60 protein-coding genes and 1 tRNA gene (2 of these 61 cut by a window edge) are annotated in these 54,680 nt (G+C 67.0%); 41 read left to right on the forward strand and 20 right to left on the reverse strand.

Annotated elements, in window-relative coordinates:
- The 6 genes from ACQI5H_RS09675 to ACQI5H_RS09700 all read right to left on the reverse strand — a co-directional run.
- Window positions 1–347, reverse strand: partial view of a sensor histidine kinase gene (locus tag ACQI5H_RS09675; RefSeq protein WP_427079172.1) — the beginning only. 1,165 nt of this gene lie to the left of the window's left edge; only the first 347 of its 1,512 coding nucleotides appear in the window; it begins with the start codon at window positions 345–347; its stop codon lies beyond the left edge, outside the window.
- The gene (locus ACQI5H_RS09680; protein WP_427079173.1) at window positions 344–1,117 is read right to left on the reverse strand and encodes a response regulator transcription factor; all 774 of its coding nucleotides are present in this window, start codon (window positions 1,115–1,117) and stop codon (window positions 344–346) included. Before ACQI5H_RS09680 ends, ACQI5H_RS09675 begins: the two co-directional genes overlap by 4 nt.
- 175 nt (window positions 1,118–1,292) lie before the next feature.
- Entirely contained in the window at window positions 1,293–1,577 is a 285-nt protein-coding gene (locus ACQI5H_RS09685) for a WXG100 family type VII secretion target (RefSeq protein WP_076123891.1), read from the reverse strand.
- A 28-nt stretch (window positions 1,578–1,605) separates the two neighbouring features.
- Window positions 1,606–1,902 carry a WXG100 family type VII secretion target gene (locus ACQI5H_RS09690; RefSeq protein ID WP_076123893.1) on the reverse strand — a complete coding sequence of 99 codons (297 nt, stop codon included), beginning with the start codon at window positions 1,900–1,902 and terminating at the stop codon, window positions 1,606–1,608.
- Window positions 1,903–2,052: 150 nt separating this feature from the next.
- On the reverse strand, window positions 2,053–3,189 hold the full coding sequence (locus ACQI5H_RS09695) for a PPE family protein (RefSeq protein WP_427079174.1): 1,137 nt from the start codon (window positions 3,187–3,189) through the stop codon (window positions 2,053–2,055).
- Between the two features lie 39 nt (window positions 3,190–3,228).
- Window positions 3,229–4,101 (reverse strand): PPE family protein, SVP subgroup, encoded by an 873-nt coding sequence (locus ACQI5H_RS09700; protein WP_427079175.1) that lies wholly within the window; start codon window positions 4,099–4,101, stop codon window positions 3,229–3,231.
- A 355-nt stretch (window positions 4,102–4,456) separates the two neighbouring features.
- Here ACQI5H_RS09700 and ACQI5H_RS09705 point away from each other — a divergent pair.
- The 5 genes from ACQI5H_RS09705 to ACQI5H_RS09725 all read left to right on the forward strand — a co-directional run bounded on the left by ACQI5H_RS09705 (window position 4,457) and on the right by ACQI5H_RS09725 (window position 6,855).
- Window positions 4,457–4,530, forward strand: a tRNA-Leu gene (locus ACQI5H_RS09705).
- Window positions 4,531–4,669: 139 nt separating this feature from the next.
- Window positions 4,670–5,053, forward strand: a complete 384-nt coding sequence (locus tag ACQI5H_RS09710; protein WP_427079176.1) for a BlaI/MecI/CopY family transcriptional regulator — start codon at window positions 4,670–4,672, stop codon at window positions 5,051–5,053.
- Window positions 5,050–5,994, forward strand: a complete 945-nt coding sequence (locus tag ACQI5H_RS09715) for a M56 family metallopeptidase (protein ID WP_427079177.1) — start codon at window positions 5,050–5,052, stop codon at window positions 5,992–5,994. Before ACQI5H_RS09710 ends, ACQI5H_RS09715 begins: the two co-directional genes overlap by 4 nt.
- A 69-nt stretch (window positions 5,995–6,063) precedes the next feature.
- On the forward strand, window positions 6,064–6,321 hold the full coding sequence (locus ACQI5H_RS09720) for an SHOCT domain-containing protein (protein ID WP_427079178.1): 258 nt from the start codon (window positions 6,064–6,066) through the stop codon (window positions 6,319–6,321).
- A 180-nt stretch (window positions 6,322–6,501) separates the two neighbouring features.
- Window positions 6,502–6,855: a hypothetical protein gene (locus ACQI5H_RS09725; protein WP_427079179.1), complete on the forward strand. Its 354-nt coding sequence runs from the start codon at window positions 6,502–6,504 to the stop codon at window positions 6,853–6,855.
- A 132-nt stretch (window positions 6,856–6,987) separates the two neighbouring features.
- Here ACQI5H_RS09725 and ACQI5H_RS09730 read toward each other — a convergent pair whose 3' ends face one another.
- Entirely contained in the window at window positions 6,988–7,635 is a 648-nt protein-coding gene (locus ACQI5H_RS09730; RefSeq protein WP_427079180.1) for a class I SAM-dependent methyltransferase, read from the reverse strand.
- A gap of 538 nt (window positions 7,636–8,173) precedes the next feature.
- Between ACQI5H_RS09730 and ACQI5H_RS09735 the strand changes: the two genes are divergently transcribed.
- From ACQI5H_RS09735 to ACQI5H_RS09815, 17 genes are all read left to right on the forward strand, one after another.
- Entirely contained in the window at window positions 8,174–8,770 is a 597-nt protein-coding gene (locus ACQI5H_RS09735; RefSeq protein ID WP_427079181.1) for a hypothetical protein, read from the forward strand.
- 61 nt (window positions 8,771–8,831) lie between these two features.
- Window positions 8,832–9,515, forward strand: coding sequence for a cation transporter (locus ACQI5H_RS09740; RefSeq protein ID WP_427079182.1), 684 nt, complete (start codon window positions 8,832–8,834; stop codon window positions 9,513–9,515).
- 108 nt (window positions 9,516–9,623) lie between these two features.
- Window positions 9,624–9,851 (forward strand): hypothetical protein, encoded by a 228-nt coding sequence (locus tag ACQI5H_RS09745; protein ID WP_427079183.1) that lies wholly within the window; start codon window positions 9,624–9,626, stop codon window positions 9,849–9,851.
- Between the two features lie 42 nt (window positions 9,852–9,893).
- Window positions 9,894–10,082 carry a hypothetical protein gene (locus ACQI5H_RS09750; protein WP_427079184.1) on the forward strand — a complete coding sequence of 63 codons (189 nt, stop codon included), beginning with the start codon at window positions 9,894–9,896 and terminating at the stop codon, window positions 10,080–10,082.
- 51 nt (window positions 10,083–10,133) lie between these two features.
- Window positions 10,134–10,928, forward strand: a complete 795-nt coding sequence (locus ACQI5H_RS09755) for a hypothetical protein (protein ID WP_427079185.1) — start codon at window positions 10,134–10,136, stop codon at window positions 10,926–10,928.
- Between the two features lie 194 nt (window positions 10,929–11,122).
- Window positions 11,123–11,878 carry a dienelactone hydrolase family protein gene (locus ACQI5H_RS09760; RefSeq protein ID WP_427079186.1) on the forward strand — a complete coding sequence of 252 codons (756 nt, stop codon included), beginning with the start codon at window positions 11,123–11,125 and terminating at the stop codon, window positions 11,876–11,878.
- Between the two features lie 12 nt (window positions 11,879–11,890).
- Complete coding sequence (locus ACQI5H_RS09765; protein WP_427079187.1) at window positions 11,891–12,163, forward strand: DUF6295 family protein; 273 nt, start codon at window positions 11,891–11,893, stop codon at window positions 12,161–12,163.
- A gap of 7 nt (window positions 12,164–12,170) precedes the next feature.
- A complete protein-coding gene (locus ACQI5H_RS09770; RefSeq protein ID WP_427079188.1) occupies window positions 12,171–12,950 on the forward strand; it encodes a DUF427 domain-containing protein in 780 nt (259 codons plus the stop codon).
- Window positions 12,951–13,096: 146 nt separating this feature from the next.
- On the forward strand, window positions 13,097–14,518 hold the full coding sequence (locus ACQI5H_RS09775; protein WP_427079189.1) for an ammonium transporter: 1,422 nt from the start codon (window positions 13,097–13,099) through the stop codon (window positions 14,516–14,518).
- Window positions 14,519–14,520: 2 nt separating this feature from the next.
- Window positions 14,521–14,859, forward strand: a complete 339-nt coding sequence (locus tag ACQI5H_RS09780) for a P-II family nitrogen regulator (protein WP_076127567.1) — start codon at window positions 14,521–14,523, stop codon at window positions 14,857–14,859.
- A gap of 485 nt (window positions 14,860–15,344) precedes the next feature.
- Window positions 15,345–16,475, forward strand: a complete 1,131-nt coding sequence (locus ACQI5H_RS09785) for a YncE family protein (protein WP_427079190.1) — start codon at window positions 15,345–15,347, stop codon at window positions 16,473–16,475.
- A 134-nt stretch (window positions 16,476–16,609) separates the two neighbouring features.
- Window positions 16,610–18,241 (forward strand): long-chain fatty acid--CoA ligase, encoded by a 1,632-nt coding sequence (locus ACQI5H_RS09790; protein WP_427079191.1) that lies wholly within the window; start codon window positions 16,610–16,612, stop codon window positions 18,239–18,241.
- Between the two features lie 33 nt (window positions 18,242–18,274).
- Window positions 18,275–19,339 carry a dihydrodipicolinate reductase gene (locus ACQI5H_RS09795; RefSeq protein WP_427079192.1) on the forward strand — a complete coding sequence of 355 codons (1,065 nt, stop codon included), beginning with the start codon at window positions 18,275–18,277 and terminating at the stop codon, window positions 19,337–19,339.
- Between the two features lie 14 nt (window positions 19,340–19,353).
- Window positions 19,354–19,827, forward strand: a complete 474-nt coding sequence (locus ACQI5H_RS09800; protein WP_427079193.1) for an SRPBCC family protein — start codon at window positions 19,354–19,356, stop codon at window positions 19,825–19,827.
- Between the two features lie 4 nt (window positions 19,828–19,831).
- A complete protein-coding gene (locus ACQI5H_RS09805; protein WP_427079194.1) occupies window positions 19,832–20,725 on the forward strand; it encodes a class II glutamine amidotransferase in 894 nt (297 codons plus the stop codon).
- Window positions 20,726–20,781: 56 nt separating this feature from the next.
- Complete coding sequence (locus ACQI5H_RS09810) at window positions 20,782–21,474, forward strand: cutinase family protein (protein ID WP_427079195.1); 693 nt, start codon at window positions 20,782–20,784, stop codon at window positions 21,472–21,474.
- A gap of 51 nt (window positions 21,475–21,525) precedes the next feature.
- Window positions 21,526–22,395 (forward strand): patatin-like phospholipase family protein, encoded by an 870-nt coding sequence (locus ACQI5H_RS09815; RefSeq protein ID WP_427079196.1) that lies wholly within the window; start codon window positions 21,526–21,528, stop codon window positions 22,393–22,395.
- A 14-nt stretch (window positions 22,396–22,409) separates the two neighbouring features.
- Here ACQI5H_RS09815 and ACQI5H_RS09820 read toward each other — a convergent pair whose 3' ends face one another.
- Both ACQI5H_RS09820 and ACQI5H_RS09825 read right to left on the reverse strand, forming a co-directional pair.
- Entirely contained in the window at window positions 22,410–23,480 is a 1,071-nt protein-coding gene (locus ACQI5H_RS09820; RefSeq protein WP_427079197.1) for a patatin-like phospholipase family protein, read from the reverse strand.
- Window positions 23,481–23,570: 90 nt separating this feature from the next.
- Window positions 23,571–24,014 carry a lipoprotein LpqV gene (locus ACQI5H_RS09825; protein ID WP_427079198.1) on the reverse strand — a complete coding sequence of 148 codons (444 nt, stop codon included), beginning with the start codon at window positions 24,012–24,014 and terminating at the stop codon, window positions 23,571–23,573.
- Window positions 24,015–24,129: 115 nt separating this feature from the next.
- On the opposite strand from ACQI5H_RS09825, the gene ACQI5H_RS09830 reads away from it, so the two are divergent.
- Both ACQI5H_RS09830 and ACQI5H_RS09835 read left to right on the forward strand, forming a co-directional pair.
- Window positions 24,130–24,714 carry a cysteine dioxygenase gene (locus ACQI5H_RS09830; RefSeq protein WP_427079199.1) on the forward strand — a complete coding sequence of 195 codons (585 nt, stop codon included), beginning with the start codon at window positions 24,130–24,132 and terminating at the stop codon, window positions 24,712–24,714.
- Window positions 24,711–25,157, forward strand: a complete 447-nt coding sequence (locus ACQI5H_RS09835) for a rhodanese-like domain-containing protein (RefSeq protein WP_427079200.1) — start codon at window positions 24,711–24,713, stop codon at window positions 25,155–25,157. Before ACQI5H_RS09830 ends, ACQI5H_RS09835 begins: the two co-directional genes overlap by 4 nt.
- On the opposite strand, the gene ACQI5H_RS09840 is transcribed toward ACQI5H_RS09835, so the two are convergent.
- Genes ACQI5H_RS09840 through ACQI5H_RS09850 form a run of 3 tightly spaced genes read right to left on the reverse strand, consistent with a single transcriptional unit; the run spans window position 25,158 to window position 28,758 of the window.
- Window positions 25,158–26,906: an alpha/beta hydrolase gene (locus tag ACQI5H_RS09840; protein ID WP_427079201.1), complete on the reverse strand. Its 1,749-nt coding sequence runs from the start codon at window positions 26,904–26,906 to the stop codon at window positions 25,158–25,160.
- 9 nt (window positions 26,907–26,915) lie between these two features.
- Window positions 26,916–27,707 (reverse strand): enoyl-CoA hydratase, encoded by a 792-nt coding sequence (locus tag ACQI5H_RS09845; protein ID WP_427079202.1) that lies wholly within the window; start codon window positions 27,705–27,707, stop codon window positions 26,916–26,918.
- 13 nt (window positions 27,708–27,720) lie between these two features.
- Window positions 27,721–28,758 (reverse strand): enoyl-CoA hydratase/isomerase family protein, encoded by a 1,038-nt coding sequence (locus ACQI5H_RS09850; RefSeq protein ID WP_427079203.1) that lies wholly within the window; start codon window positions 28,756–28,758, stop codon window positions 27,721–27,723.
- Window positions 28,759–29,013: 255 nt separating this feature from the next.
- Here ACQI5H_RS09850 and ACQI5H_RS09855 point away from each other — a divergent pair, with 255 nt between their 5' ends.
- Entirely contained in the window at window positions 29,014–29,862 is an 849-nt protein-coding gene (locus ACQI5H_RS09855; RefSeq protein ID WP_076061815.1) for a Bax inhibitor-1/YccA family protein, read from the forward strand.
- Between the two features lie 133 nt (window positions 29,863–29,995).
- On the opposite strand, the gene ACQI5H_RS09860 is transcribed toward ACQI5H_RS09855, so the two are convergent.
- Together ACQI5H_RS09860 and ACQI5H_RS09865 are read right to left on the reverse strand one after the other, a co-directional pair.
- Window positions 29,996–31,213: an acetyl-CoA C-acetyltransferase gene (locus tag ACQI5H_RS09860; protein ID WP_427079204.1), complete on the reverse strand. Its 1,218-nt coding sequence runs from the start codon at window positions 31,211–31,213 to the stop codon at window positions 29,996–29,998.
- Between the two features lie 93 nt (window positions 31,214–31,306).
- Window positions 31,307–32,260 (reverse strand): SGNH/GDSL hydrolase family protein, encoded by a 954-nt coding sequence (locus tag ACQI5H_RS09865; RefSeq protein WP_427079353.1) that lies wholly within the window; start codon window positions 32,258–32,260, stop codon window positions 31,307–31,309.
- Window positions 32,261–32,505: 245 nt separating this feature from the next.
- Here ACQI5H_RS09865 and ACQI5H_RS09870 point away from each other — a divergent pair, with 245 nt between their 5' ends.
- The 4 genes from ACQI5H_RS09870 to ACQI5H_RS09885 all read left to right on the forward strand — a co-directional run bounded on the left by ACQI5H_RS09870 (window position 32,506) and on the right by ACQI5H_RS09885 (window position 37,005).
- Window positions 32,506–33,573, forward strand: coding sequence for an alpha/beta hydrolase (locus tag ACQI5H_RS09870; RefSeq protein WP_427079205.1), 1,068 nt, complete (start codon window positions 32,506–32,508; stop codon window positions 33,571–33,573).
- A gap of 66 nt (window positions 33,574–33,639) precedes the next feature.
- Window positions 33,640–35,031, forward strand: coding sequence for a cystathionine beta-synthase (locus ACQI5H_RS09875; protein ID WP_427079206.1), 1,392 nt, complete (start codon window positions 33,640–33,642; stop codon window positions 35,029–35,031).
- 90 nt (window positions 35,032–35,121) lie between these two features.
- Window positions 35,122–35,808, forward strand: coding sequence for an RDD family protein (locus tag ACQI5H_RS09880; RefSeq protein ID WP_427079207.1), 687 nt, complete (start codon window positions 35,122–35,124; stop codon window positions 35,806–35,808).
- Window positions 35,809–35,838: 30 nt separating this feature from the next.
- Window positions 35,839–37,005, forward strand: a complete 1,167-nt coding sequence (locus tag ACQI5H_RS09885) for a cystathionine gamma-synthase (protein WP_427079208.1) — start codon at window positions 35,839–35,841, stop codon at window positions 37,003–37,005.
- Here the strand turns inward: ACQI5H_RS09885 and greA are convergent.
- Both greA and ACQI5H_RS09895 read right to left on the reverse strand, forming a co-directional pair.
- Window positions 37,002–37,496 carry a transcription elongation factor GreA gene (gene greA / locus ACQI5H_RS09890; RefSeq protein ID WP_066915156.1) on the reverse strand — a complete coding sequence of 165 codons (495 nt, stop codon included), beginning with the start codon at window positions 37,494–37,496 and terminating at the stop codon, window positions 37,002–37,004. The two genes, ACQI5H_RS09885 and greA, sit on opposite strands and share 4 nt — an antisense overlap.
- Before the next feature lie 195 nt (window positions 37,497–37,691).
- The gene (locus tag ACQI5H_RS09895) at window positions 37,692–38,135 is read right to left on the reverse strand and encodes a DUF4307 domain-containing protein (RefSeq protein ID WP_427079209.1); all 444 of its coding nucleotides are present in this window, start codon (window positions 38,133–38,135) and stop codon (window positions 37,692–37,694) included.
- Between the two features lie 114 nt (window positions 38,136–38,249).
- Here ACQI5H_RS09895 and mca point away from each other — a divergent pair, with 114 nt between their 5' ends.
- The 4 genes from mca to ACQI5H_RS09915 are packed head-to-tail and all read left to right on the forward strand — an operon-like array spanning window position 38,250 to window position 41,797.
- Window positions 38,250–39,122, forward strand: a complete 873-nt coding sequence (mca, locus tag ACQI5H_RS09900; protein ID WP_427079210.1) for a mycothiol conjugate amidase Mca — start codon at window positions 38,250–38,252, stop codon at window positions 39,120–39,122.
- Complete coding sequence (locus tag ACQI5H_RS09905) at window positions 39,119–39,415, forward strand: hypothetical protein (protein WP_427079211.1); 297 nt, start codon at window positions 39,119–39,121, stop codon at window positions 39,413–39,415. Before mca ends, ACQI5H_RS09905 begins: the two co-directional genes overlap by 4 nt.
- Complete coding sequence (locus ACQI5H_RS09910) at window positions 39,402–41,414, forward strand: thioredoxin domain-containing protein (protein ID WP_427079212.1); 2,013 nt, start codon at window positions 39,402–39,404, stop codon at window positions 41,412–41,414. The genes ACQI5H_RS09905 and ACQI5H_RS09910 overlap by 14 nt, the downstream gene beginning before the upstream one ends.
- Window positions 41,415–41,425: 11 nt before the next feature.
- Window positions 41,426–41,797: a nuclear transport factor 2 family protein gene (locus tag ACQI5H_RS09915; protein WP_427079213.1), complete on the forward strand. Its 372-nt coding sequence runs from the start codon at window positions 41,426–41,428 to the stop codon at window positions 41,795–41,797.
- Here the strand turns inward: ACQI5H_RS09915 and trhA are convergent.
- Window positions 41,794–42,531: a PAQR family membrane homeostasis protein TrhA gene (gene trhA / locus ACQI5H_RS09920; RefSeq protein WP_427079214.1), complete on the reverse strand. Its 738-nt coding sequence runs from the start codon at window positions 42,529–42,531 to the stop codon at window positions 41,794–41,796. The genes ACQI5H_RS09915 and trhA overlap by 4 nt on opposite strands.
- Before the next feature lie 107 nt (window positions 42,532–42,638).
- Here trhA and ACQI5H_RS09925 point away from each other — a divergent pair, with 107 nt between their 5' ends.
- The 3 genes from ACQI5H_RS09925 (at window position 42,639) to ACQI5H_RS09935 (ending at window position 45,520) form a co-directional block, all read left to right on the forward strand.
- Window positions 42,639–43,427 carry a (2Z,6E)-farnesyl diphosphate synthase gene (locus tag ACQI5H_RS09925; protein ID WP_076127628.1) on the forward strand — a complete coding sequence of 263 codons (789 nt, stop codon included), beginning with the start codon at window positions 42,639–42,641 and terminating at the stop codon, window positions 43,425–43,427.
- A gap of 19 nt (window positions 43,428–43,446) precedes the next feature.
- Complete coding sequence (locus ACQI5H_RS09930; protein ID WP_427079215.1) at window positions 43,447–44,826, forward strand: hypothetical protein; 1,380 nt, start codon at window positions 43,447–43,449, stop codon at window positions 44,824–44,826.
- A gap of 280 nt (window positions 44,827–45,106) precedes the next feature.
- A complete protein-coding gene (locus ACQI5H_RS09935) occupies window positions 45,107–45,520 on the forward strand; it encodes a hypothetical protein (protein ID WP_427079216.1) in 414 nt (137 codons plus the stop codon).
- A 68-nt stretch (window positions 45,521–45,588) separates the two neighbouring features.
- Here ACQI5H_RS09935 and coaA read toward each other — a convergent pair whose 3' ends face one another.
- Window positions 45,589–46,527, reverse strand: a complete 939-nt coding sequence (gene coaA / locus ACQI5H_RS09940) for a type I pantothenate kinase (protein WP_076127635.1) — start codon at window positions 46,525–46,527, stop codon at window positions 45,589–45,591.
- 115 nt (window positions 46,528–46,642) lie between these two features.
- On the opposite strand from coaA, the gene glyA reads away from it, so the two are divergent.
- The 5 genes from glyA (at window position 46,643) to ACQI5H_RS09965 (ending at window position 52,904) form a co-directional block, all read left to right on the forward strand.
- Complete coding sequence (gene glyA / locus ACQI5H_RS09945; RefSeq protein WP_427079354.1) at window positions 46,643–47,923, forward strand: serine hydroxymethyltransferase; 1,281 nt, start codon at window positions 46,643–46,645, stop codon at window positions 47,921–47,923.
- Between the two features lie 76 nt (window positions 47,924–47,999).
- Window positions 48,000–48,827, forward strand: a complete 828-nt coding sequence (locus ACQI5H_RS09950; RefSeq protein ID WP_427079217.1) for an acyl-ACP desaturase — start codon at window positions 48,000–48,002, stop codon at window positions 48,825–48,827.
- 252 nt (window positions 48,828–49,079) lie between these two features.
- Entirely contained in the window at window positions 49,080–50,381 is a 1,302-nt protein-coding gene (locus tag ACQI5H_RS09955) for a PhoH family protein (RefSeq protein ID WP_427079218.1), read from the forward strand.
- 92 nt (window positions 50,382–50,473) lie between these two features.
- A complete protein-coding gene (locus ACQI5H_RS09960; protein ID WP_427079219.1) occupies window positions 50,474–51,349 on the forward strand; it encodes a polysaccharide deacetylase family protein in 876 nt (291 codons plus the stop codon).
- A gap of 82 nt (window positions 51,350–51,431) precedes the next feature.
- Window positions 51,432–52,904, forward strand: coding sequence for an adenylate/guanylate cyclase domain-containing protein (locus ACQI5H_RS09965; protein WP_427079355.1), 1,473 nt, complete (start codon window positions 51,432–51,434; stop codon window positions 52,902–52,904).
- On the opposite strand, the gene ACQI5H_RS09970 is transcribed toward ACQI5H_RS09965, so the two are convergent.
- Together ACQI5H_RS09970 and ACQI5H_RS09975 are read right to left on the reverse strand one after the other, a co-directional pair.
- Window positions 52,888–53,877 carry a hypothetical protein gene (locus tag ACQI5H_RS09970; RefSeq protein ID WP_427079220.1) on the reverse strand — a complete coding sequence of 330 codons (990 nt, stop codon included), beginning with the start codon at window positions 53,875–53,877 and terminating at the stop codon, window positions 52,888–52,890. The genes ACQI5H_RS09965 and ACQI5H_RS09970 overlap by 17 nt on opposite strands.
- Before the next feature lie 29 nt (window positions 53,878–53,906).
- On the reverse strand, window positions 53,907–54,680 hold the 3' portion of the coding sequence (locus ACQI5H_RS09975; protein WP_427079221.1) for a class II fumarate hydratase. It continues 627 nt past the right edge of the window; the window shows 774 of its 1,401 coding nt (coding positions 628–1,401); its start codon lies off the right edge, out of view — the gene reads right to left on this strand; the stop codon is at window positions 53,907–53,909.

Raw genomic sequence — 54,680 nt, forward strand, 5'->3', positions numbered from 1 at the left:
TCTTCGGAGAAGACCGCCGAGCCGATCACCACACCGTCGCGCACCACGGCGATGAGGTTTCCCGGGGTTTGCCCGGTGAACTCCAGCAGCGCTTCCGATACCGGGGCGTTGGCTCGGTGTCCCGAAGCATGGTCGCCGCTGCGGTATCTGCTGTAGGAGTGATTGAACGCGTGCAGCGATTTGGCGACTTCGGCGTCGTTCATGGTGGTGACGTAGCCGCGCAGGCTCAGGACCGAGACCACCCCGACCGCCACCAAAACCACTGTGACGACAGCCAATACGCCGACCAGCAATTGGCGTCGCAAGGAGCGGGGAAACCACCGCGGGGTGTCGCGCTCGGCCGTCATTCCGGTGGCCGCAGCATGTATCCGACACCTCGGACGGTGTGGATCATCGGCTCCCTGCCGGAGTCGATCTTCTTTCTCAGATAGGAGATGTACAGATCGACGATGCTGGTGCGTCCGGCGAAATCGTAATTCCAGACCCGGTCCAGGATCTCGGTGCGGCTCAGCGCGCGGCGTGGGTTACGCATGAGGAAGCGAAGCAATTCGAACTCGGTCGACGAAAGTGAGATCGCCGTCCCGTCGCGGCTGACTTCGCGGCTGGCGCTGTCGATTCGAAGATCGCCGACTTTGAGTGCCTCGGGCGTCGGCGGGGTCAGCTGGCCGGAGCGGCGCAGCAAGCCACGGAGCCGCGCGACGAGCTCCTCGAGGCTGAACGGTTTGGTCATGTAGTCGTCCGCGCCCGCGGTGAGCCCGGTGACCCGGTCCATGACCGAATCGCGCGCGGTGAGGAAGAGCGTGGGCGTGTAGGCGTCGGATTCGCGGATCCGCTGCAGAATTCGCAGTCCGTCGACGTCGGGAAGCATGATGTCGAGGACCAGCACGTCGGGATTGACACGCTCGAATTTCGCGATGGCTTCACGCCCGTTGTGGGCGATTTCGACGACCCAGCCTTCGTAGTGCAGTGCCATCTTGACCAGGTTCGTCAGTGCGGGCTCGTCGTCCACGAGCAAAACGCGTATGGGTGATCCATCGGCACGGTAGATCCTCGGCAGCTGCCCAAGAATGGCCTGGCGTGGCCGCTGGCTGCCTGCGTATCCCGACGTTGCGGTCATGTTCCTATATTCTGGCAAAACACATATCCGGTTGTCACGGAGTTCATAGAGTTCTCAAATCCAAGCGCCGGGACCAAGCGACGCCGCGCGTCGAATCATGTTCCGCGCCAAGCCGATTCACAAACGACGGGGCCGCACACCGATCGGTGTGCGGCCCCGGTCTAAGGGTGCGGTGTTAGGCCCAGCTGGACCCAACGGCGCTGTCGGTGCTGGCCATGTTGCTACCGGCGGTCTGCACCTTTTGGCCGTGGGCGTTGGCCTGCTCGTAAATCACCTGGAAGTTCCGACCCAACTGGGTGATGAACTCCTGGCAGGCCACCGAACCCGCGCCGCCCCAGAAGTCACCAGCAGCCAGCACATCGCGAACGATGGCCTGGTGCTCGGCCTCCAAGGAAGCGGCCTGCGCGCGAATCAGCGCGCCGTGGGCGTCAACATCGCCGAACTGGTAATTGATTGACATAGTGGTGTTCTCCTAACGAATGAAAGGGCTAGTGGCTCAGGATCTGCTGCGAGGCCTGCTCTTGGGTCTCGTAGTTGTTCGCATCGCGGATCAGCCCGTCGCGAACCCCGTGCAGCATGTTCACGATGTTGTTGAACGCCTGATTCATCTGACCCATGGTGTCGTAGGACGTCGCCTGGGCCTGCCCACTCCAGCCGGCACCGGCGATGTTCTGCGAGGACGCCCACATCTTGCGCGCCTCATCGGCCACCGTCTGAGCGTGCATCTCAAAGCGGCCCGCCATAGCCCGCATCGCATGCGGGTCGGTCATAAAACGTGTTGCCATCTTGGCTATCTCCTTTTCGTTCGAGCCTTCGGCCTGTCGAAGTTTCCGCAGTTGGTACCGGTTCGTTGGTGGCCGTATCGCGGACAGAGTACGGCGCAGCGGTTAACAGCTGGCCTCAAATGCGTGACATGTACCCCCTTTTTTTCCGCATCAGACGACGACCTGTTTGGGCATGACGATGGGCTTGACCCCGTACCGTGGCCCGGCGCCGTAGGCACCGGCACCCTTGGCGGCCGCCGCTGCGCCCGGCATACCGGGCATTGCCGCCACGGGCTCCTCGGTGGCGGCGGTCCAGCCCGAGCCCGCGAGGGGAGCGGTGGACGAAGCCGCCGACGCCGGGGCCGCCGCGTTCCAGCTGGCCGGTACCGATAGACCGCCGACCGCGGACGCCTCGCCCAGGGTCGCCGACGTCGCGGCGCCCGACACCGAGCCCACCATCGTCCCGGGAATGATGCCCGCGCCGGTAGCGGGTGCAACCGCGTCCGACAGGGCGTAGGGGATCGATCCCACGGTGCCAAGTTTTTGCCCCAGCGATACGGCGTTCGGGATGGAGTTCATCGTGAACCAGGCCCCGGTGTTCACCGCACCGTTGATGGCGTTGAAGACGGATGGAGTGCCGAGGAAGTTGTCAATCGAGGACAGCAAACCGTCGGTCGTGAAGGGCAGGGAGGTAGCGGCCGGAGCGGCCAACGCCTGGACCGGGGCGCTCACCGCGGAATTGGCGACCGCGGCGGCCTGCAGGCTGTCGCCGGCCGGGTTGGTGGCCGGCGACATCGGCGTCACCGGCTGCAGGACCCCGGCCGCCAACGAGGCCGCCTGATAGGTGGCCATCATCGTGGCGTCTTGGACCCACATCTCCGCGTACTGGGCCTCGGTGGCCGCGATCGCGGCCGAGTTGACACCCAGAAAGTTGGTCGCGATCAGCGTTGCGAGCAATGTCCTATTGGCCGCGATCACCGGCGGAGGCACCGTTGCGGCGAACGCGGCCTCGTAAGCGGCCGCCGACGCCGTCGCTTGGGCGCCCGCCTGCTCTGCCGCGGCCGCCGAAGTGGTCAGCCAGGTCACGATGGGCTGGGACGCGGCGGCCGCCGCCGCCGACCCGGCGCCCGTCCACTGCTCGGTGGTGAGCAACGTGATGATCGATTCCCATTGCGTCGCCGTGGTGCTCAGCTCGGCGGCCAGGTTGTTCCACGCCGTCGCGGCGGCCATGAGCGGTCCCGCGCCCGCGCCCGCGTACATCAGGCTCGAGGTGATTTCGGGTGGGATAGCTGCGAAATCCAAAACCATTTTTCTGTATTCCGTTTCTATTGAGCGGCGGGTTGTTGACTAGACGGCGGTCGGCTTGGGCATGACGAGGGGCTTGACGCCGTAGCGCGGTGCACCGAAGCCGGCGCCGCTGCGCGCTCCCGAGACCATTCCGGGCATCCCCGGGATGATCCCCCCGGTCCCGGCCTGCGGCGCGGCGGCGGTCCAACCCACGGTCTGGATGGGGGTGACGCCGCTGGTCGCGGGGCCGACCGTGCCGGCCCAGCTGGGCGGCACCGACAACTTGCCGACCATGGTCGCGTTGCCTGCGGCGGCCGCCGGCATCGCCCCGACACCACCCATGCCGCCGACGGGCGCCATCGGCGCCGTTGTGTTGGCGAGGTCCGCGCCGGCGGCGGCGTCGCTGACGGAGGTGTCCAGCAGACCGCCGTTTGCCAAACCGAGCAGGTCGGACCCGGCGGAGGCCCAGTTGCCTCCACCAATGTTCAAGATGTTGGCACCGTTACTCGACAGGCCGAAGATCCCTCCGAGCATGTTCGGGTTGGTGCCATTGCCGGTGCTACCGAGGAGGTAGGCAAGCCAGTCGAGGGGAGTGTTCGACGGCGTGGCAGCGGCGGGGGCCGCGGCACTTGAAAGGGCGCTCGCGGCCGCGTTGGAGGCCTCCGTGGCGCTGTACGTGCCGGAGCTGGTGCCCAGGGTGCTCGCGTACTGCTCTTGAATGGTCTGAGCCTCGGCGGCGATCGTCTGGTACTCGGTGCCGAACGCCGAGAAGATCGCCGCCTGCTGGGCCGACACCGGGTCGGCGGCCGCGGGAGCGATGACCGTGGTCGCCGCGGCGGCGCCCGCGTTCTGCGCCGCCAAGTTGGAGTTGATTCCCTCCAGCAGCCCCTGCGCGGCAAGCAACTCTTCAGGCAGTGTTGTCAGAAACGACATCTATTAGCTCCTACTGTGTGAACCATGCCGACCCAATGCGCTGGGCCGACCCTGTGCGTTGGCGTACGGGCCCCTGTGTATTGGCGTAAGGCTAAACACCTCGGTCTCCACATTCCCGACCGAAAGGGTTAGGGTGACAGCCGTTTACGGCTTCTTAACGCAGAGGCTGGCAGTTTTAACAAGCTCACACCGGGTGACATAGCCGTGTCATCTGATTTGGGGCGGCGAACCAGCGGATAGACGCGGGGCCGCCGCATCCTAGGCCAGACCCACTCCGCGCGCATGCCCAAAATTCGGCACTGGAGTGCAACGCGGTGCGCCGCGCCTGGCGTCCACGCGCTAAATTCGCCGCCGGGCCCCCATAGCCCAATTGGCAGAGGCAGCGGACTTAAAATCCGTCCAGTGTCGGTTCGAGTCCGACTGGGGGCACCGGTAAAGACCTGGTTGACCGTCGTGCGCGTTGGCGTGGCGCGCATTACTATCTACGTACGGAGAAAGTATTTAGGGCGGTCGGGTTGCCCCGTACGGCGGTGACGCAGGCCCGGCGCCAACTGTCGGGAGGTTCGCGGTGCGGATTCGGGGATTCGGCGAGCTCGAGGCGGTCATCATGGACCGCATCTGGAACCTTGACCCCGACACTCCAACCACGGTTCGTGAGGTGTTCGACGGGATGGCCGCCGAGCGCACCATCGCCTACACCACGGTCATGTCCACGATGGACAACCTTCATACCAAAGGCTGGCTGGCGCGGGAACGCGACGGCAAGGCCTACCGGTATTGGCCGACCCTGACGCGTGAGCAGCACAGCGCGCGACTGATGCGGGAAGCGCTCGACGGAGGCGGCCGCCCCGATCTGGTGCTGCACCACTTCGTCGAGCAGATCGGTCCAGAGGAATCCGCGCGGCTGCGTGCCGTGCTACGACGGCTACCGAAACGGACGGACCATCGATGAGCACCGCCGTCTGTCTGCTTCTATATAGCTTTTCGGTGCTTGTCGCGGGACCTCCGTTATTGCGCGCGTTGACCCGACATGGGGATGCCCCGCGCTTCGGGGTTGCGGCCTGGCTGACCGCGATCGGCACTGTGTTACTCACTTGGCTAGCTGCCGCGGTGATCGTCATTTTTGAAGTGGCGGGCCACTGGAATTACCCGCGCACACTCGTAGCGTCCTGTTTGGCTCGGTTGCGTGACGTCACGCCTGAGGGCGCAGGGATCGGACCGCAGATCACACTCGGCGTGATCATGGCGGTGGTGGCGCTGATGATCACGGTCGCCGGCGGACGACTAGCCAGGACCGTGTCGCGGATGCGTGCCCGTGTTCACGAGCATGCCGAGGCCGTGCGGCTTGTCGGTCATCCCATCGGCGAGCCGGGCGTGGTGGTCGTGCAGGCCACCGAACCCGCCGCCTACTGCGTCTCGGGCAGGCCCCCGGCGATTGTCGTTACCAGCGCTGCACTTGCGTCACTCGGCGATGACGAGCTGGCCGCCGTGCTTGCCCACGAACGTGCCCACCTCACTGGGCATCACTCCCTGGTGGTCACTGCGTTGCGAGGACTCGCCACAGCCCTCCCGAAGCTGAGCTTGTTGCGCGATGGCGCAACCGAGGTGGCCCGGTTACTGGAGATGTGCGCCGACGACGTGTCGGCCCGCCGACACGGCCGCGGTGCGTTGTTGTCGGGGCTGATCACCCTGTCCCATGCAGTCCCGGCGGAGGCCCTTGCGGTAGCCGACGTCGCCGTGCTGGCCCGGGCCGAACGGCTCGCGGAGCCGCCGGCCGACCGTGTGATAGCCCGGGCCCGGGCAGCGTTGACCGGCGTCACCGCGGTCATGGTTGTTGGGCCCGTCATGATCGCGGCGCTGGCCGCGTCGGGCGCTGCGATGTGTGGGATGTAGCCATGGTGAGCGCGCATTGTGACGGGGCCTAGACGGCAGCTTTGATCGATCAGCTAGGGAGGTACTGCGATGATGATGCGGCACGGCGGCGACTGGATGTGGGGCGGCTCGATCCTGATGACCGTGGCAATGGTGGTGTTCTTTGCATTGATCATCGTCGCCATCGTGCTCGCGGTACGGTACCTGGCTTCGTCGCCTGGCACCGGCTCAGCGCCAACCCCCGGGCCCAGCGCAGCTGAAAGTCTGCTTGCCGAACGTTATGCACGTGGCGAGATCGACGACGACGAATACCAACGGAGAATAACGCTGCTACACCAACACCGGTGAGCATGAGGCTTTGCCCACGATGGGGCAAGCCCCGGGCAACACCAATCTGACGGCATTCCATAGGGTTTCAGCGCGTCCGCCGGCCGGGAATAAACAAACTCCGTCGTTCACCTGGTTCGCATATACGTATCTACTAAGTAGTATAGTATGAAGCACTGCAACTCGATCAGGAGGATCCCGATGACAGACCAGAACCAACCGGTCGCAGACAGTCCGGCAGGCGCCGCCCCCAGCACTCCGGCGCGGGTTCGCTGGCTCTACCCGGCCCTCGCGGTCACTGGCATCGCGGTCGGGATATTCATCATCGTCGTTGGCGTCTATGTGTTTTTCGTGCAACCGAGCTCTAGTTACCCAGCGAAGCAGGACTGTTGCGCATCCATGGAAGGCGACATGAAAAAAATGATGGCTGACATGAAAACGCAGATGCAACAAGCGCCAAACATGACTTCCATGCCGAATATGCCGCCCATGCCGGGCATGAGCCCAATGCCTTCAATGTCCCCGATGCCGGGCACGCCCCCTCCCACGAGGTAAATGTCCGGAGAGCGTAATTCCTTGTCGGGCAACCCGCTACGAACGGCAGGGCTCAAACGCATCGAATAATCTCGCGCCTGGCGATACGGATTGCAATGCGGCGTCAGAGGTTCACGGTCGAACGAGACAGAATCAGTGCGGCCCCGGCTTGTGGGCGCGCCCCAGGATATGCGCTTGTGAGGGCGCGAATTTCAAAGGGCGGTAGGAGAACCGGTCGAGTTCGTCGATCTCGAAGCCGGCCGCCTCTATCGCCGCGCGGCTGTCGCGATTGAGATGACAGCCACCGCCTATCGCCGACCACGGTGGTGTGATCACATCCTGCAAGACACCTAACAGCTTCCGACTTGACCGGACGTGTTCAAAAAACCGCAGCTGTCCGGCCGGTTTCAACACGCGCCGCACCTCGGCGAGAAAGTGGCCCGGCTTGGGTACAGAACACAGCACTAGAGTGACAACGGCGGCGTCAAAGCTCGCGTCGTCGAATGGCAGCGCATCGCCGTGCCCGGCGACCACCGTGACCGGGACGGGTGCAGAGGCGGCAGCGCTTTCGGCCAGCGCGCGCAGCGCGTTCTCTGGTTCGACGGCCACCACTTCAGTGACCGCAGCCGGGTAACGCGCGAAGTTCAGGCCGTTGCCGGCTCCGACCTCGATCACGCGTCCGGATAGTCCGACCAGTGTCCGGTCGCGGTGTTCGGCGGTGCCGCGGCGTTCGGATTCGGCGCTGATGCGCTCGTAGAACCGCGCGAATCGCGGATGCTGGAATGCCGACAGATCGGTCATCGTTCTGCTCCCTATCCTGCGCCGATCGCGGCGACCCGAGACAACGGCAATCGGCGATGTCACATCCAACGGGGGCTGTCCGCGGGTGCCGCGGGCCGCTCGACCTTGAGCAGCTCGATCTCGGTCCGCAAAGGCTCGACCTGAGATATGACTTCGTCGACGGGGCTGACCCGGATCGCGGCGCCGGAGTTGTGGGTCGTTCATTGCGGAACATCATCCAAGCCATCAGACCCATCCCCGCTGGACACGCCAGCACACACAGCCCCAACAGCGCCGTTTGCATATGCCCTCTCTTCGGGTCGGGTCTCCCGCAGACAGCGACCGCCTCATCCACTACGTCCGTACGTAAATAGTAGATGGCGCGTGCCCGCATGTCACCTCTTCGCGCCCTATTGCTCGCCTCGGTAGCGTGCGTTGGCTGTCGCCAGCAGCTACTATCTACGTACCGAGAACGTAGATAATCGTGGAGCACTGACCGGCGAACCGATAGCGGACCGCGTCGCCCGCAACGGCGGAAGCGAAAGGGGGCCAATCGATTATGGCGACAATAACGAGGCGATCGGCCCTCGCGATGCTCGGCTGGGCCGGCGGCCTGGCTGGCGTTGGCTATGCGCTGCGTAGCGTCGTCGGTCAATGTCGGCTTGACCCCATCTGGAATTCGGTTGCCCATGCCGACGGTGGGGGAATGATGGGCGCGACGAGCATGGACATGAGCACCTACATGGAAATGTTCAACCGCCACAACGAGATCCGTCGCATCGTCGAGGAAATCCCAGGGGGCGTGCGTACCACCACGGAATCAGATTCCCCTGACCTTGCCGCCCAACTGCATGCGCACGTGCCGAGCATGTACGCCCATCTCGGCCAAGGCATCGAAATCATGTGCATGAGCCAAAGCCTGCCGATCCTGTTCCCGCGCGCCGGCGACTACCAGCGCCAGATCACACTCACCCCTAAGGGCGTGGTGGCGGTGGAAACCGCCGAGGATCCGGCACTGGCGCAAGCCATCCGCGCCCACGCGCAGGAAGTCAGCGGTTTCGTCAGGGACGGGATGCCCGCCATGATGCGCGGCATGATGGGGCCCTCGATGAGCGGACCCGGGATGATGGGGCCTGGGATGATGGGCCACCCGTGATGGGCCTGAGGATGATGCGCTCTCCTTAACTCCGGGTCGCCCCCTCGGTACGGTTGCCAGTATGGCGCTAACGACGGATCGAAGGCAGGTCTTGTCGCGTCGGATCAGATGGTTCGTCGCGGCCACCATCTCCTACAACGTCGTGGAAGCGGTCATCGCAATTTCGGCCGGCACCGTCGCCGGCTCGGCAGCGCTGACCGGATTCGGTCTGGATTCGATGATTGAGGTCGCGTCGGCGGCCGCGGTGGCGTGGCAGTTTGCCGGCCGCGACCCCGAAGCGCGAGAAAAGGTCGCGCTTCGCATCGTCGCGTCCTCGTTCTTCGGTCTGGCGATCTACGTGACGGTGGAGGCGTCGCGGTCGCTGCTTGGCGTGGGCGAAGCGCGGCATTCCACGGTCGGAATCATCCTCGCGGCGGTCAGTCTCGTGGTCATGCCAGTCCTCTCCTATGGACAGCGGCGGACTGGGCGCGAACTCGGTTCGTTGTCGGCCGTGGCAGATTCCAAACAGACGCTGCTATGCACATACCTTTCGGCTGTGTTGTTGATTGGATTGCTCCTCAACAGCTTGCTCGATTGGTCGTGGGCCGACCCGATCGCCGGCTTGGTGATCGCGGCCATCGCGGTCAAAGAGGGTATCGACGCGTGGAAGGGCGATACATGTTGTCCACCGACGGCGACTTCACGCGTGTTGTCAAAGGAGAGCGGTCGCCAATGTTGCGACGTGCCTGAGGAGACCACTGCCTGACGGCGTTCCCGAAATACAACTCACCCGGATTATCAACAAAGCATTCCAAAAGAGTCACGAAGGAAAACATCGATTGGCTCGGTGATCCGAGCTACTTACATTTGTTCAATGAATGTCAAAATACTGGCTGTGACCAGCGCGCTTGCGCTTGCGGGCGGAATCGCGGCGGCACCGCTGGCCACTGACTATCCAGCACTGGACTTGCCCACGTTGCTAATGCTGCGTTTCTACACCGTCCCGACGACTGGGTCGTGCGACGACGCGGCCTGTAAACCTCCCGCGAACGACCATCCGGTCCAAACAGACGAATTGGCGCTATTTCGCGCAAACAAATGAAATGACACTGCGCGAGGCTTCTCGCGCACACATTGCTGCGAAATGCGTTGGCTTGCAATCGATGGAATCCTGCACACCGACACCGATACCTTCATCGGGCTCGGCAGCGGCCTGATTACGCCGGCGGCGGCAATCGAGACCGGCGCCCTCAGGGTCGAAGGAGACCCGGCCGCCGCTCAGCGGTGCGCGGAACTGTTCGGACTCTCCGACACACAGGGCCCCAAGCGCTGAAGCGGCGGCGGGTGGCCGGGACGCAAACCGGCGGCCATACACTGACCCCCCGTGGGCATGCTGTTTGGATTCGCGCCATGGATCGTCTATTGGGTGCTGGTCGGTAACGTCCCGTTCAAGGCGGCCGTCTTGGTCGCGCTGGCGATCGCCGTCGCCGTGTCGGTGATCGGGCGCGCCACCGGCAGGCCGGGTCGCACGCTTGACATCGGGGCTGTCGCAACGTTTCTGGTGCTGACCGTGCTCACGTTTACGCTCAGCGAGTCGTTCATGCAGGGCTGGATACAGCCGCTGAGCAACGCCGGGATCTTTCTTGTGGCGTTGATCAGCCTGCTGATCGGCAAGCCGTTCGTGCGGGAATACGCCGCCGCCGAACAGCCCGCCGACGTGGCCAAGACCGAGTTGTTCGGCCGGATCGTCAACGTCCTGACCTGGATATGGATCGCGGCCTTCGCCGGCATGACGGTGTCGTCGGCGATCCCACCGATCGTGCAGCGCCTCGGCGGCGAAGAGGCCACGATCCTCGACACCAAGACTCCGCTGTCGTTCGTCTGCTACTGGGTCATCCCGTTCTCCCTGCTGGGCGCGGCGGCCCTGGCGTCGCGATACCTGCCCGACCGGATGCTGGTCGGAATCGACGACATGGCGCGGGAGACGTCGTTCGTCGCCTACGACGAAGCCACCATCGACGAGCTCTACTACCTCGCCCAGGAACACGCCAACCGCGAGGTCGGCCCGGGCAAGGAGGCCTACAACGTCAAGGTCGGGGGAATGGGAACCCCGCTGACCGGGGACGAGTCGCGCAAGTCGTGGCCCTCGACGTACAAGGTGCGCGATAAGCGACACTGAACAGTCGCCCCGAGCCGACGCGTCCACCCGCCGCGACACATAAAGCCCGCACGCGACGCGCCGGAAATCGTCGCCGTGGCTTATGTTTCGGCGACGAGGCCGTGGCGGGCCGAGAGTCGGATACGTTGGTGGAGGCGGGGCGACTCGAGACCGGCCGCGCGCCCCGCATCTTGCGGCCAATTGAGGAGCACGCGATGAATGCGTTCAGCCCAGATGCCATTCGCGCAGAAACGATCACCATCACCGGCCACGGCGGCGACGAGATCGAGGCCTACCGCGCGAGCCCGCTCGCCGAGGGCTCGCGGGGCGGGATCGTCTGGATCCACCACATGCCCGGCTACGACCGGGAGACCAAGGAGTTCGTGCGTCGGCTCGCGGTCAACGGGTATCACACCGTGGCCCCGAACTTGTATTCCCGCGAGGCCCCGGGCGCCGCGCCCGACGATGCCGCCGCGACGGTGCGGGCCGCGGGTGGCGTGCCCGACGAACGACTGGTCGGCGACGTCGCCGGAGCGGTGGAGCATCTGCGCACCCTGCCGGGCGCGAACGGGAAGTTCGGTGTCATCGGGCACTGCTCGGGCGGGCGGCATGCGTTCCTGGCGGCCTGCTCGCTGCCGTTCGACGCCGCGGTGGACTGTTACGGCGCGTTCATCGTCGAGGACCTACCCGAGGGCATGCCCAAGGCCATGCAACCGATCCTGCATCTGGCGCCAAAGCTGAGTTGCCCGCTGCTGGGCCTATTCGGGCTCGACGACAGGTACCCCGCGGTGCCCGCGGTGGCCACCCTCGATGCCGAGCTGGCCAAATTCGACAAGCCGCACGAGTTTCACTCCTACGAGGGCGCCGGCCATTCGTTCTTCTCCGTGGACCGTCCGGCGTACCGGGTGGAGGCCGCGGTCGACGGCTGGCAACGCATCGACGAATTCTTCGCCACCCACCTGAAAGGCTAGGTGTCCCAAGTCATGTGCACATATCTCACCGAGCACGTTGAGATCGACGGCAGCGGCAAGGGCGCGATGGGATGGTTCGGCGCCGACCGCGCGACGGTCTACGTCGATCACCCCGTGCATGCTCCCTACGGCCACACCGTCAACATCGACGTCCTCAATCCGCAGCTGGGTCCGTCGGCGCGGGTCGCCCTCGAACTCACCGAGGAAAGCGCGCTGAAGCTGGCCGACGCCATCCGAAAAGCGATCGCCCATGCGCCGGCCGGGCTGGCGTCGAAGGACCAGTAGGTGTCCCATGGCTAACGACATCGGGCACCGCGCCTTCCCGCAAATGGCCGCCAGCCGTGGGCGGATCGAGCCCGCGCCCCGCCGGGTCCGGGGTTTCCTCGGCCACGAGCTCGTATTCGACACCACCTCGGCACGCTATGTGTGGGAATTGCCTTATTACCCAGCGTATTACGTGCCGTTGGCCGATGTCCGAGAAGGATTCCTGCGCGACGAGAACCATCCGCAGACGGTGCAGCTGGGTCCCTCACGGCTGCACTCTTTGTTGGGCGCGGGCCAAACCTACCAATCGGCAGCGCGGGTGTTCGACGCCGACGGCGCGAGCCCGGTGGCGGGCACCGTGCGCTTCGAATGGAATCCGTTGCGGTGGTTCGAGGAAGACGAGCCGATCTACGGCCACCCGCGCAATCCGTATTCCCGGGTCGACGCGTTGCGCTCACACCGGCACGTGCGGGTGGAACTCGACGGCCTCGTGCTGGCCGATACCCGGTCGCCGGTGATGCTCTTCGAAACCGGTTTACCCACAAGGTATTACATCGACCCGACCGACATCGCCTTCGAGCATCTGGAGCCCAGCTTGACGCAGACGTTGTGCCCGTACAAAGGCGTGACGTCCGGCTACTGGTCGGTGCGGGCCGGCGACACGGTGCATCCCGACCTCGCGTGGACGTACCACTACCCGCTGCCGGCCGTCGGCCAGATCGCCGGCCTGGTGGCGTTCTACAACGAGAAGCTCGACATCACGGTCGACGACGCCGCCCTGCCCCGGCCGCAAACTCAGTTCAGCTAGCCATCGCGACGCGAACCGAAATCAATATTTAAACCGCCGCACACACGGTCGAAACATTTCCATCCGACGCTTCACCCGTCTACGGCGTCACATCGCACCGCAGCTGATTTAAAGCCCGACGGCTCGAATTGGGGTGTGTCTGAACCATGTTGCCCTATCCCGATTGGCTGAATTCCGGAGACAACGCCTGGCAGTTGATTGCCGCGACTCTGGTCGGCCTGATGAGCATTCCCGGCATCGCCGTCCTGTACGGCGGCATCGTCCAGAGAAAGTGGGCCGTCAACACCATGCTGATGGCCTTCACCGGCTTCTCGCTGGTGCTGGTCGTGTGGGTGTTGTGGGGTTTCAAGATGGGCTTCGGCGAACCGCTCAAGCTCGGCCCGGGCATCCTGCAGGCCGCGGTCGGGAAGCCCCACACCATCTTGGGTTCCGCCAACCAGCAACAGGCGGTCATTCCGCTCCTTGACGGGGCGATGCCCAAATTCCGCTTCTCGGAGACGACGCTTGCCTACTTCCACTTCGCGTTCGCTGCGATCACTCCATTGCTGTTCCTCGGCAGCGTGGTCGGCCGGATGAACTTCAAGGTCTGGCTGATCTTCGTGCCGTTGTGGTCGACGTTCGCGTACTCGGTGAACGCGTTCCTGCTCTGGGGCGGCGGCTGGTGGGCGCAAGCCCCGCACGCCGCCATGGACTACTCCGGCGGCTATGTCATCCACCTTGCCGCCGGCACAAGTGGTTTCGTCGCGGCTGCCGTTATCGGGCCCAGGCTGGCCCGCGACCGGGAACGAGCGGTGCCCAACAACCTGCCCCTCGCCGCGATCGGTGCGGGCATCCTGTGGCTGGGCTGGAACGGGTTCAACGGCGGCGACATGTACTTCTCCGGAGCCAACGCGTCGCTGGCAGTGATCAACACGAACCTGGCCACCGCAGTCGGGGTGATCACGTGGGTGGTGTGGGACATTTTCGCCAGCAAACAGCGCAAGCCGACGTTCCTCGGCGCCATCAACGGCATGATCACGGGCCTGGTCGCGATCACCCCGGCAGCCGGTTACGTCAACAGCTTCGGCGCGTTGATCATCGGCGTCGTCGCCGCTTCGCTGGTCTGGATGTCCTGGAATTGGCTCGGCAGGGCCAGGCTCTTCAAGAAGGTCGATGACACTCTGGGTGTGTTCCACACCCACGGCGTCGCGGGCCTGGCGGGCGGATTGCTCGTCGGGGTATTCGCCGACCCGAAGATCATCGTTTACCTGGGCGGCAGTGCAGGGCAGGACGTGTCCATGTCGGGCTGGCTGTGGGGTCATCACCCGAAACAGCTATTGATCCAGCTCGGCGCCGCGGGCACTGTCATCGTCTGGGATGCGTTCGTCACGTTCGTCATCCTGAGAGTCCTTGGCCTCTTTATGAAGTTGCGGCTGCCCGACGAGGTCTTGGAGACCGGAGACCTCGGAGTGCACGACGAAGAGGCTTACCCCGACGAAACGCTTGTCACGGGTCGGCACGTCGAGCGGTTAGTGACCACGCGGGCTGAGGCGGTACCCTCCAATCCCGCTGAGCCAGTGGATGATTGACCATGAAGCTGATCACTGCGGTCGTCAAGCCCTTCGCACTCGACGAGGTTAAGCACGCAGTTGAGTCCGCCGGCGTGCTGGGTATGACCGTTACCGAGGTGCAGGGGTACGGCAGGCAACGCGGGCACACCGAGGTATACCGCGGAGCCGAGTACAACGTTGATTTTGTCCCGAAGGCCCGTGTCGACGTCGTGGTCGACGAGGAGTATGTCGAACGAGTCGTTGGAGCCATCGTCACAGCGGCCCGCACCGGCAAGATCGGCGACGGCAAGGTATGGGTCTGCCCGGTGGACAGTCTCGTTCGCATCCGCACCGGAGAACGCGACCACGAGGCGCTTTAAGCGCTACCGGGACAATGCTTTTCGCTGCACTCGCATTGGTCGAGCGGGAAATCTGCTGCGCGGCTTCTCGTTTCGACCCTGCCCGCGATTAGTTAATTGTTCGGCTAACGACACGCGACAACGCATAAATGTGACGTTTGCCTCGTTTTAGGATTAATTATAAGAATTTCTTACCTCGCGCCCGGCGACGCGGGCGCGACAACCGTTAGCGATCCCAACGAAAACAACTGTTGGAACCGGTATGCGGTGTTCGCTACGGCACAGGCTGGCGGATAACCGACAATCGCAGTCTAAGCGCAGCCTGAGTGGCCGGCGTGACGTGCGTAACAGCTCTCGAATTTGCCGCTTCTGCACCGATATTCCGTGACTAAACTCTGACGAAAGCAGTCACCTAAACGGTGCTGGAATCCGGTTAATCCCGTGTGGCGCACAGCCCTCGTCAAGAGCTTGCGCGCGCGTGGATGCCGACGAAAGGCGGTACCAGCATGACCAGTGTCAACGGCCCCACGGCCGCCCATGACGGCCTGGATCGCCCGGTCCTCGAGCTCGGCAGCGCGCCCGGTTTCCCGATCGTCGTGGAGGTCGCCGTGCACGAGGGCCCCATCAGCGGCATCGCGACCAGCTCCGATGGCACCCGGCTGTTGGTGACCAACTACGGCAACGACTGTGTCTCGGTCATCGACACCCACTCCTGCCGGGTGGTGGAGACCATCGCGGGCATCGACGAGCCATTCGCGATCGCCGTGGGCAGCGAGAACGCCGAGCGTGCCTACGTCAGCGCGGTGTCGGCCGCATACGACTCGATCGCGGTCATCGACCTGCCCACCGGCGCGGTCGTTGCGACCCACCCAGTGGCGCTCAGCGTCACCGATCTGGCTGTCAGCCCCGACGGGAGGCACGTCTACGCCAGCCGAAACGCCGCCCGCGGCGCCGACGTCGCCGCCTTGGACACCACGACCGGCGACGTCGAGGCGCTCGACATCGCAACCACGCCGGGAACCACCGCCGCATGCGTGCGCGTCAGCCCTGACGGCGACCGCCTGTATGTCGGGACCAACGGGCCGGCCGGCGGTCGGCTGATCGTGATCGGCACGCGCGGCCCGTCCCGATCCAAAGCCGGCCAGACCGGATTGAGCGTCGTGGGCACCGTCGACATCGGTTTGCCCGTTCGCGACGTCGCGCTTTCTCCCAACGGCGCCGTGGCCTACGTGGCCAGTTGCGATCCCGGGTTGGGCGCGGTGGTCGACGTCGTCGACACCACCACCCACAAGATCGTCGGCACGCGCAAGCTCGGCGAGACCGGTGGCAATCTCACTGGTTTGACGCTCAGCCGCGACGGCGACCGCGCCTACCTGGTCAGCGACGACGGCATCGCCGTGCTCTGCACGCTGACCCACGACGTTGTCGGCACCGTGACGGGGGCCAATCGGCCGTCGTGCGTGGTCGAGAGCCCGGACGCGAAATACCTCTACATCGCCGACTACTCGGGCAGGGTCACCCTGGCGGCGGTCGCCTCGATCGTCGCGCTGGGCACCGAGACCGCGGCGCCCGAGGCGCAGGTCCCGACCGACTGGGTCACGCCCGAGCTGCTGCAGTACGAGCCGGCGCTCGCCTAGCCACGCGGCCGGCCACGGTGCGGGTAAACGCGCGTTGTCGGGGGAACCGGTTTCTCATCGTTGCGCGCGGCGATAGCATTCGCCCGATTGATCATCAGGCGGTGCTGCGCCGAGACCCGTAAGGCGGTACATCGATGGACAGCACGATGCAGGACTTTCCGTTGACGATCGCCGCGATCATGCGACACGGCTGCGGTGTCCACGGAGCGCGCACTGTCACGACCGCCTCTGACGCCGGCTATCGGCGCATCAGCTATCGCGAGCTGGGTCAGCAGGCCGCCCGGCTGGCCAACGCGCTACGGGGCCTCGGCGTCGCCGGGGATCAGCGCGTCGCGACGTTCATGTGGAACAACGCCGAACACCTGGCGACCTACCTCGCCGTGCCGTCGATGGGTGCGGTGCTGCACACCCTCAACATCCGGCTCTTCCCCGAGCAGATCGCGTACGTCGCCAACGAGGCCGAAGATCAGGTCGTGCTGGTCGATATGTCGCTGGCCAAACTGCTCGGGCCGGTGCTGGGCGAGCTGAAGACCGTTCACACGGTGATCGCGGTCGGCGAGGGCGACACGGCCCCGCTGCGCGAATCGGGCAAGAGCGTGCTGCGCTACGCCGAGGTGCTCGACGGCGAGTCGACCGAGTTCGACTGGCCGCAGATCGACGAGCAGTCGGCGGCCGCCATGTGCTACACCAGCGGCACCACCGGTAACCCCAAAGGCGTTGTCTACAGCCATCGTTCGAGCTTCCTGCACACGATGGCGGCCTGCACCACCAACGGGATAGGGATCGGATCCAGCGATCGCGTGCTGCCTGTCGTGCCGATGTTTCACGCCAACGCTTGGGGGCTGCCCTACGCGGCGCTGATGGCGGGCGCCGACTTGGTGCTACCCGATCGCCACCTCGATGCCCGGTCGCTGATCGGCATGGTCGAGGAGCTGCGGCCCACCGTGGCCGGTGCGGTGCCGACCATCTGGAACGACGTCCTGCATCACCTCGAGAAGGACCCCGCGCACGACATGTCGTCCCTGCGCCTGGTGGCCTGCGGCGGCTCCGCCGTACCGCTGTCGCTGATGCGCACCTTCGAAGACAAACACGACGTCCAGATCCGGCAGCTATGGGGCATGACGGAGACATCGCCGCTGGCCACGATGGCCTGGCCCCCGCTGGGCACCCCGGACGACGAGCACTGGAAGTTGCGCGCCACCCAAGGGCAACCGGTGTGTGGTGTGGAGATGCGGATCGTCGACGACGACGGGCAGGTGCTGCCCAACGACGGCGACGCCGTGGGGGAGGTAGAAGTCCGCGGCCCGTGGATCGCCCGTTCCTACTACCTGGGGCGCGACGACTCTAAGTTCGACTCGGGCTGGTTGCGCACCGGCGACGTCGGCCGGATCGACGAGCAGGGCTTCGTGACCCTGACCGACCGGGCCAAAGACGTCATCAAGTCCGGCGGGGAATGGATCTCCTCCGTCGAGCTGGAGAACTGCCTGATCGGGCATCCCGACGTGTTGGAAGCCGCGGTGGTCGGGGTGCCCGACGAGCGCTGGCAGGAAAGGCCCCTCGCGGTCGTCGTCCTCAACGAAGGCGCATCGGCCGGCGCCGGCGACCTGCGAATGTTCCTCTCGGACAAGGTCGTTCGCTGGTGGCTACCCGAGCGGTGGGCCTTCGCGGACGAGATACCCCGCACCAGCGTGGGCAAATACGACAAGAAGACCATCCGGTCCCGCTACGCCGAGAACGGCTACCAGGTGATCGAGGCGCGCGACTGACCGGTGCCCGCGCCGATGGTGTAGAACGAGTCCATGGGACTGCGGGTCGTTCAATGGGCAACCGGGTCGGTCGGTGTGGCGGCGATAAAAGGCGTGCTGGATCATCCCGAGCTCGAACTCGTCGGCTGCTGGGTGCATTCCGAAGCCAAGGCGGGCAAGGACGTCGGTGAAATCATCGGCACATCGCCGCTCGGAGTGACCACGACCAACAACGTCGACGAGGTGCTCGCGCTGGACGCCGACGCGGTGCTCTACGCACCGCTCTTGCCCAACGTCGACGAGGTCGCCGCGCTGCTGCGGTCGGGGAAAAACGTCGTCACCCCGCTCGGCTGGTTCTACCCGAGCGAAAAGGAGGGCGCCCCGCTGGAAATCGCCGCGCAAGCGGGCAACGCGACGCTGCATGGCGCCGGCATCGGACCCGGGGCGGCCACCGAGCTGTTTCCCTTACTGTTCACCGTGATGTCCACCGGGGTGACTTTCGTTCGTGCCGAAGAGTTTTCGGACCTGCGTACCTACGGCGCCCCGGATGTGCTGCGCTATGTGATGGGCTTCGGAGGGACACCGGACAGCGCGCTGACCGGGCCGATGCAGAAGCTGCTCGACGGCGGTTTCCTCCAGTCGGTGCGGCTGTGCGTCGACCGGTTGGGATTTGCCGCCGACCCCGAGATCCGCTCCTCGCAGGAGGTCACCGTCGCGACCGCGCCGATCGATTCGCCCATCGGCGCGATCGAGCCGGGGCAGGTCGCCGGGCGCCGCTTCCACTGGGAAGCCGTCGTCGGCGACAAGGTCGTCGTCCAGATCACGGTGAACTGGCTGATGGGGGAGGAAAACCTCGATCCGCCTTGGTCTTTCGGGCCCGCCGGCGAGCGCTACGAGATCGAAGTGCACGGCAACCCGAACGCCTTTGTGACCGTCAAGGGCTGGCAACCGGAAAGCGTGGAGGCCGGGCTGAAAAGCAACCCGGGTATCGTCGCGACCGCGGCGCATTGCGTGAACGCCATCCCCGCGACATGCGCCGCACCGGCGGGCATCCAAAGCTTCTTCGATCTGCCGCTCTTCACCGGCCGGGCCGCCGCAGCCCTGCGGGCAGACAATTGAAAGGCGTTGCAACCATGGCACATTCGCTCCTCGTCGAGGAATCCCTGGTCATCCCCGTCCCCGCCGAGCAGGCGTTCCACAACACGCTGCCGGCGCCGCTCCCGGAGATTTTCAAGCGCTGGCACGGGCCCTTCCCGCCCGTCAAAGAGGTGCGCGAGCAGACGGGTGCCTGGGACGCCGCCGGCCAGACCCGCACCGTCCTGCTCGCCGGCGGGGGCAGCACGCGCGAGGAACTGACCAGCATCGACGCGCCCCGCTCGTTCGGCTACCGGCTCACCAACGTCACCGGCCCGATGGCGCTCCTGGTCGACCACGTCGAAGGCGAATGGCTCTTCACCCCGGCGGCGGACGGAACCGAGGTGACCTGGCGCTGGAACATCCATTCCAAGTCGCCGCTGACCTCGTGGCTGCTCCCGCTGTTCGGCACCCTATGGAAGGGCTACGCGCGCAAAGCGCTGCGGGATCTCGCGACGACGCTGACGGCCTGACGTCATGTGCCGGCTCTTCGGCCTGCACGCGGGGACGCACGCGTGCACCGCGACGTTTTGGCTGCTGGACGCGCCCGACAGTCTGGCCGAGCAGAGCAGAACGAACCCCGACGGGACGGGCCTGGGCGTCTTCGACGAGCACGCCCGGCCCCAGCTGCACAAGCAGCCCATCGCGGCCTGGCGGGACGCCGCCTTCGCCACCGAGGCACACCGGCTGACCGGGACGACGTTCATCGCGCACGTTCGCTATGCGACGACCGGTTCGCTCGACGTCCGCAACACCCACCCGTTCCTGCAGGACGGGCGGATCTTCGCGCACAACGGGGTGCTCGAGGGCCTGGATGCCATCGATGAACGGCTGCGCGAGGTCGGCGCCGACGACCTGGTCCTGGGCGACACCGATTCCGAGCGGGTGTTCGCGTTGATCACCGCCTCGATCCGCGCGCACCGGGGCGATGTGACGGCGGGTCTGGTCGATGCGACGAATTGGCTCGCGTCGAACGTGCCGATCTACGCGGTCAACGTGCTGCTGAGCACGGCGACGGACATGTGGGCGCTGCGATACCCGGAGACCCATGAGCTGTACGTCCTGGAGCGGCCCGACGAATCCCGAACCGCACCGCCCGAATTCGACTTGCGTACCAAGCGAATTCACGCGCGGTCGGAACATCTATGCACCCGGGCGTCGGTCGTGTTCGCCTCCGAACCGATGGACGACGACCCGCGCTGGCGTCTGCTGGATTCGGGAGAGCTGGTCCACGTCGACGCCGCGTTGCGGGTCGACCGCAGCGTGGTCCTGCCCGACCCGCCCAAGCACCCGCTCCGGCGGGAGGATCTGAGCGGGCCCGTCCAGGACGCGCAGCACGCTCTGCCGAGCACCCGGCGGCTCCGATCGTAAGTAGTCCACGCAAATTGGGGCGGTACATATCGGCCGCGATGTGCCAGCATTAGGACGTGGGCGCACGCCGATTCGCTCGCTTGCTGGCCGTCGTGGTGGCGACGACCTGGGCGGCGCTGCCGACCCCGCCGATCCTCGTTGCCACCGCGTCCGCCGCGCCCTGCCCCGACGTGGACGTGACGTTTGCCCGCGCCACCACCGAGGCACCTGGTGTCGGTGGGGTCGGACAGGCATTTATCGATTCGCTTCGCTCGCAGGTTGGGGGTCGATCCGTCGGGGTGTATCCCGTCAATTACCCCGCCACCGAAGATTTTGGCCCTTCCGCATCCGCCGGTGCCCGCGATGCGAGCGCTCATGTCGAATCCATGGCCGCGACCTGTCCCAACACCAAGCTGGTGCTCGGCGGATATTCCCAGGGCGCGATGGTGATCGACCTGATCACCATCGCCCAAGTAGAGGTTGCGGGTTTGGTCCCCTCGTCGCTACCGGCGGACGTGGCCGATCATGTTGCTGCGCTCGCCCTCTTCGGGAATCCATCGGACAGATATCTAGGAGCGCCGGTGAGCACGGTCAGCCCGTGGTACGGGGCTAAGGCCATCGACTTGTGTGCACCCGGCGATCCGATCTGCACTCCAGGCGGGGCCCTGGCGCCGCCGACACATGACGAAATGTTCTCCGCGGCGCACCTGTCCTATAAACAGTCCGGGATGCCCAGCCAGGCAGCGGCTTTCGTGGCCAGCCACCTCTGACGCGGGTGTCCCCGGCGGCACGCTCGGCGCCGGCTGGCAGAGTGGGTCGACGTGGCTACCAAACGCGCGCTCGTGTTGGCCGGCGGAGGAATAGCGGGAATCGCCTGGGAGACAGGTGTTCTGCGGGGTATCGCCGATGAGTCGCCGGAAGCGGCGCGGCTGCTGCTGAATTCCGACGTGCTGGTGGGGACCTCGGCCGGTTCGGCGGTCGCCGCCCAAATCAGCAGCGGGAGCACGCTCGAGGCGCTCTTCGACCGGCAGGTCGCCGAGGCATCGGCCGAGATCGATTCCGGCGTCGACGTCGACGACATCACCGAGATCTTCCTGGCCGCCCTGGCCGAACCATACGACGAGACGGCGGACAAGACCCGCCAGCAGTTGCGGCGAATCGGAGCCGTGGCGCTGGCGACTACTACCGTCGCCGAGCCGGTCCGTCGCCAGGTGATCGCGCAGCGCTTGCCGTCCCACGACTGGCCCGGCCGGGAGTTGCGGCTGACCGCGATCGACACCGAGACAGGGGAATTGGCCGTTTTCGACAATCGGTCAGATGTCGAGCTCGTCGACGCGGTGGCGGCCAGTTGCGCGGTGCCGGGAGCGTGGCCGCCGGTGACGATCGCGGGCCGGCGCTACATGGACGGCGGGGTCGGCAGCTCGGTGAACCTCGGCGTCGCCCGCGACTGCGATGAGGCGGTGGTGCTGGTGCCCTCGGGCGTCGATACCCCGTCGCCGTTCGGCGCGGGGCCGGCGGCCGAGATCGCGGCCTTCCCCGGCGCCGCGTTCGCCGTGTTCGCCGACGCAAACTCGTTGGCGGCCTTCGGGCCGAACGCCCTGGATCCGCGCTGCCGCATCCCCTCGGCAACCGCCGGACGCGAGCAAGGCCGGCGCGAGGCCCGCGCGGTCGCGAAATTCCTGGGCGCTTAAGGGCTTAAGCGCGCTCAGCCCTCGATCGCGGGTGGGACCGGCTCGTCCTCCTCGCGCTCGAAGGCGTCCAGCGCCTGCGTGGCCAGATCGCGGCCCGCGGCGATCACCTCCACCGCCCGGTGAAATTCCAGACTTCGGCATGTCGTGCGCGGCACCTCGATCAGCAGGTCGGCCGGGTAGGCCGCCAGCGTGTGGCGGGCCAGCGCCGACTGGGCGATGTCGATCGTCCGATTCATCACCTCGAAGCTGCCCAGCTTCGGCACTTCGGGAGCCTCCAGCGCGGCGAGGGCATCGAGTTCGGTTGCGCTCGGTTCGATGTCGGCATCGCCGGACCAGGCATCCGGTTCCGCGGCCGCCCCGCCGAATCGGCTCAACATCGCCCGCGCCGCGGGCCGGTCCAGCAGCGAGCGCGCCGCCGTGGCGTCGAGCAGCGCGGAGGTGCTGCGCACCATGCGGTTCAGCCACTCGACGGTGGCGCCGGGCTCCTCGTCGCGGCTGACGATGGTCTCGCTGCCGTTGAGGCTCACCGCGATGGTCAGATCGGCGTTGACCGCGGCGATCGGGGCCATCGGCAGCGGATCCAGGATGCCGCCGTCGGCGAGGAGGCGCCCGTCGATCGCGTGCGGGGCGATCACCCCGGGAATCGCGATCGAGGCCCGGATGGCCTCGTCGAGCGGGCCACGCTGAAACCACACCGACTTGCCGGCCAGCAGGTCGGTCGCCACCGCGGTGTAGGGGATGGGCAGTTGCTCGATGGTGATCGGGCCGAGGATGTCGCGCACGGTGTCCAGGATCTTCTCGGCCCGCATCACGCCGGCCGCGCTGATGGAGAAGTCCAGCAGCCGCAGGATCGTGCGCTGGGTCAGCGACTTCGCCCAGTCGGCGAATTCGTCGAGGCGCCCGGCGGCCTGCAGACCGCCGACCATCGCGCCCATGGACGAGCCGGCGATGCCCACCACGTCGTATCCGCGTTCGGCGAGCACCTCGATGACTCCGATGTGGGCGTAGCCGCGGGCACCGCCGCTGCCGAGCGCCAACGCCACCCGTATCGGTGCTGATCGACGCGCGACAACTTCGCCAGGCACCCCCTCATTTTGCGCGGCGGAATCCGCCCCGAGCGGGTCGGGTGGGCAGTTTTTTCACCCGTGATCTGAATTGCGCGAGGCCGACCGCGGCTACTCGCATTCGTCGTTGGCGGCCGCGCGCGCGGCGGTGATCAGGGCCGCCTGCCGCGCCAAGGTGAGCTCCGCCCACCGGATGTTCCAGCTGCCCGGGGTGCCCGATTGCGACGCCTGGACCATCGCCAGATACGGCTCGAACAGCGACTGACCCGTCTTGGGCTGGCCGTCCATCCACACTTTCGCGGCATGACAGGCCTGGTAGTACTCCTCCTCGGTCGAATCCGCCGGGACGTCGACCCTTGTCGTGACGCCCGTGGGGGAGAGACCCACGGCTCCCGGCGGCGCGCTGGTCGGGCCGGCGGGGATGCCCGACGGCCGTGCCGACGACGAGGTGGGCGCGCCGGTGTGGGCGCCGCGCGAGCACCCGGTGACCGTCACCAAACCGGTCACCAGGACGACCGCGACCCATCCCAGGAGCCAACGACTGCGCCAACGCACGATGTCAATCTATGCAACACTGGCGGCCGTGATGGAGCGCTTCGGATTTTGCGAGTGTTGTCGGCCCTAACTTGCCGCCGCTCGTCCCGATCCGTTCTCCCTGGAGCACTCCCCAATGTCTTTGCCCTCGTCCATCGAGTTGCGTCCCTACACCGTCACATCGCCATCGGCGGGTCCCACCCGGCTGCGGGTGCCCGACCTGTTGCACGCCACCGACCAGACCGCCGACGACGTGCTCAGCGGGCGCTGCGACCACCTGCTGCCCGAGCGCGGCATACCGCAGGGCGAGCGCTGGTTCGCGCGCATCCACGGCGACGACGAGCTGGACGTCTGGCTGATCAGCTGGGTCCCCGGTCGCGCCACCGAACTGCACGACCACGGCGGTTCCCTCGGCGCGCTGACGGTGCTGACCGGTTCACTCAACGAATTCCGTTGGGACGGACGCGGACTGCGGCGCCGCCGGCTCGACGCGGGCGACCAGGCCGGGTTCCCGCTGGGCTGGGTGCACGACGTGGTGTGGGCGCCCAGGGCCGTGACCGGGCCCGCGGCGAGCACGATCAAGGGTCCGGTCGAGCCGACGCTGAGCGTGCACGCCTACTCGCCGCCGCTGACCGCGATGTCGTACTACGAAGTCACCGATTCCAACAGGTTGCGCCGCCGGCGCACCGAACTGACCGACCAACCCGAGGGGCCGCAGTGAGCCGCATCGACGTGGTGTTGAGATCCGCCCGGCGCAGGTACCGCCGCCTGCCCGCCGCCGAGGTGCCCGACGCGGTGCGACGCGGCGCGGTGCTGGTCGACATCCGGCCGCAGGCGCAACGATTCCGCGAGGGTGAGATACCGGGCGCGCTGGTGATCGAGCGCAACGTCCTGGAATGGCGCTGCGACCCGACCAGCGACGCCCGGCTGCCGGAGGCCGTCGGCGACGACGTCGAATGGGTGATCGTGTGTTCGGAGGGCTACACGTCCAGCCTGGCCGTCGCGGCCCTGCTCGATATCGGCCTGCTCCGCGCCACCGACGTCGTCGGCGGCTACCACGCGCTCGCGGGCGCCGGTGTGCTGGAACGGTTGGCCGGCGGCGCCGTCGACCCGCGCCCCGGGGGACTTGCGGACGCCGGGACCACCGGTCGCCGCTGGCTCTAGTCACTCGTTGTCGTGCAGCAGCGGCCGCAGCTTTTCCGTCTTGTCCGGCGTCCACCCGGGCGGTGACAGCACCGCGGCCCAGCCGTCGGCCACATCGGCGACGTAGCGGTGGCCATGCCCGTCGGGCACGTCCACGGCGACCGCCATATCCGCCGAGACTTGCAGGAACGTCACCACCGGAATCCAATGTGTTTGCGGCAGCACGTCGTATCCCCGTCTTTCGCGCAGCCAATCCGGTTCACTGAACAGCAGATCCGGCGTCCACCACGCGATCGGGTCGGAGGCGTGCTGCATATACACCACGCGGGGGTGACCCCACGTCGAATCCGGGCGCGCCAAATTGCTTGGGCGAGCGACGAACCGGACGTTCTTGCCGTCGTTGTAGATCGGTAGCCACTGCGGCGACCCTGCGTCGCGCGTCGACGTCAGGTCCGTCCAGATCGTGTTGTTGAAGGTCGGTCCGCTGAACAGCGCGCCGTCGGTGCGGGCCAGCACGTTGTTGAGGCTCATGAACGGTGCCTCGCCACCGAAGGATCCGAGGCTCTCGCCGAACACGACGAGCTTGGGCCGCTGTCCTTCGGGCATTTGGCGGATCAGCCTGTCGACCGCCTCGAACAGTGCCTGGCCGGCGTGCCGCGCGTTCTCCTTGTCCACCAGGAACGACAGCCAGCTCGGCAAGAACGAATACTGCACGCTCACGATCGCGGTGTTGCCGTTGTACATGTATTCCAGCGCCGACGCCTCCGCCTCGTTGATCCAGCCGGTCCCGGTGGTCGTCGCTACGGCGACGACCTGGCGTTGCAGGCCGCCTTCGCGTTGCAGCTCGCGCGCCGCAAGCTCGGCGGCCGCCGTGATGCCATCGGCGGACGTCAGGCCGGCGTAGGCGCGGATCGGTTCCGCGGCCGGGGCCCCGTTGAAAGCGGTCAGCTCGCCGATAGACGGACCACCGTTGACGAATATGCGGCCCTGGTGGCCCAGCGACTCCCACGAGACCAGGGATTGTGGGCCGCCGGATCGCAGCGGGCTCTTCGGCGGCGCGATCTCGGGATTCATCTCGTTGTTCGCCGTGGCGAACGTGTTGTTCATGGTGCGCATCGCGAACTTGAGCACGACGCCGTTGAGCAAGGTGACCGTCAGGAACACCAGCGCCACCACGACGATGGTCACCGACAGGCGGAAGGGGGCGATGCGGTCGACTTCGCCCACCAAAAATCTGACCAGCCAGCGAATGAACTGGCCGATTTCGACGACGGTGAACAGCACCACCACCGACAGCCCCGCGGCGATCGGGTAGTCGTACCACTCCAGGTGCGCCACGCCCATCAAATCGCGCACGTCGTCCTGCCAGACGTGAAACCAGATTGCGATCAGCACCTGGCCCACCACGGCGATCGGGATCAGCACCTTCCACGCCCAGCGCGGCGCCGGCGGGCTGGACTTCGATTCACGCATGTAGCGGACCAGCCACACCGAAAAGACGCCCACCCCATAGCCGATGGCGCCGGAGATCCCGCTGACCAGCCCCTGGAACAAGGGGCCGCGGGGCAGCAGCGACGGCGTCATGGAGAACCAGATGAAGATGAGGCCGACCGCGGTGCCTGCGAACGTGTAATGCCTTACCCACCAAGGCTTTCGGATAGCGTCAGGCGCTTCCACGGTGCCGTGCGCGCTGGCCGGGGCCTCGGCGTCGGGGCTGGCGACGGATTCGTCGTCGGCTTCGGTGCTGGTGACAGAGCCCGTTTCGCTCATGGGAGCGTCCTACCGATGGTTGAAGTTGGGGGTGCGCTTCTCGATGAATGCCGCCATTCCCTCGGACTGGTCGTGCGTTGCGAAGGTCGAGTGGAAGAGCCGGCGTTCGTAGAGAAGTCCTTCGGACAGCGTGGATTCGAAGGCCCGGTTGACGGCTTCCTTGGCCATCCGGGCGGCCGAGCGCGACATCTGCGAAATGGTGGTGGCGACGGCCTTGGCTTCGGTCAGCAAGTCGTCGGCCGGCACCACCCGCGAAACCAGGCCGCTGCGTTCGGCTTCGGCGGCGTCGATGGTGCGCCCGGTCAGGATCAGGTCCATGGCCTTGGCCTTGCCGATGGCCCGGGTGAGACGCTGCGAGCCGCCCATGCCCGGCAGCACGCCGAGTTTGATCTCCGGCTGGCCGAATTTCGCGGTGTCGGCCGCGATCAGCAGGTCACACATCATGGCGAGTTCGCATCCTCCGCCGAGTGCGTGGCCGGCCACCGCGGCGATCGTCGGGGTGCGGATTGCCGCCAATTTGCCCCAGGCCGCGAAGAAATCGGCCTCGAACGCGTCGGAAAACGTCAACTCGGCCATTTCTTTGATGTCGGCGCCCGCGGCGAACGCCTTGGCCGACCCCGTGATGATGATCGCCCCGATACCGGGATCGTCATCCAATTCTGTTGCCGCACTGGTGACTTCATTCATCACCTGGCTGTTGAGTGCATTGAGGGCCTTGGGCCGGTTCAGCGTGATGGTCCCAACTCGCTGGTCGCGCTCGACCACGATGGTTTCGTAGGTCTTAGAGGTCACCTCTGTCATCCAAACCGCCTTTCTAGAAACTCAAGTCGTCGTCGACGGGCGCGAAGTACGCGTCGACGTCGGCCGCGCTGACCGCGGCCAGCGTCGCCGGCGACCATTTCGGATTGCGATCCTTGTCGATGATCTGCGCGCGGATGCCCTCCACCAGGTCGTGCGAGCGCGCCGAGGCGGACGACACCCGATAGTCCTGGATCAGAACGTCTTCCAGCGTGTCGAGTTTCGCGGCCCGGCGCACCGCCTCTAGCGCCACCGACACCGCGATGGGGGAGCGGGTGGCGATCAGGTTGGCGGCCTCGTTGGCCGGCCCGTCGCCGTGGCCGCGCAGCGCCGCGACGATGTCTTCGACGGTTTCGCCCGCGAAGCAGTCGTCGATCCAATCGCGTTGTGCGGCAAGCTCGCTCGGTGGGGGTTCGACGGCATGGCGGGCCAGCGCGTTCTCGATGCCGTCGGCAACGATCGCCGCGGTGAACGCGTCGAGTTCGCCGTGCGGCACGTAGTGGTCGGCGAATCCCATTGCGATGGCGTCGGCCCCGGAGAATGGCGCGCCGGTCAGCGCGGCGTGCAGCCCGAGCGCGCCCGGCGCCCGGGACAGCAGAAACGCGCCGCCGACGTCGGGGATGAAGCCGATGCCGACCTCCGGCATTGCCACCTTTGAGGTTTCGGTCACCACCCGGACGCTGCCGTGTGCGCTGACGCCGACGCCGCCGCCCATCACGATGCCGTCCATCAATGACACGTACGGTTTGGGGAAACGCCCGATCTGGCCGTTGAGCAGATACTCGTCGCGCCAGAACTTCCGCACCTCCACGCCGTCCTTGCGGGCGCTGTGGTAGACCGCCACGACGTCGCCGCCGGCGCACAATCCCCGGTCCCCGGCGCCGGACAAGACCACGGCGCGCACCGCGTCGTCGGCTTCCCAGCGGATGAGGATGGCTCGCAGGGCATCCACCATCGGTTGGTTCAGCGAGTTGATCGCCTTGGGGCGGTTGAGCGTGATCAGGCCGACGCCACCGTCGACCCGGGTAAGGACCTCGTCGGATTCCTCCGTCACGCCTTAGCCTCCTAATCGCCGGAAAATCCGTACCCAGAATGCTGCCCGACAAGGCAGTCGGAGTCTCGACCAGCAATCTAGATCGTCACTACCGCCCCAGTACCCGCGGGTAAGGTTTATGTTTAACCGGACGAGAACGTCCGAGCCCGGAATTATCGGCAAAACCCCAGCTCCGCTGGGAACCCGGGCGGGTGACTAATCGTTGAGCAGGTGTTCGCACAGCTCCAAACCACAGTCTTCAGAGAGGATCCGACAGTGCGGGAGACAAGTAACCCGGTATTTCGCTCGCTGCCTAAGCAGCGCGGCGGATACGCGCAATTCGGCACTGGCGCGGCCCAGGTGCAGCAGGGGTACTACCAAGGCGACCCCTACACGGCGGCTCCCTACCAGGAGGCCAAGGTATCCCGTCCGGTCACGATCGATGACGTCGTCACCAAGACGGGCATCACGCTGGGCGTGCTGACGGTCGCGGCGATCGTCTCCTACTTCCTGGTGGCGTCCAACCTCGCGCTGGCGATGCCGCTGACCCTGATCGGCGCGCTCGGCGGCTTGGGGCTGGTGCTGGTCGCGACCTTCGGCCGCAAGCAGGACAGCCCGGCGATCGTGCTCAGCTACGCCGTCCTCGAGGGCCTGTTCCTCGGCGCGGTCTCGTTCGTCTTCGCGAATTTCACTGTTTCGTCCGCCAACGCCGGCGCCCTGATCGGGGAGGCCGTGCTCGGCACCTTCGGTGTGTTCTTCGGGATGCTGGTCGTCTACAAGACCGGCGCGATCCGAGTCACGCCCAAGTTCACCCGGATGTTGGTCGCCGCAATGTTTGGCGTGCTGGCTCTGATGCTCGGCAATTTCGTGCTGGCGATGTTCCACGTTGGCGGCGGCACGGGCCTGGGTCTGCGCAGCGGCGGAACGATCGCGATCATCTTCTCGCTGGTGTGTATCGGTATCGCGGCGTTCAGCTTCCTCATCGACTTCGACGCGGCCGACCAGATGATCCGCGCCGGGGCGCCGGAGAAGGCGGCGTGGGGCATCGCCCTGGGCCTGACCGTGACCCTGGTCTGGCTGTACCTCGAGATCCTGCGGCTGCTCAGTTATCTGCAGAACGATTAGCGCTTGACGCGAAAACCGGCACGCCGATTGGCGTGCCGGTTTTTTGTTGCGCGTGATTCGCCGTTGAGTGTGCGCTCACGGCGCCCCTGGCACACACTCGGCGCCCAGGACGCACACCCAAAGCAGCGGTCGACTAGCTGAGCCGCTCGATCACCATCGCCATGCCCTGGCCGCCCCCGACACACATGGTTTCCAAGCCGAGCGTCTTGTCGTGGGTCTGCAGGTTGTTCAGCAGCGTGGTGGCGATGCGCGCGCCGGTCATGCCGAACGGGTGGCCCAGCGCAATCGCCCCGCCCGACACGTTCAGCTTGTCCTCGTCCATTCCCAGCTCGCGCGCCGAGCCCAGCACCTGGACCGCGAACGCTTCGTTGATCTCGTACAGGTCGATGTCGCTGATCGACATGCCGGCCCGCTCCAGCGCCTTCTTGGACGCCTCGATCGGGCCCAGCCCCATGATCTCCGGCGACAAGCCGCTGACACCGGTCGACACGATGCGGGCCAGCGGTGTCAGGCCCAGTTCCTTGGCCTTGGTGTCGCTGGTGATCACCAGTGCGGCGGCGCCGTCGTTGAGCGGACAGGCGTTGCCCGCGGTCACGGTGCCGTTGGGGCGAAACACCGGTTTGAGCTCGCTGACCTTCTCGTAGGTGGTGCCCGGCCGCGGGCCGTCGTCGGTGCTGACGGTGCTGCCGTCGGGCAGCGTCACCGGGGTGATCTCGCGTTCGAAGAACCCGCTCTTGATGGCCTCCTCGGCCCGGTTCTGGCTGCGCACGCCCCAGTGGTCCTGGTCCTCGCGGCTGATGCCGGTCAGGATGGCGACGTTTTCAGCGGTCTGGCCCATCGCGATGTAGACGTCGGGCAGGTTCTCGTCGGCGCGGGGGTCGTGCCATTCGTCCGCACCGTTGGCCGCGGCGGCGGTCCGCTCCTGGGCCTCGTCGAACAGTGGGTTCTTGGTGTCCGGCCACGAGTCGGAGTTGCCTTTCCCGAAGCGGGACACGGTTTCCACTCCCGCCGAGATGAACGCGTCACCCTCGCCCGCCTTGATCGCGTGGAAAGCCATCCGCGTCGTCTGCAGCGACGACGAGCAGTACCGGTTCACCGTGGTGCCCGGCAGGAAGTCGTAGCCCAGTTCGACGGCGACGACGCGCGCCATGTTGAAGCCCGACTCACCGCCGGGCAGGCCGCAACCCAGGATGAGGTCGTCGATCTGATGCGGGTTGAGGGCGGGCACCTTGTCGAGCGCGGCGCGCACCATCTGGGCCGCCAGGTCGTCGGGCCGCATGGAGACCAGCGACCCCTTCATGGCGCGGCCGATCGGCGAACGGGCAGCGGAGACTATGACGGCTTCAGGCATGGCGGTTCTCTCCCATGGGACGCGGGCTAGCTAGGAACGGGTGGTACGTCCACCTCGACGGGTAGCACAAATCTAGTCGGTGCCGACCGGCCGCTACGACGACGGGGCGGGCGAACCGGGCAGCGGCCGCTGCCAGAGCCGCGGCATGACACTGCGTCGGGTGTGCGCGGCGTCGAGCACCGGCGCCGGCGCGGGGGCCGGTGCCTCCTCCGCCGGGCCGCCGACCTCCTCGACCTGCTCGTCCAGCTCATCGCTGAGCGTCGCCAACAGCGCCCTGGCCGCGAGCGCGTACGCGGCCGGCGAGGGATGGAAGCCGTCGGCGGAGAACATCACCTCGGGCGTGGCCCGGAACTGGGGCGCCAGCAGGTGCGCCAACGGCACCGGCACACCGCCGGCCGCCCGGACCGACGCGGCCTGGGCGCGGGCGAGCTGCGAAGTGCGCGCGTGCGCCAGGGAGCGAAGCGGTTGGGGGATGGCGCTGATCACGCCCAGATCCGGGCAGGTGCCCACGATCACGAGGGCGCCGCGGGTGCGCAACTTGCGCACCGCCGTGCCCAGCCGTTGCGCGGACTGGCTGATCCCATTGAGCGCGGTGACGTCGTTGGCACCGATCATCATCACGGCCGCGTCCGGCGGCGCTCCCGCCACGAACATCGCATCCACTTGGCCGCACACGCCTTTCGAGGTGGCGCCGACGATCGCCTTGGTGCTCAACCTGATGCGCTTGCCGGTCTGCTCGGCGAGTCCGCGCGCGATGACCACGCCCGGCACCTCTTCCGCGCTCATGCAGCCGTATCCGGTTGCCGTCGAATCCCCGAACATCATCAAGTGCAGATCGGCGGGTACCCCGCGCTGCCACCGCTCCACCGGCCCGCCGCCCGGGCTGTACACGCCGTCGGCGCGGGGCGGGATGTCCCACGCCTTCGGGATGACGGTGCGCGCGTGCGTCGCCTGGCCGACGAGCAGGTTGCGAGCGCCCAGGTAGGCCGTGCCTGTCGAGGCGAGTGCACCCGCTGTGGCCAGGGCGATCGTCGAACGACGCGGCACCCTGATGGTCACGCAATCAGTTTAGATCGGCTCGAGTGTTTGCGCTGGCGGCTTAAAAACAATGTGATCACGTTGTGAATCACATGTGGTATCAAATCAGACTCTTCAAATGTTGTACCCGGAAAAGCCTGTCAAGCTAAGTCCAGCGAGTTGGCTGAACGACTCGGCGAATAGAACATGAACCGGACGCTTAGCCGCCTCGTCACATGCTGTATCGGACTACAACGGCGTAGGAAGTGTTGAGCATGACCGCACCGAGCAAGGTATCCGGTTCCGCCCCGAGAGCCATTTGCACACACGATGTCCTCAAGGCACGTAGAGTTGAATCACGCAAATTCGCGATCAGCGATGGGGCGCCGGTCGAGGTCCTCGAATCGGGGCCGAGCGTTGCTGCGCGGCTTGCCAATCTCGCGTCACGGCTGACGATCCGGCCGATCCTGGCCGCCGGAAGCCACGCACCCAACGCGCCCTGGCCCTGGGGCCTCATCGACCTTCTATCCCGGGTCGTGCTTCCGGTGACCGCCACGGTCCGACAGGACGTGAACTTGCCAAACGCGTCGGCACAGTTGGTTCGTGCCCCGGGGGTCCTGCCCGCGGACGGCACCCGCCGGATGGTTCTCTACTTCCACGGCGGAGCGTTCTTGACGTGTGGAGCAAACTCACACGGACGGCTCGTCGAAGCGCTCTCGAAGTTTGCTGACTCACCCGTCCTGGTGGTCAACTACCGGCTCCTGCCCAAGCATTCGGTGGGAATGGCGCTGGCCGATTGCCACGACGCCTACCAATGGGTGCGCCGGCGCGGCTACGACGCCGACCGCATCGTGCTGGCCGGCGACTCGGCCGGCGGGTATCTCGCGCTCGCCCTCGCGCAACGCCTGCAGGAGGAGGGCGAAGAGCCGGCGGCGCTGGTCGCGATCTCGCCACTGCTGCAGCTAGCAAAGGAATGCAAGCAGGCCCATCCCAATATCAAGACCGACGCGATGTTCCCCGCCACCGCCTTCGACGCACTCGTCGCGTTGGTTGCTAGCGCCGCCAAAAAGAACATCGTCGACGGCAAACCCGAAGAGATCTACGAGCCGCTGGAGCACATCAAACCGGGCCTGCCGCGGACGCTGATCCACGTGTCCGGATCCGAGGTGCTGCTGCACGACGCCCAGTTGGCCGCGAGCCGGCTGGCGGCGGTCGGCGTGCCCGCTGAAGTCCGGGTATGGCCCGGCCAGATTCACGACTTCCAGCTCGCCGCGCCAATGGTGCCCGAGGCAATCCGTTCGCTGCGCCAAATCGGCGAGTACATCCGCGAAGCCACCGATTAGCGCGGCCTCCTCCGCCGGCCGCGGCGCGGGTATGCGCGGCCTGAAACGGCCTGAGACGATGAATGCATGCGAATCGCGCAGCACATCAGCGAGCTCATCGGTGGCACCCCACTGGTTCGCCTGAACTCCGTCATCCCCGCCGGCGCGGGCACCGTCGTGGCAAAGGTCGAATACCTCAACCCCGGCGCCAGCTCCAAGGACCGGATCGCGGTGAAGATGATCGACGCCGCGGAGGCCGCTGGGCTGCTCAAGCCGGGCGGGACGATCGTCGAACCGACCTCGGGCAATACCGGTGTCGGTCTTGCGCTGGTCGCCCAACACCGCGGCTACAAGTGCGTTTTCGTCTGCCCGGACAAGGTCAGCGAGGACAAGCGCAATGTGTTGCTGGCCTACGGCGCCGAGGTGGTGGTGTGCCCGACGGCGGTGCCGCCCGACCACCCGGACAGCTACTACAGCGTTTCCGACCGGCTGGTCAGGGAGATCGACGGCGCGTGGAAGCCCGACCAGTACGCCAATCCGGAGGGTCCGGCCAGCCACTATGAGACCACCGGCCCGGAGATCTGGGCCGACACCGACGGCAAGGTCACCCACTTCGTCGCCGGCATCGGCACCGGCGGGACCATCACCGGCGCCGGCCGCTACCTCAAGGAGGTGTCCGGTGGCGCGGTGCGCATCGTCGGCGCCGACCCCGAGGGCTCGGTGTATTCGGGCGGCACCGGTCGGCCCTACCTGGTCGAAGGTGTCGGCGAGGATTTCTGGCCGGCGGCCTACGACCCGAGTGTGCCCGATCAGATCATCGCGGTGTCCGACTCCGATTCGTTCAACATGACCAGGCGGCTGGCCCGCGAGGAAGCGATGCTGGTCGGCGGTTCGTGCGGGATGGCCGTGGTGGCCGCGCTGAAGGTAGCAGAGGAGGCCGGGCCCGATGCGCTCGTCGTCGTTTTGCTGCCCGACGGCGGGCGCGGCTACATGTCGAAGATCTTCAACGACGCGTGGATGTCGTCGTACGGGTTCCTGCGCAGCCGCCTCGACGGCTCGACCGAGCAACCCACGGTCGGCGACGTGCTGCGCGGGAAGTCCGGCGCGCTGCCCGATCTGGTGCACACCCATCCGTCGGAGACGGTGCGCGACGCCATCGGCATTCTGCGTGAGTACGGGGTCTCGCAGATGCCGGTCGTGGGGGCCGAGCCGCCGGTGATGGCCGGCGAGGTCGCCGGCAGTGTCTCCGAACGCGAACTGCTTTCGGCCGTCTTCGAAGGCCGCGCCAAATTGGCCGACGCCGTCTCCGAACACATGAGCCCGCCGCTGCGGATGATCGGCGCCGGCGAGTTGGTGACCGCGGCCGGTAAGGCGCTGCGGGAGTGGGACGCGCTGATGGTGGTGGAGCAAGGCAAGCCGGTCGGAGTGATCACCCGGTACGACTTGTTGGGGTTCCTCTCCGAGCCGCGGCGGCCTTAGCGCGGCGTCTCGAAAGGTCTCGCCCGGCCAGGCCGCGCTCAGGTACTGTAATGCGGCCCAGTTCAGCTCATCCGAAGTGGAAGGGTTGCCATGACCGATCAACCGCCGCCTGGCGAATCTCACCTCCCCCCTCCACCTCCGCCCGGCCAGGGTGAGCACGAGCCCGCGCCCTCGGCGCCCGGCGCCGCCTACCCGCCACCGCCCCCGCCACCGGGCGGCGGTTCGTACCCGCCGCCTCCGCCGTCTGCCGGCGGCGTTGCGCCACCACCACCGGGGCCCGCCATCCGGACTCTGCCGACGGAGGCCTACACGCCCTGGCTCACCAGGGTGCTGGCCTTCGTGATCGACGCCATCCCGTACGCGGTGGTGGTCGGCATCGGCACCGTGATCATGATCGCGACTCAGCAGACGTCTTGCGTCACCGATATCACGCAGTACGACGTCAACCAGTACTGCGCCAGCCAGCCTTCGATGATCGGCCAACTCGTGCAGTGGTTGGCGCATCTGGTCGGCCTCGGCTACCTGTTGTGGAATTACGGCTACCGCCAGGGCACCACGGGGTCGAGCCTCGGCAAATCGGTGATGAAGGTCAAGGTGGTCAGCGAAGTCACCGGGCAGCCCCTCGGTTTCGGTCTGTCCATCGTGCGCCAGCTTGCGCACTTCGTCGACGCGATCATCTGCTACATCGGTTTCCTGTTCCCGCTGTGGGACGCCAAGCGACAGACTCTGGCCGACAAGATCATGACGACGGTCGTCCTGCCGATCGAACAGGGCTAGCAATGGCCGGGCTGGCTAGGCTGATCGTCGATGAGCGGAGACGGTAAGCGACACCACGAAATCACCGGCCTAGCCACCAAAGCCATCCACGCCGGGTACCGCCCCGATCCCGCGACCGGGGCGGTGAACACCCCGATCTACGCCAGCAGCACGTTCGCCCAGGATGGCGTCGGCGGCCTGCGTGGCGGATTCGAATACGCCCGCACCGGCAACCCGACCAGATCGGCGCTCGAAGCCTCGCTGGCGGTCGTCGAAGAGGGCACGTTCGCAAGGGCATTCAGTTCCGGGATGGCCGCCACCGATTGCGCACTGCGGGCGATGCTGCGGCCCGGCGATCACGTCGTCATCCCGAATGACGCCTACGGCGGCACCTTCCGGCTGATCGACAAGGTCTTCACGCCCTGGAACGTGGGGTACACGCCGGTGGCGCTGTCCGACTTGGACGCCGTGCGCGACGCGATCACGCCGGCGACGCGGCTGGTCTGGGTGGAAACACCGACCAACCCGCTGCTGTCCATCGCCGACATCGCGGCCCTCGCCGAACTCGGCCAAGAGCACTCGGCAAAGGTGTTGGTGGACAACACGTTTGCGTCACCCGCGCTGCAGCAGCCGCTGACGCTGGGCGCCGATGTGGTATTGCACTCGACCACCAAATACATCGGCGGTCACTCCGACGTGGTGGGCGGCGCGTTGATCACCAACGACGCAGAGCTGGACGAGGCCTTCGGTTTCCTGCAGAACGGGGCCGGGGCGGTACCCGGCCCGTTCGACGCCTACCTGACGATGCGCGGTTTGAAGACGCTGGTGCTGCGCATGCAGCGGCACAGCGAAAACGCTTTGGCCGTAGCGGAATTCCTCGCCGGGCATGACTCGGTGAGCACGGTGCTGTACCCGGGTCTGTCCAGTCACCCCGGGCACGAGATCGCCGCGAAGCAGATGCGCGGCTTCGGCGGCATGGTTTCCGTGCGCATGCGAGCGGGCAGGGCGGCCGCCGAGAATCTGTGCGCCGGCACCAAGGTGTTCATCCTGGCCGAATCGCTGGGCGGGGTGGAATCGCTGATCGAACACCCCAGCGCCATGACTCACGCGTCGACGGCCGGCTCGCAGTTGGAAGTGCCCGACGACCTGGTGCGGCTTTCGGTGGGTATCGAGGACGTCGCCGACCTACTGGCCGACCTCGAGCAGGCGCTCGCTTAGGAGTGGTAGGGCTCCGCGCTGACCAGGGTGACCTCGACGGTGTTGCCGTTGGGCACGGTGTAGCTGCGGGTCTCGCCCACCTTCGCGTCGATCAGGGCGCCGCCCAGCGGTGAGTTCGGCGAGTACACCTCGAGCTTGCCCTCGTTGACGCCCTCCTGGCGGGTGGCGATCAGGAACGTCTCGCTATCGGACTTGTCGCCGTTGTAGTAGACCTTGACCACCGAGCCGGGCAGCGCCACACCGGACTGCTTGGGCGCCTCGCCGACCTTGGCGTTGTTGAGCAGGTCCTGCAGCTGGCGAATGCGTGCCTCCTGCTGGCCCTGCTCTTCGCGGGCGGCGTGGTATCCGCCGTTCTCCCGAAGGTCGCCCTCCTCGCGGCGGTCGTTGATTTCCGCGGCGATGACGGGGCGATTCGCGATCAACTGATCGAGCTCGGCCTTGAGCCGGTCATGTGATTCCTGGGTCAGCCAGGTGACCTGAGTATCGGTCATCTCGTCGCGCTCCTCGTCTTTCCGTTCCGCGTATCCGCGTAAGCTTCTGATCCCCGCTGTCGGGGTATTGGGGTCCCACCCCCGGTGCCGTTCTGCTCACGGCCTTTAAGCAGCAATACACGGTCCCAGCAGGAACCGTGCATTCACCCATGTTACCACCGCGGAAACAGCTGATGACGCCATATTCGCAGTTCTTTATCGCTTGTCGGGCGGGCGCAGATAGCCCGGTACGTCGGTGCCGCAGCCGTAAATGTCCGCCATCGCGGGGGGTTGGGAGGACTTCACCGTCGTCGTCACCTGCACCGTGGTCTCGGAAGACGGCGGGACCAGCACCTCGCGCCTGCCGGTCTCGCTGCCGTCCTTGGCGCGAACCCGCACGATGCAGTCCACCGGCCGCGACGGGTCAGATCGCGTCACGCTGATCGTGACCGACGCCGTCTCGTCATCGATCACCGAATAGCCACCCAGCGAACCGCTGACGTCGCTAGTGCCAAGCCGTAGATAGCCGACGACGGCGACCACGAGGCCGACCGCAACTGCGAGCAGGGCCGCCGCGGTCACCGCCCGGCGGCGCGAAACCCCAGATAGCCGCGAACGCCCGTAGCGGGCCTCCGGACGAGCGATGGGGGTTTCGGTCATGGGTGGGTATGCCTGGGCTGAGCGACTGCCGGACCTCGGCCGACGGGATGCAGCGATCGGCACCTGGAATTATAGGGTCGAAACCGGGCGTCCAGCAGACCGACAAGGGGGCATGTGAGCGAACTGCGGTTGATGGCTGTGCACGCCCACCCCGATGACGAGTCCAGCAAGGGTGCGGCGACCCTTGCCCGGTACGCCGACGAAGGCCATCGGGTGCTTGTGGTGACGCTGACCGGCGGCGAGCGCGGCGACATCCTCAATCCGGCGATGGACCTGCCCGACGTGCACGGGCACATGGCCGAAATCCGCCGCGACGAGATGGCCAAGGCCGCCGAGATTCTGGGCGTGGAACACACCTGGCTCGGTTTCGTCGACTCCGGCCTGCCCAAGGGCGACCCGCCACCGCCGCTGCCCGAGGACTGCTTCGCGCTGGTCCCGTTGGAGGTGTCCACCGAGGCGCTGGTGCGTGTCGTCCGCGAGTTCCGGCCGCACGTGATGACCACATACGACGAGAACGGCGGCTACCCGCATCCGGATCATATTGCCTGCCACAATGTTTCGGTCGCCGCGTACGAGGCGGCCGGCGACCGCGCGCGCTTCCCGGACGCCGGTGACCCGTGGAACGTGTCCAAGCTGTACTACGTGCACGGCTTCCTACGCCAGCGGATGCAGCTGCTGCAGGACGAGTTCGCCAAGCATGGCGAAGAAGGCCCGTTCGGCAAGTGGCTGCAGCACTGGAAGCCCGAGCACGATCCCTTCGAGTCCCGGGTGACGACGCGGGTGCAGTGTTCGGAATATTTCAGCCAACGCGACGATGCGCTGCGCGCCCACGCCACCCAGATCGACCCGAACGCAGAATTCTTCGCGGCCCCGATCGCATGGCAGCAGCGGTTGTGGCCGACCGAGGAATTCGAGTTGGCCCGCTCGCGGGTGCCCGCCCAGCTGCCCGAGGACGACCTGTTCGCCGGGATCGAGGACCACTCGTGAGCACCGTTCTGCTCACGGTGTTCGCCGACGGACCGACCCGAAACCACGGCCCGGATTTCGGCAAGGCCAGCCCGTTGGGGTTGCTGGTCGTCGTGCTGCTGCTCATCGCGACGTTGTTGCTGCTGCGGTCGATGAACCGGCAGCTGAAGAAAGTCCCGAAGACATTCGATCCCGAGCACCCCGAGCCCGATCAGGCCGCCGACGAGGGCACCGACGCGGTCGACGAGGCGCCGGAGCGACGCCCCGGGCGGCCCGACGGATCACCGCCAGGTTCCGGCGATGAGCCCGGCTGAGGGCACCGGGACCAACACACTCGGGCTGGCCACTAGCCCGTATTTGCGTCAGCACGCCGACAACCCGGTGCACTGGCAGCAGTGGACGCCGCAGGCGCTGGCGGAGGCCGCCGCGCGCGATGTGCCGATCCTGCTGTCCATCGGCTACGCCGCGTGCCATTGGTGCCACGTCATGGCGCACGAGTCGTTCGAGGACGACGAGGTGGCCGCGGCGATGAACGCGGGCTTCGTCTGCATCAAAGTGGACCGCGAGGAACGACCGGACCTCGACGCGGTCTATATGAACGCCACCGTCGCGCTCACCGGGCAGGGCGGTTGGCCGATGACGTGTTTCCTGACACCGGATGGCCGCCCCTTCTTCTGTGGCACGTACTACCCCAAAGACAGCTTCCTGCAACTCCTTTCGGCCGTGTCCGACACGTGGGGCACCCGCCGCGGCGAGGTCGACGAGGCGTCCGAACACATCGCCGGTGAGTTGCGCAAAATGTCATCTGGGCTGCCCGGCGGGGGCCCGGACGTGGCGCCCGCGCTGTGCGACCATGCCGTCGCGACGGTGCTGGGCGAGCAGGACACCGTGCACGGCGGATTCGGTGGCGCCCCGAAGTTCCCACCCTCGGCGATCCTCGAGGCGCTGCTGCGCCACTACGAGCGCACCGGCTCGCCGGCGGCGCTGCAGGCTGTGACGCGCACCGGCAACGCGATGGCCCGCGGCGGCATCTACGACCAGCTGGGCGGCGGCTTCGCCCGGTACAGCGTCGACAACGCTTGGGTGGTACCGCATTTCGAGAAGATGCTCTACGACAACGCGCTGCTGCTGCGCTGCTACGCGCACTGGGCCCGGCGGACCGGTGATCCGCTCGCGCGCCGGGTCGCCGCCCAGACCGCCCGGTTTCTCCTCGACGAGCTTGCCGACGGCGCCATGTTCACCTCATCGCTGGACGCCGACGCCGACGGGCGCGAGGGCTTGACCTATGTGTGGACGCCGGAGCAGCTGACCGAGGTCCTCGGCGCCGACGACGGCCGTTGGGCCGCAGAGGTTTTCGCGGTCACCCAGCCCGGAACGTTCGAACACGGGACATCGGTGCTGCAGCTTCCCGCCGATCCCGACGATCCCCAGCGGCTGGACCGCCTCAGGGCCGTGCTGCTGGCAGACCGGCGCACCCGGCCCCAGCCCGGGCGCGACGACAAGGTCGTCACGTCGTGGAACGGGCTGGCGATCACCGCGCTGGCCGAAGCCAGCGTCGCCCTGGATAAACCCGAACTCGCAAGCGCCGCACAGGATTGCGCGACGGCGCTGCTCGACTTACACGTCGTCGACGGCCGGCTGCGCCGCGCCAGCCTCGGCGGGGTGGTCGGCGACAGCGCCGCCATCCTGGAGGACCACGCGATGCTCGCCACCGGACTGCTCGCGCTATATCAACTCACCGCCGACCACGCCTGGCTGACACGGGCAACCGAGCTACTCGACATCGCGCTCGCGCACTTCGCCGACCCGCAGCGGCCCGGCCGGTGGTTCGACACGGCCGACGACGCCGAGCAACTGATGCTGCGGCCCGCCGACCCGCTGGACGGCGCGACGCCGTCGGGGGCTTCGACCGTCACCGATGCGCTGCTGACCGCGGCCCACCTGGTCGACGGCGACCGGGCGCAGCGGTATCTGCAGGCGGCGTCCGCGGCGCTGAGCGCGCACTCTGTGCTGCTGGCGCGCGCGCCGCGCTCGGCCGGACATTGGCTGGCCGTCGCCGAATCCGCGGTGCGCGGCCCGCTGCAGATCGCGGTCGCCTGCGACCCGTCGAACTCACCGCTGCTCGCCGAAGCGCGCCGGCTGGCGCCCGGCGGGACGATCGTCGTCGGCGGCGAAAAGGACTCGTCGGTCCTGCTCGCCGGGCGGGACCGGCTGGCCGGCGCCGACGCGGCCTACGTGTGCCGGGGACGCGTCTGCGACCTGCCGGTCACCTCTGCCGAACACCTCGCGGAGGCGCTGGCCGCGCCACGGTAGCGTGACGCTTTATGCCGAGCGCCGAACACATCACCGAAACGGTCAACCGCTACATCGAGCTGATGACCAAGGGCAGTGCCGACGACGTCGTCGAGTTGTACGCCGACGACGCCACTGTCGAGGACCCGGTCGGCGGTGAGGTCCACATCGGTCGCCAGGCGATCCACGGCTTCTACTCGGCGCTTAACGATCTGCAGCGGGAGTGCGAACTGGTCACGCTGCGCGTCGCCGGCAAGGAAGCGGCTTTCCAATTCCGGCTGACCGTGGCCGCGGGCGAGCACCGGATGCTGATCGAGCCGATCGACGTCATGGTGTTCGACGATCAGGGCAAGGTCGCCGCGATGAAGGCCTACTGGTCGGCGGACAACGTCACCCAGCTCTAAAACACCACGAACCACATCGCGATGTAGTGGCAGATCGCCGCCACCGCGGTGCAGGCGTGGAAGAACTCGTGGAAGCCGAACGTGTTCGGCCACGGGTCGGGCCAGCGCAACGCGTACAGAATGCCGCCGATGCTGTACAGGGCGCCGCCGACGAACAGCAGCACCATCGCGGCGACCCCGGCATTGTGCAGGATCGTGCCGGTGTACCAGACCGCGACCCAGCCCAGCAGCAGATACAGCGGCACGCCCACCCAGCGCGGCGCCGACGGCCAGCACATCTTCAACAGAATCCCGGCCACCGCGCCGCCCCACACGATGGACAACACCGCTCGCCCCGCGGCGGGCGGCATGGCCAGCAGCGCGAACGGGGTGTAGCTGCCGGCGATGAACACGAAGATCATCGAATGATCGGCCCGCTTCATCCACTTCCGCGCGGTTTCCGATCGCCAGTTGACGCGGTGGTAGGTCGCGCTGACCGTGAACATCACGATCGTGGCCGCGGTATAGACGAACGTCGCGAGCCCGGCCTTGGTCGATCCGACCGCCCACGACACCGCGATCAGTGACGCCCCGGCGGCGACGGCGGCCCCGGCGGAGTAGACGTGGATCCAGCCGCGGAAGCGGGGCTTGGTCAGAACCCGGGCGACGCCGTCGACGAGATGCTGCGCGGCATTCGCCGCGGGGCCCTGCGATTCGGACTCCGGGTGGGTGACCGTGGTCGTCTGGCCGCTCATACCGCTAAACACTAGCGGCCGTCGGCGCAGTGGCTGGTCAGACGTGCAGTGAGATTGCCGGAAATGCGGGCGGGAAATTGGCGCAGCTCACAGTAGGGTGAATCTTCGTGGAGGTCATCCCGCCGCGGCTCAAAGAGCCCCTGTACCGCATTTACGAGCTGCGGCTGCGGCAGGGTCTGGCCGCGTCGAAGTCCGAATTGCCCCGCCACATCGCGGTGCTGTGCGACGGCAACCGGCGATGGGCGCGCGATGCCGGCTACGACGACGTCAGCTACGGCTACCGCATGGGCGCCGCCAAGATCGCCGAGATGCTGCGCTGGTGCCAGGCCGCCGGTATCGAAATGACGACCGTCTACCTGCTGTCCACCGAAAACCTGCAGCGCGACCCCGACGAGCTGGCCGCGCTCATCGAGATCATCACCGACGTCGTCGAGGAGATCTGTGCGCCCGCCAACCGGTGGAGCGTGCGCACCGTGGGGGATTTGGAGCTGCTCGGCGACGAGCCCGCCCGGCGGCTTCGGGGCGCGGTGGAGTCCACGCCGGCGGTGGCGCCGTTCCACGTCAACGTGGCCGTCGGTTACGGCGGACGCCGGGAGATCGTCGACGCGGTGCGGGCGCTGTTGAGCAAGGAGCTCGCCAACGGGGCCAGCGCGGAGGAACTCGTCGACGCGGTGACCGTCGACGCCATCTCCGAAAACCTTTACACCTCTGGGCAACCCGATCCCGATCTGGTCATCCGCACATCGGGGGAGCAGCGCCTGTCCGGCTTTCTGTTGTGGCAAAGCGCGTACTCCGAGATGTGGTTCTGCGAAGCGCATTGGCCCGCGTTCCGCCATGTGGATTTCCTGCGCGCGCTGCGTGACTACAGCCAGCGCCATCGGCGCTACGGGAAATAACTCGTGACAAACTAGAGGCATGGCTGCGCTGTCGGCGGTGGTGTTCACGCTGAGCGGGTGGCTGGGGTTGTATCTGCTGGCCCGCGATCCGCGTAAGCCCGTGCTTGCGCTGGCGGCGATCGGGCTGTGCGGTTTCGCGCTGGTGGTGGCGCTGGACGCGGTGCGCACCGTCGGGGTTGCACGCAGCGGAGTGCTCAGCCAGATCGAGATATACCTGGCCGCCGTCCCGAGCGTGGCGTGGTTCGCGGTCCTTGTCGAGCTGTCCCGGCCGTCCGAGGGCTGGCGGGCGCGCACCTGGGAGCTGTTGCTCGTCGCCGGTGTCGCCGCGCTCACCCTGTTCGGCGCGGCGATGGCCGGCAGCGTCGACGGGCCGCTGCGGCCCGGGCATGTGCTGATGATGGCGGTGATCTCGATATCCACCCTCGGCGCGATGGTCGCCGCCGTGCGGCGTCCCAAGCAGCCGGTGCCGGTGGCCGGCATCGTCGTCGTCGCGACCCTGTTCTTCGCGCTGGCCAACGCCATCCTGATCATCCCGCTCGGCCTGGTGCCCAGCTGGCTGGCCCTCGCGTCCACGGGCTTCGATGTGCTGACGCTGGGCGTGGCGGTTGCACTGTGGGATGCGTTCGACGAGGGGCAGGCGCTGCGGGCGGACATGCTGCGCTCGTTTGCCGGCTGTTCGGCGGTGGCCGTGCTGTTCGGCGGCCAGGCGCTGATCGGCTTGGCGGTCATCCGGCATGAGACCACCGCGCAGACGGTTCTGACCGTGCTGCTGTTCACCACTCTGGCGATCGCGATCACGGTGCAGGTGCTGGCCGACCCGCTGGCCGGGGTCCTCGACCGGCTGGCTTTCTCGAAATCACCCACGCTGCGCGCCGATCGGGCCGCGCTGCGGCACACCGGGGCGGCGCTGCCGCTGCGGTCGGCCGATCCCCTCAGGAATCTGCGAGGCGTCGACGACGACACGTTCACCAGGCTCACCCGCCGAGCGCTGGGCCACTACGCCGACCTGACCAAGTTGGTCGCGAGCCCGCTGACGGCGCTGCCCGTCATCGACGAGCGGCTGGCCGCGCGCGGCGCGCCCGACCACCCGGTGGAGCGGGCCAACGAACTCAAGGCCGTCCTCGCCGACGGCATCGCGCGGCTCAAACCCCGCGACGCAGGCGATTTCGGCACCACCGAGGAGTGGCGCTACTACAACTCGCTGTACTTCCCCTACGTCGTCGGGGTGCGCGCATACGCGCAGAACGCCACGGCCGCGGGCTTGGATCCGACCGCCCGGCAGGCCTGGCAGTGGTTCGTCACCGAGGTCCCGCAGCGCTCGCTGCACAACTGGCAAAACGCCGCGGCCCGGCTCATCGCGGCCGACCTGCGCGGGCGCGTCCCGGTCGCGAGCGAGTAGGCATCGACCCCTCGCCGCCCCTCGGGACATAACCCATTGCGAGCGGCGTCGGCGTGTCTTCGCCACTGGTTATGTGTCGCGGTCGCGGGGGCGCCCGATCACGCCACCAACCCCACGGTTTGAGACACGTGTGGAATTTGGCGGCGCCGAGCGGGAATAGTCCGATGAACTACCTGGTCATAGAACTCGTGGCAGTAACTGGCAGTGCCACGCGTCGATATGGCAGTGCATGGGCGGCACGCTCAAAGCTGTTCGACTACCGCCATCGCGAGGAGTAACCATGACCGCTGTATCTGTCATCCCAACCAGGCCCCTCTACGATTCGACCGACTCGCTGCTGCGTTTCGCCATGCGTGCCGATGCCACGTTGACGGGATTGTGCGGTCTGGCGGTCGCTTTCGTAGCCGATCCACTCTCGTCGCTGACCGGCCTGACGTCCCTTGAGGAATACGCCATGGGGGCGTTCTTCGTGCTCTATGGGCTGGTGGTGTTCGGCCTGGCGGCGACGGCGGACTTGCGTCGCGCCGGGATCGGTGTGGTCGTGGCCAACATCGTCTACACCCTGGCCGCGATCGTGGCCGCCGCGCTCGTGCCGATGACCGCAATCGGGGTCGTCGCGACGCTGGCCACCGGTGTGTACACCGCGGGCTTCGCCGCGCTGCAATACCTGGGAGTGCGGCGCCTCGCGGCTTAGCCTCCCCTCCCGCCGGTGCGGGGCGCCTCCGCCAGGAGCGCCGCCCCGCTCCGGCCTTTCGCGGGTCGTCAGAGCTTGCGCAGGCGGAGGCGGTTGATGGAGTGGTCGGCGTCCTTGCGCAGCACCAGGGTCGCGCGCGGACGGGTGGGCAGAATGTTCTCGACGAGGTTCGGCCGGTTGATCGATCGCCAGATCTCGCGGGCGGCCGCGACCGCCTTGGTGTCGTTGAGGGCCGAGTAGTGGTGGAAGTGTGATTCCGGGTCGGCGAACGCCGTGCCGCGCAGCGACAAGAACCGCGACACGTACCACTGCTCGATGTCTTCGATCCGGGCGTCCACATACAGCGAGAAGTCGAACAGGTCCGACACCATCAGCGTCGGGCCCGTCTGTAAAACGTTGAGGCCTTCCAAGATCAGGATGTCGGGATGGCGGACCACGTGCTTGGCCCCCGGAATGATGTCGTACTTCAGATGCGAATACACCGGCGCGCACGCGTAATCGGAACCGGATTTCACCGAGGTCACGAACCGCATCAATGCCCGGCGGTTGTAGCTCTCCGGAAAACCCTTGCGGTGCATGAGGTTTCGCCGATCCAATTCGGCATTGGGGTAGAGGAAACCGTCGGTGGTGACAAGGTCGACCCGGGGGTGATGATCCCAGCGCGCCAGCAGCGCCTGCAGTACGCGGGCGGTGGTCGACTTGCCCACCGCCACGCTGCCGGCCACACCGATCACGAACGGCACCGGCCGGTCCGGGTTTTGTTGCGGCTCGCCGAGGAATTCCGCGGTGGCGGCGAACAATCGCTGCCGCGCGGCGACCTGAAGATGAATGAGCCGGGCCAGCGGCAGGTACACCTCTTCGACCTCGAGCAGGTCGAGCTGCTCGCCCAGACCGCGCAGGCCGATCAGTTCCTCTTCGGTGAGGGCCAGCGGCGTGGACATGCGGAGCGCGCGCCACTGCTTTCGGTCGAACTCCACGTAGGGGCTCGGCTCGCTCAGCCGCGGCATAGTGCCAGTGTCGCAGGGGCCGACGCGCGCCCCACGGCTGGGCTGGCCAAAAACGCGGCTCGATAGACTGGCGGCCGTGACTGCCGCACCCGACGCCCGCACTACCGCATCCCTGATGTCGGCCCCGCTCGCCGAGGTTGACCCCGAAATCGCCGAGTTGATGGACAAGGAACTCCACCGGCAACGCGACACGCTCGAGATGATCGCTTCGGAGAACTTCGCTCCGCGCTCGGTGCTGCAGGCGCAGGGCAGCGTGCTGACCAACAAATACGCCGAAGGCCTACCCGGGCGGCGCTACTACGGCGGCTGCGAACACGTCGACGTCGTCGAGAACATCGCCCGCGATCGCGCCAAGGCGCTCTTCGGTGCCGAGTTCGCCAATGTCCAACCGCATTCCGGCGCCCAGGCCAACGCCGCCATACTGCACGCGTTCATGCAGCCCGGGGAGCGGCTGCTGGGTCTGGACCTCGCCAACGGCGGCCACCTGACGCACGGCATGAAGCTCAACTTCTCCGGCAAGCTTTACGACGTCGGTTTCTACACCGTCGATCCGAAGACGCATCTGCTCGACATGGACGCGGTGCGGGCCAAGGCGCTCGAATTCCATCCCAAGGTGATCATCGCGGGCTGGTCGGCCTACCCGCGGATCCAGGACTTCGCGGCGTTCCGGTCGATCGCCGACGAGGTCGGCGCCAAGCTGTGGGTGGACATGGCCCACTTCGCCGGTCTGGTGGCCGTGGGCCTGCACCCGAGCCCGGTGCCCCACGCCGACGTGGTGTCCACGACCGTGCACAAGACCCTCGGGGGCGCCCGGTCCGGGATGATCCTGGGCAAGCAGGAGTACGCCAAGGCCATCAATTCGGCGGTTTTCCCCGGACAGCAAGGCGGACCGCTGATGCATGTCATCGCCGGCAAGGCGGTCGCGTTCAAGATCGCCGGCACGCCCGAATTCGCCGACCGGCAGCAGCGCACCCTCTCCGGCGCCCGGATCATCGCCGAACGGCTGCTGGCATCCGATGTCGCCAAATCCGGTGTGTCGGTGGTCAGCGGCGGGACCGACGTCCACCTGGTGCTGGTGGACCTGCGCGACTCGCCGCTCGACGGCAAGGCCGCCGAGGATCTCCTCCACGAGACCGGCATCACGGTGAACCGCAATGCCGTTCCCAACGACCCGCGGCCGCCGATGGTGACCTCGGGCCTGCGGGTCGGCACCCCGGCCCTGGCCACTCGCGGTTTCGGCGATGCCGAGTTCACCGAGGTCGCCGACATCATCGGCACCGCCCTCGCGGCCGGCACCGCCGCGGACGTGCCCGCTCTGCGCCAGCGGGTGACGCGGCTGGCGCGGGACTTTCCGCTGTATGAGGGGCTCGAGGACTGGACGCTGGTCGATCGCTAGCCGCCGCCCGCACGCCGGGTCGCGACACGACTGCACCAATTTCACGAAATCTGTGTATGGAGGTTACAGTTACTTTATGGCACAGAAACCTGTACCTAATGCGCTGACCCTGGAGCTCGAACCGGTGCTCGAGCAGCTGATGGATCACCACCTCAAGACCGAGGACATCTGGTTCGCTCACGACTACGTGCCGTTCGACCAGGGCGAGAACTTCGCCTTCCTTGGCGGGCGTGACTGGGACCCGTCGCAGACGACGCTGCCCCGGACCATCACGGACGCGTGCGAGATCCTGCTGCTGCTCAAGGACAATCTCGCAGCCCATCACCGCGAGCTCGTCGAGCACTTCATCCTCGAGGAGTGGTGGGGTCGCTGGCTCGGCCGGTGGACCGCCGAGGAGCACCTGCACGCCATCGCGCTGCGCGAGTACCTGGTGGTGACCCGCGAGGTCGACCCCACCGCCAACGAGGAGGCCCGTGTCCAGCACGTGATGAAGGGCTACCGCGGCGACACGTACACACAGGTCGAGACGCTGGCGTACATGGCGTTCACCGAACGCACCCACGCCGTCTTCGGCCGCAACCTGGCCGCGCAGATCGAAGAGCCCGTCCTGGCCGGACTCATCGACCGGATCGCCCGCGACGAGGCGCGCCACGAGGACATCTTCGCCAAGCTCGTCGGGCACTGCCTCGAGTACACGCGCGACGAGACGATCGCCGCGATCGCCGCCCGCGCGGCGGACCTCGAGGTCGTCGGCGGCGACATCGACGCTTACAAAGACAAGGTGCAGCACGTCGCCGATGCGGGCATCTTCGGTCCCGCCGAGCTGCGGCAGGCGATTTCCGATCGCATCACCGCGTGGGGTCTGGCCGACGAGCCCGCCCTGAAGCAGTTCGTCATCGGTTAACCCAACCTTCGCCCGCCGGCGTACATTTCGCGGCTCGGATCTTCCGGTCGCGCGGCGGATCTCGGCGCGCCTGCCCGGCAGCCGAGCGGCCACGAGAGTAGCGTCATTCTTCGATGGCCAGCGACAGACTCTGCTGCCAGGGCGGCACCTTCCGTCACGACTACGGCAGGACCGGCCCCGGTCCTGGTGTCGCGTTTCCCGTCGACATGCCTGTGTGGGTCCGCGCGGGCTTTCCCGCTCGAGGAGCGCTTCGTGACCGATACCCGGACCTATGTGATCGACACGTCCGTCCTGCTGTCCGATCCGTGGGCGTGCAGTCGGTTCGCCGAGCACGAGGTGGTGGTTCCGCTGGTGGTGATCAGCGAACTGGAGGCCAAACGCCATCACCACGAGCTGGGATGGTTCGCCCGGCAGGCGCTGCGCCTGTTCGATGATCTTCGCCTCGAGCACGGGCGGCTGGATCAAGCCATTCCCATTGGTACACAAGGCGGTACGCTGCACGTCGAACTCAACCACACGGACCCGACGGTGCTGCCCGCCGGCTTCCGCACCGACAGCAACGACTCCCGCATTCTGAGCTGCGCCGCCAACCTCGCCGCCGAGGGCAGGCGAGTCACGTTGGTCAGCAAGGACATTCCGCTTCGAGTCAAGGCCGCCGCGGTGGGCCTGGCCGCCGACGAATACCACGCCCAGGACGTCATCGTCTCCGGGTGGTCGGGGATGCACGAGATCGAGACCGCGGCCGAGGATATCGACACATTGTTCGCCGACGGCGAGATCGACCTGGCCGAAGCCCGAGACCTGCCGTGTCACACCGGGATTCGTTTGCTCGGCGGCAGCTCCCATGCGCTGGGCCGGGTCACTCCGGCCAAGCGCGTCCAACTGGTCCGCGGTGACCGCGAGGTGTTCGGCCTGCGCGGCCGCTCGGCCGAGCAGCGGGTCGCGCTAGACCTGCTGCTCGACGAGTCGGTGGGCATCGTCTCACTGGGCGGCAAGGCCGGAACCGGCAAGTCGGCGCTGGCGCTGTGCGCGGGTCTCGAGGCGGTGCTGGAACGCCGGACCCACCGCAAGGTAGTGGTGTTCCGCCCGCTGTATGCCGTCGGCGGCCAGGAACTCGGCTACCTGCCCGGCAGCGAGAGCGAAAAGATGGGCCCGTGGGCGCAGGCCGTCTTCGACACCCTGGAGGGCCTGGCCAGCCCGGCGGTGCTGGAGGAGGTGCTCGCCCGCGGCATGCTCGAGGTGCTGCCGCTGACCCACATCCGGGGTCGCTCGCTGCACGACTCGTTCGTCATCGTCGACGAGGCGCAGTCGCTGGAGCGCAACGTCCTGCTCACCGTGTTGTCCAGGCTGGGCGCCGGATCGCGGGTGGTGCTGACCCATGACATCGCCCAACGCGACAACCTGCGGGTCGGGCGCCACGACGGGGTAGCGGCCGTGATCGAGAAGCTCAAAGGCCACCCGCTGTTCGCGCACATCACCCTGCTGCGCAGCGAGCGTTCGCCGATCGCCGCGCTGGTCACGGAGATGCTGGAGGAAATCGCCGGGCCGCACTGAGTGGCGTTCCGGGCCGTCCGTGTGCGCTGATGGCGACCTATACGCACACTCGACGCCCAGGTTGCACACTGGATGCCGGGTAGGCTTCCACCGTGCCGAAACGACCCGACAGCCAGGCCTGGCGGTACTGGCGCACCGTTTTCGGTGTCGTGGCCGCCGGTGCGGTCCTGGTGATCGGCGGGCTCACCGGACACGTCACCCGCGCCGACAACCCGGGCTGCTCGGTGGTCAAGTGCGTCGCGCTGACGTTCGACGATGGTCCGGGTCCCTTCGACGACCGGCTGCTGCAAATCCTGAAGGACAACGACGCGAAGGCCACCTTCTTTTTGATCGGCAACAAGGTGGCGGCCAACCCCGCGGGAGCCAAGCGCATCGCCGACGCCGGCATGGAGATCGGCAGCCATACCTGGGAACACCCCAACATGGCGACGATCCCCTCCGACGACATCGCCGGCCAATTCTCCCGGGCCAACGACGCGATCGCCGCCGCCACGGGCCGCACGCCGACCATTTACCGTCCGGCCGGCGGGCTGTCGAGCGATGCGGTCCGGCAGACCGCGGCCAAGTTCGGGCTAGCCGAAATCCTTTGGGATGTCATCCCTTTCGATTGGGCGAACGACTCTAATACCGCGGCAACGCGATCCATGCTGATGACCTACATCAAGCCGGGTTCGGTGGTGTTGTTCCATGACACCTACTCCAGCACCGTCGACCTGGTGTACCAATTCATCCCGGTGCTGAAGGCCAACGGCTACCGGCTGGTGACGGTCAGCGAGCTGCTGGGCCCGCGGGCACCCGGCAGCAGCTACGGCAGCCGGGAAAACGGCCCGCCCGCCAACCAACTCCATGACATCCCGGCCAGCGAGATCCCGACGCTGCCCAACACGCCCTCGCCCAAGCCGATGCCCAACTTCCCGATCACCGATATACCGGGCCAGAACTCCGGCGGGCCGAATAACGGTGCTTAGCCCCACGCGCCGCTACCGTTAGAGGGTGACCAAGGCGGGCTCCGCGAGCACCGGGCGGCGAAAAAGCGCCCGCAGGTTATCGATTCAATACGCGATCGACCTCGCTCTGGCCTACATCATCGCCGTCGTCGACGCGTCAGCCATCCTGATCCCGCTGCGGGGCCACACGTCCGTCGCGGCGGACGTGGACTTCGCGCAGAAGAACACCACGACGGTGGTGGTGCTGGTGGCGGCGGGGATCATCAGCGTTGCGGTGGCAGGTGTGATGAGCCTGGCGCCCTCGCTGGAGTGGTATGCCGCGGGGAAGGAACCGACGCAGGCCCAGCGGGAAGCCGCGATGAAACTCGCCGGCCGACAGACGGCGATCCTGTTGGCAGCCTGGGGCGCGGCCGGCGCAATTCTCATGCTGCTCAATCGGGACGGCGGGGCCGCGCTGCTGTTGCCGATAGCGCTCGGTGTGCTGCTGGGCGGACCGGCCGCCGCGGGCACCGGAATGCTGTTCGCCCAACGCACCCTGCGGCCCCTCATGGGCGCCGCCACACGGGGTTCCGAACCTCGGCTGTTGGTACCCGGCGTGTTCGCCCGACTGGTTCTGATGTGGTTTATGTGCAGCGCGCTACCCATCGGCGTGATCGCGACTCTGGTCGTGCTTCGCTCGTACGGCTGGCTCATCCAGAAGTCCGCGGCGCTGGAGGTGCCCGTGCTGGTGGTGTCGCTGGCGGCGTTGCTGCTCGGGCTGCCGACGATGATCCTGACGTCGCGATCCATTTCCGATCCGCTGTCCGAGGTCGTCGATGCGATGGCCGAGGTCGAACACGGCCACATCGACACCTATGTGGGCGCCTACGAGCGCTCCCAAATCGGGCGTCTGCAAACGGGATTCAACCGGATGGTGGCCGGCCTCGCCGAGCGGGACCGGTTGCGGGACCTATTCGGCCGCCATGTCGGAGCCGACGTGGCCCAGCGCGCCATCGAGGAGGGCGCATCGCTGTCGGGGGACGTGGTGGAGGCGGCGGTCCTTTTCATCGACCTGGTGGGTTCCACGCAGCTCGCGGAAAGCCGCCCGCCGCAAGACGTTGCGTCGGTGCTCAACGACTTCTTCCGGATCGTCGTCGACGCCGTCGACGAACATAATGGGCTGATCAACAAATTCGCGGGCGATGCGGCACTCGCGGTTTTCGGGGCGCCATTGCGGGCCGATGACCCGGCCTCGGCCGCGCTGGCGACAGCGCGCGCCCTTGGCACTCAGCTACGTCCGCTGCCCGTGGTCGATTTCGGCATCGGCGTCTCGGCCGGCCGGGTCTTCGCCGGCAATGTCGGTGCCGAAAACCGTTACGAATACACGGTGATCGGCGACGCCGTGAACGAAGCCGCGCGGCTGGCCGATCTCGCCAAGACCGCCGACCGGCGGATCCTCTGCTCGGCGGGAGCCATCGACCGGGCGGGCATGGACGAGCGGGCGCACTGGGCCGAATGCTATTCCACGGTGCTGCGTGGACGTTCCGAAGCCACCCAAGTGTGCGCGCCGGTCGCCGCGATTACTTCGAAACCTTGAGCGCCGAAATCACCTGGCCGAGGGTCGCCGCCGACGCCGAATCGCCAATGGGCGTGGCGCCCAAGAAGATCGTCACCGGTTTGGTGTCCACCGCGATGATGACGACGGAGTCGCCCTTCACGTTGCGGGAAGGGTCGGCGATCGTGACGTCGGCGTCCACCCGAGCCGCCTTGGTCCCGTCGACGGTGATCGACGACGTCTTCGTCGGGCCGAGGGTGGGCGACGCATTCGAGTAGCCGGGGCCATTGGCCACGCACTGCATCAGCTTCGACGCCTGCGCGCTGACGTCCATGCTGCTGACGAAGTTGGTGACGGCGACCTCGGCCTGCATAACCCACTGGCTGGCGCCGGGGACCTCTTGGGCGAGGCCGACCGCGCCGATGAGGTTCGGGGTCTGGTCGTCCGAGAACGGCATCCATCCGGGTGCCGCGGTGGCCGGGAACGACAGCTTGCCCGCGCTGACCGGGGCGCCCCCCGCGGGCTTGTCACCGCCGGACACGTTGGGGCCACAATCGGTCGCGGTTTGACCGCCCCCGCCGGGCTGCGACGTCGGGGCGCTGGTCGTCGTGGACGGCCCCGAGGTCGCCTGGGGCGACTTGTTGCCGCCGTTTCCGTTGCCGCCGAACACGACGATCAGGGTCGCTACCAACGCGATGACGCCCAGCACGGCGAGAACGGCGACGATGATCCAGGGCGCCTTCGAGCCCGGCCCCCTCGGCGGTGGGCCCGGTGGGAACGGCCCACCCGGCCAGCCGGGCGGAATCTGCTGGCCCGGCTGCGGGTACTGCTGGGGTGGATAGGGACTGGCGTACTGGCCCGGCGGTGGGTACGGGTAGGGGCTGCCCTGCTGGTAGGGGTACGGGCCGCCCTGCGGCTGGCCGCCTTGGGGCTGGCCGCCTTGGGGTTGACCGCCCCAATATGGGTCCTGCCCATACGGATTCGTTCCGTAGGGACCACCGGGCGGAGCCGTCATCGTCCAACCACCATCCTCTAGTCTTCCGGCTAGGCGTCGTCCTGTACGCGGGCCATCGCCAACACATCGAGCCGGCGGTCCAGCTCTTCGACCGACAGCTTGTCGCCGATCAGGCCGCGGTCGATGACGGTCTGGCGGATGGTCTTGCGCTCCTTGAGCGCCTGCTTGGCCACCGCGGCGGCCTCCTCGTAGCCGATGGCCGAGTTCAGCGGCGTCACAATCGACGGCGACGATTCGGCCAGCTCGCGCAAGTGCTCGACGTTGGCCGACAGACCGGTAATGCAGCGCTCCGCGAACAGCTTTGACACATTGGTCAATAGCTTGAAGGACTCCAGGATGTTGCGGGCCATCATCGGAATGTAGACGTTGAGCTCGAAGGCGCCGTTCGCGCCACCCCAGGCGACCGCGGCGTCGTTGCCGATCACCTGCGCGGCCACCTGCGTAACCGCTTCGGGCAGAACCGGATTGACCTTGCCGGGCATGATCGAGCTGCCAGGCTGCAGGTCCGGCAGCTGAATCTCGGCCAGGCCGGTCAGCGGACCCGAACCCATCCAGCGAACGTCGTTGGCGATCTTGGTCAGTGACACCGCGATGGTGCGCAGCGCACCGGAGGCCTCCACCAACCCGTCGCGGGCGGCCTGCGCTTCGAAAGAGTTTGCCGCGGTGCGTAATTCGCTCAGGCCGGTCTTGTCGACCAGCGCCTCGACCACCTTGGCGCCGAAGCCGTCGGGAGCGTTGAGTCCGGTTCCCACCGCGGTGCCGCCGATCGCCAGTTCGCCCAGCCGGGGCAGTGTGGCGCGTAC

Source organism: Mycobacterium heidelbergense, assembly GCF_050205645.1.
In the GTDB taxonomy this organism is placed as follows: domain Bacteria; phylum Actinomycetota; class Actinomycetes; order Mycobacteriales; family Mycobacteriaceae; genus Mycobacterium; species Mycobacterium heidelbergense_A.

What these genes read in the sequence shown, in the direction of transcription:
- ACQI5H_RS09840 (WP_427079201.1), bottom strand. Translation starts at nt 26,906, where the DNA reads ATGAGCGAAACGGGCTCTGTCACCAGCACCGAAGCCGACGACGAATCC.
- ACQI5H_RS09795 (WP_427079192.1), top strand. Translation starts at nt 18,275, where the DNA reads ATGGGACTGCGGGTCGTTCAATGGGCAACCGGGTCGGTCGGTGTGGCG.
- ACQI5H_RS09690 (WP_076123893.1), bottom strand. Translation starts at nt 1,902, where the DNA reads ATGGCAACACGTTTTATGACCGACCCGCATGCGATGCGGGCTATGGCG.
- ACQI5H_RS09735 (WP_427079181.1), top strand. Translation starts at nt 8,174, where the DNA reads ATGGCGACAATAACGAGGCGATCGGCCCTCGCGATGCTCGGCTGGGCC.
- ACQI5H_RS09770 (WP_427079188.1), top strand. Translation starts at nt 12,171, where the DNA reads ATGGCTAACGACATCGGGCACCGCGCCTTCCCGCAAATGGCCGCCAGC.
- ACQI5H_RS09740 (WP_427079182.1), top strand. Translation starts at nt 8,832, where the DNA reads ATGGCGCTAACGACGGATCGAAGGCAGGTCTTGTCGCGTCGGATCAGA.
- ACQI5H_RS09680 (WP_427079173.1), bottom strand. Translation starts at nt 1,117, where the DNA reads ATGACCGCAACGTCGGGATACGCAGGCAGCCAGCGGCCACGCCAGGCC.
- glyA (WP_427079354.1), top strand. Translation starts at nt 46,643, where the DNA reads ATGTCGGCCCCGCTCGCCGAGGTTGACCCCGAAATCGCCGAGTTGATG.
- ACQI5H_RS09700 (WP_427079175.1), bottom strand. Translation starts at nt 4,101, where the DNA reads ATGTCGTTTCTGACAACACTGCCTGAAGAGTTGCTTGCCGCGCAGGGG.
- ACQI5H_RS09915 (WP_427079213.1), top strand. Translation starts at nt 41,426, where the DNA reads ATGCCGAGCGCCGAACACATCACCGAAACGGTCAACCGCTACATCGAG.
- ACQI5H_RS09895 (WP_427079209.1), bottom strand. Translation starts at nt 38,135, where the DNA reads ATGACCGAAACCCCCATCGCTCGTCCGGAGGCCCGCTACGGGCGTTCG.
- ACQI5H_RS09725 (WP_427079179.1), top strand. Translation starts at nt 6,502, where the DNA reads ATGACAGACCAGAACCAACCGGTCGCAGACAGTCCGGCAGGCGCCGCC.
- ACQI5H_RS09785 (WP_427079190.1), top strand. Translation starts at nt 15,345, where the DNA reads ATGACCAGTGTCAACGGCCCCACGGCCGCCCATGACGGCCTGGATCGC.
- ACQI5H_RS09845 (WP_427079202.1), bottom strand. Translation starts at nt 27,707, where the DNA reads ATGACAGAGGTGACCTCTAAGACCTACGAAACCATCGTGGTCGAGCGC.
- ACQI5H_RS09775 (WP_427079189.1), top strand. Translation starts at nt 13,097, where the DNA reads ATGTTGCCCTATCCCGATTGGCTGAATTCCGGAGACAACGCCTGGCAG.
- ACQI5H_RS09780 (WP_076127567.1), top strand. Translation starts at nt 14,521, where the DNA reads ATGAAGCTGATCACTGCGGTCGTCAAGCCCTTCGCACTCGACGAGGTT.
- greA (WP_066915156.1), bottom strand. Translation starts at nt 37,496, where the DNA reads ATGACCGATACTCAGGTCACCTGGCTGACCCAGGAATCACATGACCGG.
- coaA (WP_076127635.1), bottom strand. Translation starts at nt 46,527, where the DNA reads ATGCCGCGGCTGAGCGAGCCGAGCCCCTACGTGGAGTTCGACCGAAAG.
- ACQI5H_RS09875 (WP_427079206.1), top strand. Translation starts at nt 33,640, where the DNA reads ATGCGAATCGCGCAGCACATCAGCGAGCTCATCGGTGGCACCCCACTG.
- trhA (WP_427079214.1), bottom strand. Translation starts at nt 42,531, where the DNA reads ATGAGCGGCCAGACGACCACGGTCACCCACCCGGAGTCCGAATCGCAG.
- ACQI5H_RS09950 (WP_427079217.1), top strand. Translation starts at nt 48,000, where the DNA reads ATGGCACAGAAACCTGTACCTAATGCGCTGACCCTGGAGCTCGAACCG.
- ACQI5H_RS09880 (WP_427079207.1), top strand. Translation starts at nt 35,122, where the DNA reads ATGACCGATCAACCGCCGCCTGGCGAATCTCACCTCCCCCCTCCACCT.
- ACQI5H_RS09730 (WP_427079180.1), bottom strand. Translation starts at nt 7,635, where the DNA reads ATGACCGATCTGTCGGCATTCCAGCATCCGCGATTCGCGCGGTTCTAC.
- ACQI5H_RS09935 (WP_427079216.1), top strand. Translation starts at nt 45,107, where the DNA reads ATGACCGCTGTATCTGTCATCCCAACCAGGCCCCTCTACGATTCGACC.
- ACQI5H_RS09765 (WP_427079187.1), top strand. Translation starts at nt 11,891, where the DNA reads ATGTGCACATATCTCACCGAGCACGTTGAGATCGACGGCAGCGGCAAG.
- ACQI5H_RS09860 (WP_427079204.1), bottom strand. Translation starts at nt 31,213, where the DNA reads ATGCCTGAAGCCGTCATAGTCTCCGCTGCCCGTTCGCCGATCGGCCGC.
- ACQI5H_RS09760 (WP_427079186.1), top strand. Translation starts at nt 11,123, where the DNA reads ATGAATGCGTTCAGCCCAGATGCCATTCGCGCAGAAACGATCACCATC.
- ACQI5H_RS09930 (WP_427079215.1), top strand. Translation starts at nt 43,447, where the DNA reads ATGGCTGCGCTGTCGGCGGTGGTGTTCACGCTGAGCGGGTGGCTGGGG.
- ACQI5H_RS09800 (WP_427079193.1), top strand. Translation starts at nt 19,354, where the DNA reads ATGGCACATTCGCTCCTCGTCGAGGAATCCCTGGTCATCCCCGTCCCC.
- ACQI5H_RS09910 (WP_427079212.1), top strand. Translation starts at nt 39,402, where the DNA reads ATGAGCCCGGCTGAGGGCACCGGGACCAACACACTCGGGCTGGCCACT.
- ACQI5H_RS09790 (WP_427079191.1), top strand. Translation starts at nt 16,610, where the DNA reads ATGGACAGCACGATGCAGGACTTTCCGTTGACGATCGCCGCGATCATG.
- ACQI5H_RS09885 (WP_427079208.1), top strand. Translation starts at nt 35,839, where the DNA reads ATGAGCGGAGACGGTAAGCGACACCACGAAATCACCGGCCTAGCCACC.
- ACQI5H_RS09830 (WP_427079199.1), top strand. Translation starts at nt 24,130, where the DNA reads ATGTCTTTGCCCTCGTCCATCGAGTTGCGTCCCTACACCGTCACATCG.
- ACQI5H_RS09745 (WP_427079183.1), top strand. Translation starts at nt 9,624, where the DNA reads ATGAATGTCAAAATACTGGCTGTGACCAGCGCGCTTGCGCTTGCGGGC.
- ACQI5H_RS09685 (WP_076123891.1), bottom strand. Translation starts at nt 1,577, where the DNA reads ATGTCAATCAATTACCAGTTCGGCGATGTTGACGCCCACGGCGCGCTG.
- ACQI5H_RS09715 (WP_427079177.1), top strand. Translation starts at nt 5,050, where the DNA reads ATGAGCACCGCCGTCTGTCTGCTTCTATATAGCTTTTCGGTGCTTGTC.
- ACQI5H_RS09720 (WP_427079178.1), top strand. Translation starts at nt 6,064, where the DNA reads ATGATGATGCGGCACGGCGGCGACTGGATGTGGGGCGGCTCGATCCTG.
- ACQI5H_RS09750 (WP_427079184.1), top strand. Translation starts at nt 9,894, where the DNA reads ATGCGTTGGCTTGCAATCGATGGAATCCTGCACACCGACACCGATACC.
- ACQI5H_RS09970 (WP_427079220.1), bottom strand. Translation starts at nt 53,877, where the DNA reads ATGACGGCTCCGCCCGGTGGTCCCTACGGAACGAATCCGTATGGGCAG.
- ACQI5H_RS09695 (WP_427079174.1), bottom strand. Translation starts at nt 3,189, where the DNA reads ATGGTTTTGGATTTCGCAGCTATCCCACCCGAAATCACCTCGAGCCTG.
- ACQI5H_RS09805 (WP_427079194.1), top strand. Translation starts at nt 19,832, where the DNA reads ATGTGCCGGCTCTTCGGCCTGCACGCGGGGACGCACGCGTGCACCGCG.
- ACQI5H_RS09870 (WP_427079205.1), top strand. Translation starts at nt 32,506, where the DNA reads ATGACCGCACCGAGCAAGGTATCCGGTTCCGCCCCGAGAGCCATTTGC.